The sequence below is a fragment of the Lysinibacillus fusiformis genome, assembly GCF_002845985.1.
Lineage (GTDB): Bacteria > Bacillota > Bacilli > Bacillales_A > Planococcaceae > Lysinibacillus > Lysinibacillus fusiformis_D.
Genome location: NZ_PDFK01000008.1, coordinates 1 through 57671 on the forward strand (window position 1 = coordinate 1; position 57671 = coordinate 57671).

Genomic DNA, 57671 nt, shown 5'->3' on the forward strand with positions numbered 1-57671 from the left:
GGACGCCCCCTGGAAAGGACGCTGGCGGAACGGAAATCAACCCCTCGCCTTACCACATTGCTTATTATGCCGTTGACATTACCTTTTTTCAACAACAAGTCAAGCAAATATAGATAACTATAATTGCTTGACTTTTATAGTTTATCGTATTTAATTCTTTAGAAAAGCCAGCTATTTCTCTAACAGTTTTGATAGTCCTCTTTACTATCGATTTCCCCCGCCGGATGATGATTTGATAACGTCTGCCTTTATTTAGCAAACACAAAAAAGGCTAAGGATTTCCCCGAGCCTTTCTAGTTTACTTATTTTTTCAGTATATTTGGAAATTCCTCTAACAGCATGTTACTTGTTGTCATATCATCATAATTCCATTTATCCTCAATAAAGTGAACTTTATTGTTCTTCACGGCAGGTAAGGAGTTCCACAATGGCTCTTGTGTTAATTCATCAAATGCCTTTTGTGCCTCTTTATCTCCAGAAATTAATACAAATAATTGATCACCCACAAGTGTCTCATGCAGTGTTTCTTTAGTAATTTCAATATATGGCCCACTATTTGGCTGTAATGCCTGTACCTTTTCGTCCATAGTATATCCTTTGTCTTGATACAGCAAGCCTGCTACCCCGCCTGTTTTCATCACGAACATTTTTTTATTCCAAAAAAATTGGAATACGACAGCCGTTTCTCCTTCAGCCACCTTACCATTTGCGCGAAGCTGTTCCCACATTGCATCGGCATCTTCATTATATTTCCTCAGTAGCTGCTCTCCCTCTTCCTTTTTACCAACAATATCAGCAACGACTGGGAATCGATCCTTTAATGGCTGCATACCATCGAAAACAACGGTTGGTGCAATTTTAGAAGCTTCTTCAACCTCATTATCCATAATATATGACAGCATAATCAAATCGGGCTTTAACGTCAGTACCTTCTCTAAATTTGTTGGAAAGCCGATATCTGTTGAACTAATTTTCCCGTTATCTTCTAAAACACCGCTCTCGATGAAACGACGATCTACCCCAACAGGCTCTATACCTAATGCTATTAAATCACCAATTGCATTACCCTGAAGGACAATTCGTTCTGGATTTGTAGGAATGTCTACTTCTGTCCCTTGAAGGTCTTTGTAAACCCTTGTCTCAGTAGAGCTAGCTGACTGACTTTCTACTACAGTCTGATTTTGTCCAGTAGTTTCATTGTTTAGATTAACAGTACCTCCCGTACATGCTGATAATAGTAACGTAATACAAAGTAGTGCCATTGCTGTGAATGAAGCTCTTGAACCTCTATGCATATGTATAACTTCCTCTCGCTTATATTGATAATGATTATCACTATCAATATATCGCCATATTGGTCTCCAAACAATGGACGATTCAATGCTATTTTGAGGACGATGTATAGCATTTTTTCTTTCTTGTTTTCTAAAGCGTAATGGCGTAACACCCCTATGCTTTTTAAAAAGACGGCTCAAATAATAAGGGTCCTTATAGCCCACATTTTCGGCAATTTCCTTCAATGTGGCATCCGTTTCTACTAATAAATTTGCCGCTATATCAAGGCGAATCTGAATCAAATAGTCAATTACACTATAACCCGTTTTCTTTTTAAAAATGGACGCTAAATAAGGAACGCTATAATTCAAATTGGCTGCAATAGATTCTAGTGTCAAAGCCTGTGCATAATGCTCTTGTAAATATTTCATTACCTGTCCTACAAGGTCGGGCTTCATCATATCTATACCTTGGCTATGTAGTTGCTGTAGCAGATTATGAACAAATTGATAGAATAATGATTTCACATGAAAGCGATCTATTCCACCAGACTTCCTCCACTCCTGCTCCATCAATTTAACTTTGTGAAAAATAGCAATCGGGTAACTGGGTATATAGCTATATTGCAGTTGAAATGGATTACTTTTATCCATTAGGCGTAATACTTCCGGGCGCATAGGATTAGGCATGGTCGCTTTATAAAAAATCAAATAATACGCCAACTCATCCTCCGTTAGAAAAATATCTAAAATAGTCCCTTTGCTACCATGTATGACTTGAAACTGCTGAATAATATACTCGATTTGATTGAGCTGAACTTGCGCCCTTCCTCGAGAAACAAAAATAAAGCCATTAGCTGGCATTTTATAAGACTGTAATGTTTCTCCCATCCTCATAATCTGATGCCGAACATCTAGCACTTTGATAGCAGCATGATCCCACAGGTATATATGGTCATCAACATTCATAATGCACATAATTCCTCCTACCTATCTTTTTTACTACTATCATTATAATTGAAAATGATTCTCAAATGAAAGCCAAACTACATTGATGGTAGTTTGGCTTCCGAAAATATTCATGTTATTTATTTTTATCCATTTTGTTAAAGGCTTCTACTACAATATCAAGCTGCTTCTCTAATGAAACGGGATCATTAAAGTAGGAAGCATCACTATCTAATATAGTGACCTTGTTATTTTTCACCGCAGGTAGCTCATTCCATAAAATACTTTCCTTTAGAAATGCAAGTGCTGTATCTTCTACAAAAATAAAATCTCCTGCATAATCCAGCAAACGTTCAATGGAAAATGCAACTCCCCATTCTTTCGACTCAAGTGCTTCTTTTTGAACCAAGGCTGGCGCATTTAGCTGGAACTCCCCATAAATAATTTCTCCACCTCTAGAATAATGATCACCATATATGTAAACCTCTTTGTCAGTACCACCCATTAGAGAAACGGTCTGATCTCCAACAACCTCTTGGATAGTTGACTTGTTGTCGGCAATTTTTTCATCCCAATTATTTATCCATTGAGCGGCTTCTTTTTCTCTATTAAGCATCTTACCAAACTCTACTAATTGTTCACGGTAACTCATGGCGCCATACTTAATGCCAACAGTTGGCGCAATCTTTTCAAAGTTTTCAAAGCCTTCCATGCCATCAAAAGCAATAATTAAATCTGGTTTCAATTCCAAGATTTTTTCAATCGATTTGTTGTCACCAATACTTTCAATGCCATCTATTTTACCTTCAAAATAAGGATTACTTAACGCAAAATCAGACATACCAATAGGTTTAATGCCCAATGCCAATAAATAACCCGCATAACTGTCTGCTACAACTACAATACGTTTCGGATTTTTGGGAATCTCCACTTCTCTATTCGCCGCCTTATAAACGATGGTTGCTTGTGTTACTTCGGTAGTCTGTCCTTGTGTCTTGGACTGTGGGTTTGTGCCATTCGAACAAGCACCCAATAGTAGTGTTAGACAAAGCAATACTATCGCTGCAAAGTTTGTTTTATGTTTCTGAGACATTGGAATATTTTCTCCTTTTTTATATTGATAATGATTATCATTAACAATATATCGTTGAAACATTTCCCCTTCAATAGAGGATTCCATGATGATTTGTGGAGTATCTTCTAGTATGCCTTGTTCCATTACTCGTTTTCTATATTTCCCTGGTGATATTCCTAGATGTCTTTTAAAAATACGATTAAAATAATGAACATCTGTATAGCCAACACTTGTCGCAATATCCTTTAAAGACACGTTTGTTGATTTTAATAGAGCTACAGCCTTTTTCATTCTTGTATGCATGACATATTCGATAAAGCTATAGTTGGTCTCTCTTTTAAATACTGCCGATATATGTGATACACTGTAATTTAAATGCTCTGCAAGAGACTCTAGCTTTATCGAATCTGCATAATGCTCATCCACATACCTCTTTATTTGACTTACTAAATCTGTTTCTTTTACATAGCTCTCTTGGCTACATAACTCTTGATATATACTTAATATAATTTGATAGAATAATGTTTTAACTTGCAAACGTTCCAGCCACCGTGATTGTTGCCAGCTTTCGTACATAAGCTGCACTTTTTCATAAATAGTTACCGGATATTTCGGTACCAAGCTAAACTGGATTTGAAATGCATTTCTTTTCTCAAACAGCTGAAGAATCCTTTGACCAACAGGATAAGGAACAGAACCTTTATAAAAAATAAGGTAGCACTCTAGTTCATTAGTTATTTGATTAATTTCTAAAGCTGCCCCTTTACCGCTATGTATCATTTGAAACTGAATCACGTGATAATTAGTTTGATCCAAATGCACTTGCGCTGTTCCACGCGTGATTACTATAAGTACACTTGTTGGCAATTTATAAGGCTGTAATGTATCCCCTATCCTCATTACTCTATGACGAACGTCTAATACCTTGATAGAAGCGTAATTCCAGAGTAGTAGATGTTCTTCTATATTCATGTCGACTTTCACCCTCCTCCACTATGTATTATAAATGATATTGATTATCATCCACTTTTAAAATAACGTGTTTAAGTAAATAAAAAACACTAGCTATTAGAATTGATAGCTAGTGTTTTTATATTCTATTGAGTTCTAGGTTGGATTAAGACATAGTTTGGAGCTGTTGGAGATGTAGATTCCTTCGCATAAACTATATTTCCGTATTTATCCTTCGTAAATAAATATATTTTTTGATCCTTTTGGAATATGTTTGTAGAATTTGGATCAGTGCTTGTTTGAATAGCCGTAAATGTTTTTTCAGAACTTGCATCTGAAGGTTTTGTTATTTGTCCCTTACCATAAGATATTATTCCTCCGCCAGGAATGTCTGTGTAATTATTGCTATCAGCTCTTTCGATAATATCTTTAATATTAGCTATTGTTAAGTCACCCTGGTTTTTTGAAAGAACTGCATAATAGTAATGCTGATTCCATGTTATATCTGCATCTAAGTTAGCAATAACTCGAACCTGCTTAGAAATATTTAAGTCACCTGGGTACTGTATATCAGGTACTAACGTTGCTGAAGTAATTGTATTCACTTTTGTTGGATATTTGTATTCTGCTTTTAATTTACTGAATGCCCATCCGCCTTTATCCTTCGCGGTAGCATTGATTGTCATATCAAAGCTTTGTGTAACTTCATTTGCAAATGTTAGTATCATTTTACGTGGCTTCCATTCATCAATTTCATCTACCTTATCCTGCCACTTCCATGAAGCATAAGTAGGAGTAATTGCAGTGCCTGTTTCAGGATTCACTAATTGGAAATCTGAATCTTTTAATTCAATAGCCTCAGAAAAAGTCACTTCTAATGTTTTTCCATCAAGCTGTTTAACGATCGGATCCTCTACCTTTGGTGGTGTACCATCTGAGAAGAATTTATATGCCATTACACCTTTGTCAGTTTCGCCTGGTGTCAAAGTAATTGTTTTATTTTGCTGTTCATCAAAAGTATATACTTTTGACTCTGTACCTACTTGAAGCATTGTTGCATTTTTATATCTATCTTTTACCGCAACATAAAGCTCATAATTTTGATGGGGTTCTAAAGAGGTAAAATTAATTTCATTAGTACCCTTTCGCATATTGCTAGCTCTTCCTCTTTCAATAACCTCCTCAGCACTTGAAGGTACTGGAACTGTTGCATCGCCAGCTTTTCTAAGAATATAGTGATACGTACCATCTTCATCTGACATAAATTTGAAGGTAGCATTCTTATCTCCTTGAGCTATCTTTATCGATGTATTTTCAATTTTCGGTGGTGTTTGGTCATCGATTACATGTCTAGTCTCAATATCTGAAACATTTCCTGAACGATCGCGCAATACCATATAGATAGAGTAGCTCTTAAACGGATTTAAATTTGCTGTTGGTAATGGGATTACTACCTTTTGTTTTCCTAGTTGAGCAGGTTTATTACCTCCGCTCCCAACAATATCGATTTCTTCTGTTCCAACCTTAAATTTTGTTTCATTTAATTGGACAGCTTCAATTAAACGTAAGCGGTCATCACGTGTAAGAGTTATATCTGACTCCATAATTAGATAATGATACGTTCCTGCTTTTGAAGCATTAAACTCAAGAAGTGTTTGGTCCTTTGTATTATTAATTACTGGTTCTCCTATAATTGTGAGGACTGGTAATTCAATATCGTTATGAATGTATTCGGCTGTGTTTCGCGGAACAGTATTATTTGGAATGTTATTGATATTTTCAAATTCGATATCAGCCAAATCTTTAACATTCGGTGATATTGTAACAACTAGATTATCCCCGTTTACAAAGCCTGTTAGTGATGGAATGGTGAAAATTAATCTTTTCTGAGCTTTATTATAGACAACCTTTGTAGGATGTATCGGTTGCTGTGCACCTTGATTGACTATCCCTGTACCTGAAAGATCATAGTTCTCTATTTTTTCAGCAGAAATAGGATCTAAATCCTCACTCACGGTTAGATAAAATTCATTTTTAATCTCATCTAGTAATACAAGTTGTCCACCTACAACATATGGTGGGATATTATCAAGCTCACCAGTTTTAAACTCTTTAACCGCCTCTTTAGGTATAGGATCTACCGAGAAGTTGCCTGAATCATCCTTCATGACAACATAAAGTTGATATTCGGTTTCAGCATCTAATTCTGTTAAAATTCCTGTTATTCCAAGTTCTCCAGCTTTTGCCTTCCCTTTACCTGTTGGGTTTGCGACGATATCTGCCGTTGTTGGGTCAGCTGCTGTTGTTTTCTTACGTACATAATAGTAATAATCTCCAGGTTCACTTGCTGCAAACTTGAATTCAGCACGTGTTCCTCCATGTAAAGGCGTAACTTGTAGAGATTTAACTACTGGTGGAGTTGCATCTTTCATTTGGAATGCTTGAGAGACAATATCAGATGCATTTTTCGAGCCGTCTACAACCATGATGTAGATGACATATTCTTTTTTCTCACCTAGATTTGAAACTTTTATTGAGTTTGTGCCTTTGATTGCCGCACTACTTCCGTATGCAACGTTTTCAATTGAAAGATGGTTTACCATTTCACGTTTATTAGGTGCCTCTGCTCCCTTTTCACGCACAATATAGTAGTACGTACCTACCTCATCAGATGTGAAATCTGCTTGAATCTCACTGCCATTGAGCACTTTGACATTTGTAATACTTACAATAGGCTTTGTTTTATCATCTGGATTCTGATTCTCGTTTTCGTCTTTATCGATTGGTTTGCCATCTGGATCTGTGATATTTCCGATATTGTCTTTATCATCTAGGAAATCATCAAAGATATTATTTGGAGATTCATCTTTAGGTAAAATGACTTTGTCGATATACGTATAGTCCCCAATGTCAACCTTGCCGTATGAATTATCAACATATAGAGTACCGATACGGCCATCTATATACAGCTCTAAATCTGTATAACTGTTGTAGTTTATCCAATCAATATTGCCATCTCCATAGATCGTTAACTTTGTTTCGGTATCCAGATTTAATGTTCCAATATAGCCTTGAATTTCAAATTCGCGAACACTTCCGATGATGTCTACACGTGGTAGTTTCATATTGGATTCGATTTTTGTCCCTGTTTGTGATACTACTAGTCTCGAAACAGTGCTGTTATAAAATTCAAGATGCTTTTCAACATTTTTCATTTCTTGTTTTTCTTTTGACCAGTTGACAAATGGCTTATCTTTATCAGGATTTTGGTTCGTCCAATTTTGAAGATCGTTTGTTGAATTGTTATTAGATGGACCATCGCCTTTAGTATTATCTGGATTCGACCAGTTGATAAAAGAAATATTATTGCTCGCCACACGCCCAATGGATAATGGTTGATTGTTAGTAGCACCTAAATGCAATGGTGGTCGAACTGTTTCATTGACGAACATAGTACCTGTCATCTTCAGATTCGAAAATTCAATATAGTTGCCATTAACTACAATGGTTGCACCTAATGAACCATAATCACCATCAAAATCAAGGAATTTTGAGCTTGTTCCGCTTGCATTTAATGTTAGTTTAGAGATGGATCGAACCTTCTTACCAGAAAGATCACCCTCAATATAAGCACCCTTTAAGACAGGTGCATTATCGTCATTAAAAATATGTGAAAGGCTTTCTGGAACTGCATAGGCTTCACCATTTATATAAACGGCATCATCATCTACATCTATAATTTTGAAAGATGTTTCATTGTTCTTTTTCTCTTGTGAACGAACCACAAAAGAAGCAAACTGTCCACGATTTACAGCATCAAACGGAGAGAATGTCACAGGTGTTGTGCCTTCAGTAATATTTAAATCGATAAGTGTTTGAATATAGATAGCATTGCTTGATTGGCTATCTACATCTTTAAAAATATTGTTGTAACTAGGAGATACCTCCAAATGGAATGCTAATACTAATATTTTTGCTAATTCGCCACGAGTCATCACTTCGTTTGGCATAAATGTGCCATTAGAATACCCAGACATAATGCCCGCGTTTTGCAATGCTGCGACAAATTTATAAAATTCGCTACCCTTCGGTACATCCTTATAATAAGGATTTTGGACATTTCTCGTATCCAATTTTAATGCCGTTGCAATCATTTTTGCTGCTTGTCCACGTGTTACATTGACATCCGGACGGAAGGTTTTATCGGCAAACCCGTTAATCACACCCTGAGAATATAATTTTAATATATCGTTATAATGAACTGAGTATTGGTCGATGTCTGTAAAGGGAGAAGTAGCCGCTGCCGCTTTTTGTGGTGGAGGTACTACAACAGCAATCCCACTTGTAGCAAATACTGTTGCTATCAAGGCTTTATTTACTTTTTGGATTTTAGATTTATCCATCCCACTCTTCCTTTCGCTTATGTATTTTGATACGTACAAATATCATTTCCTCATACTCTTTATATCGGCTCGTAGCTAACGAACCTTCATAGATAAATCTAAATTAGTCAGGTAAATTTCTTGATTAATCAAATGACCTTTCTATTTCTGAAATGGTGATTAATTTTTCAGTTTGCTAACTGAGTGATTCGCCATTTTGACTCACCTTTCTATTTCTTTTGGAATGATAGCCCTTCTTAATGAGCATCTTTTCCCACTTTTAGAACGGGCTCTACACTTTGACGAGCTCTTCCATGTGATATCACCACTTCTCTCCTCTTCAAACCATTGTGGCCACGTTTTACCCTCACTAATAACAAAATAAATTCCCTTCATCCACACAACAAAAAAGCCAAGGAGCATCGGTGCTCGCTTGGCTTTTCACGATATATAGGCATACATCTAGTCGTCCTTGGGGTGTCATAAGGGAAAGGGGGATAACCTTACGTCTTGTCAAGTCGATCAAGAGATGTGACCCGAGTTACATATCATTTGAACATGGTTTAGGAAGTCATATGGCGGATGACTTACAAGTAGCTTGCCCAAATGATGTTTGCATTAATCAATTACCCCGAAATTCAAAATTGTAAGCCCCTTTGTTTCATTTTTTACTGCATTTATATTTCCGCAACCTTTACTTGATTGCGTCCCTCTTGTTTCGCAAGGTATAGTGCATCGTCAGCTGCTTTAATTAGTTCCTCTGTTGAATCTGCCATTGCTGGATAGGCAGCTATTCCTGCAGATAATGTTATGGGTCTGCCACATGGACTTTCTGTTGTTGCCAAAATTTCTCGTAGTTGTTCAGCCACTTGTGCTGCCTCTTCTGCTGCCGTATTTGGTAGCAGTATGACAAATTCCTCGCCACCATATCGACAGCATACATCTCCTTCACGAGCCACAGCTTCCATATGACTGGCTAAAAATTGCAAAACTTTATCGCCTACTGCATGACCATATGTGTCGTTCACACTTTTAAAGTGATCTAAATCTAGTAAAATAATTGCATGTGGTACATTGTTCGTTAACCATTCGGCAAGCATCGAATCCATTGTACGTCGATTCGTAACTCCCGTCAGTGGATCAACAGTAGATTGATCCTTGAAAAACGAGACCTGTCCATGTAAAAATGATAAACTCCGAACCAAGGCATTCTTCAAAGAATAAGCTTCAAAGTACCATCCACTTACAGATTTTAAACCTTCTACATTTTTCTTATCTAAACTTTCCTCCGTTAAATTTGCTAGTTGCTGCAAAGGGTTGGCAATGCGTGCTGCCGCCCAAAGTACAATGATAATAGATAGAATCATAAGGGGTACAGATTTAATAATGACTTCCTGCACACGATCAAAGGAAGGGGCTAGTGCTACGTCTAAAGGTTTCTGGGCGACAACGCCCCATCCTGTTGATGGGACTGTACTATAGCCAGCAAGCATTTTCACTCTTTCTGTGTTCTCAACAAGTTGAGCACCACTCTTTCCTGATATCACCGATTGAACGACTTTATTTTTCGTTACCACATCATTAATCCGACTTGGGTCTTGATGATAGATAACACGCCCATCTGAATCAACTACATATACGTAAGAGCCGTCCTTACTATAATGCTCTCCCAGTAAAGTTTTAAAGGCATTTGGTTCCTTTAAATAAATAGTCCCTGCTATCATTCCTAAATACTCATTGGAGTCGGAAAAAATAGGATGAGAAATAAAAATGATGAGACGTCCTGTCATCGCCTCATATGGTTTAGAGATAAGTGGTGTCCTTTTGGATAACGCCTCTTTAGCACCGATTGATGTTAAAATTTCTCCCTTTATTTCAATAGATGGTGGAGAGACGGATAAAACCAATCCTTCTGCATTTGTTATTACTACAGAATTAAACATTTGATTTTGCAATCTCAAACGTTCTGTTTCCTGATTCAATGCTTGCGCATCGTCCATCTTTGCTTGTATCTGAGTTGCACTATAACCTAATATTTGGAAAGATTCATGTAGATAAGAATCCGCAGTAGATGCCAATTTTTGAGCATAAACCCTATTCGTTTCTAGTGTATTTTCCTTTATCGAGTCAATATTCATTCTGTATCCGCCCCAAACACTACCAAGGCTCGTGAAAAAGAATGCTGCCATCGCAACTCCCATAATTAAATGCTTTAGTTTTAATTGATGTGATTTCATTTCTTCTCTCCTATTTACGTTAATTTTATATGTATTTTTTGAGAGATACTTTATTAATAAATGGGGTAATAGTATCATTTCCAAATTGCGTAAGAAGAATCCAATACACCACTAGGATTGTATCAATAAAAAGGGTCGTATCATATAGCTAGCTAGTAAACAAAATTCTACAATTTATTTTTTTAAATTAAATATTCTAACAACTGACAACTATTGTCTGAAATTTGATAAAAAATCTAAATTCTAAATTTTTTTACTTTTATTGTTATTCTGACATATGAAAGTTGAAATGTTTATTTTATAATGAAAAATAGCATAGGCAAGTTAAGGTCTATTCTGTTATAATACTCTTTAAAATAAAATAAACTGTATTAATACAGAATCGAACGTTACGCTTTTCACACAATGGGGATTATGAGAAAAGCGCTACGCTTCCATCAATGGGATGGTCGTGTAGCCTACACAAAAAGGGGTTGGAAGATTTGGGCATTTTACAAGGGTTAAAAATTCTCGATTTTTCTGCATTACTACCAGGGCCAATGGCGACAATGATTTTTGCTGATTTAGGAGCAGATGTCATCCATGTTGAATCTTCAAAGCGCGTTGATTTAACACGAATTATGCCTCCCTATGATGAAGATCATGAGGCTTACATTCATCAACATTTAAATCGATCTAAAAAATCAATTACATTAAATCTTAAATCACCAGAGGCTATAGACATTGTAAAATCACTGGTGCAAGAGTATGACGTTATTATCGAAGGTTTTCGGCCTGGTGTCATGCAACGCCTTGGCATTGGCTATGAAGCTCTAAAGGAAATAAATCCAAAGGTTATCTATTGTGCGATTACTGGTTACGGACAAACTGGACCTTATAGCAATCGACCTGGACACGATAATAACTATTTATCTTTAGCAGGCTTACTCGATTATTCACGCCATAAGGATAAAAAGCCTGTCTCCATGGGGGTTCAACTAGCTGATATAGCTGGAGGGACAATGCATGCCGCAATTGGGGTACTGGCTGCTGCCCTTCATCGTGAAAAAACAGGCGAAGGACAATTCATAGATATTAGTATGACAGATGCTGTCTTTTCGCTGAATGCTATGTATGGTGCTGCGTTTATTGGGGGTGGTCGTGTACCACAGCCAGAGCAAGAAATTTTAAACGGAGGCAGTTACTATGATTTTTACAAAACAAAAGATGGACGCTTCTTCTCTGTCGGTAGCTTAGAACCTCAATTTCGTAAACTGCTCTGTGAAGCACTCGACATTCCTGAGTTGATTGATAATACCTTTAATGATTCTTACTATACGCAAATACGCTTTAAAGAGGCTGTTCATGATGCCTTTCTATCAAAGACATATGAGGAATGGCTTGAGGTATTTAACGAGGATTTTGAAGGTTGTGTAGAGCCTGTACTCACTTTTCCAGAAGCATGTGAGCATCCACAGTTGAAGGCTCGCGGCATGATCGTCGATATTCCAAAAAGCGATGGCACCATGCAACAGCAAATTGCTTCTGCCTTTAAATTTGATGGCACTGAGCCTGAGTACAAGTATGTCGGTGCCAAGCTTGGAGAGCATAATGAAGAAGTATTAACTGCACTTGGCTATAATGATGAACAAATTGCTAGTTTACGAGAAAAGGGCGTTTTAGAATAACGGAAAGGTTCAATTTGGAAGTAGGCAATTTTCAAATTGAACCTTTTTATGGCTGCCTGCTCATTGACATCCTCAGTAACATAAGCATAAATTATTTCACTAGAAAAAACGCGGCTACCAATGTACTCCTGCTGTTATAACAGTAAATGGATTTATTTTTCTAATAAAACTTTTTAAAAGAAATGTTGACATATAATTCATCAAGCATTATAGTATTGTTTAAATCTTAACAGACAATTAAATACGATAATTTCTTCTTATCCAGAGAGACTGAGGGACAGGCCCAATGAAGTCTCGGCAGCGGGTTATTAACATAATACCGTGCCAATTCCTGCAAATGTACTTACATTTGAAAGATGAGAAGGAAGTAGTTTCTTCAATAGTGGGGACCTTCCTTTTTTCTTAATCGATAAGAACAAAAGGAAGGTCCTTTTTGTTCTTTATTTTTAAATAGGGAGTTGAGCAAGTAAATGATTGAATTTCAGAATGTAGCGAAAACCTTTAAATTTGGTGATCGTGAAGTGAATGCAGTGAAAGATGTATCTCTTTCAATTCAGCAGGGAGAGATTTTTGGAATTATTGGATTTAGTGGTGCAGGAAAGAGCACATTATTGCGACTTGTGAATCTATTAGAAAGTCCAACCCATGGCACTGTTCAAGTACAAGGTGTTGATATTAATTCGCTCACACCAAAAGAGGTAAGAAAGCTGAGAAGAAGAATCGGCATGATTTTTCAAAATTTCAACTTATTCTCCTCAAGAACGGTAGCTGGAAATGTAGCCTATCCACTTAAGCTGGCGGGAGTGCCTAAAAAAGAAATTAATGAAAGAGTTGCAGAACTTCTTAGTTTTGTTGGTCTTACAGAAAAAGCGAACGATTACCCTGAGCAATTATCTGGAGGCCAAAAACAGCGGGTTGGCATTGCGAGGGCGCTTGCTACCTCCCCTGATATATTAATTTGTGATGAAGCAACCTCAGCGCTTGATCCAGATACAACTGGGGAAATTCTCCGCCTTCTCAAAAAAGTAAACAAGGATTTAGGAATCACTATTTTGCTAATCACACATGAGATGAATGTCATCCAACAAATATGTGACAGAGTAGCAGTCATGGAAAATGGAGCAGTAATTGAATCTAATTCAGTTTTTGATATTTTTACAAATCCACAGCATTTAACGACTCAACGGTTTATTCAATCGGTTCAGCAAGATCGACCATCTGCATCTCTATTAGAGGAATGGAGAAAAAAAGGCGGCAAAAATTTATACCGTGTTATTTTTAAAGGTGATATTGCTAGCGATCCTATCCTTTCTCGCGTAACAAGAAAATTTGATGTGGACGTTAATATCGTCTATGGCTCTGTCCGAGAAATTCAGGAGAAGTTCTATGGGAACTTGCTCGTCTCATTTGAGGGACATAGCGATAAAATACCTAGTGTTCTTACTGAATTACAAGACATTGTAACTGTTGAGGAGGTAAAATTCAATGAAGGTTGATTGGACGACTTTTTGGCCCCGTATTTTTGAATCTACGGGTGAAACGATTTTAATGGTTATTATAACCCTTATCTTCGGTTCTATTCTTGGTATAACAATAGGTTTACTACTATATGTGACACGAAAAGGAAATATTTTAGAGAACAAATTCGTGTTTCAATTGTTAAATTTTTTAATTAATATTATTCGCCCAGTTCCATTTATTATTTTTCTAGTGGCCATTAGCCCATTAACAAGAATGGTTGTTGGAACAACGATTGGTACGTGGGCAGCAATCTTTCCAATGACGATTGCCTCATCATTTGGTATTGCGAGAGTAGTAGAGAATAACTTAGTTAGCATTGACCCTGGGGTAATTGAAGCCGCAAAGGCAATGGGAGCAAGTCCTCTACAAATTATTTTTACTGTATTAATTCCAGAGGCACTTGGACCGTTAATTTTAGGCTTAACGTTTGTGACAGTCGGTTTAATAGATTTCTCTGCAATGGCTGGTACAGTTGGCGGAGGCGGTTTAGGTCATATTGCAATGACATATGGTTATCAACGCTTTGATGGAAGTGTCATGCTTGTGACCGTTATTATTCTTATTATTCTTGTACAAATTGCGCAGTGGATTGGGAATAAGCTATCAAGAAAAATTATGCGACGGTAAGAAGGACATTTTTCATTTGAATAAAACAACGAAAGAGGAGATTAATAATGAAAAAGTGGTTTAGTATTTTATTAGTTTTAACAGCCGTATTAGCATTGGCTGCCTGTGGGTCTGATTCAGCTACAGATAATGCTAAAAAAGAAGAAAAAGTAAAGATTGGTGTAACTGGAACAGATGGTGAAGTATGGCCGATTTTAAAAGAGAAAGCTAAAAAGGAAGGGATTGAAATTGAGCTTGTTGAGTTCTCTGACTATACATTGCCGAATCAGGCATTAGCAAATAAAGAAATTGATATTAATTCCTTTCAGCATATCGCGTTTCTAACACAATTTACTAAAGAAAATAATGTCGATTTAGTTCCAATTGGTGCTACTGTTATTGCTCCAATGGGAATATATTCAGAGAAAGTGAAGGATGTTAACGAAATTAAAAAAGGTGACAAAATTGCTATCCCTGATGACCCTTCCAACCAGGCTCGTGCATTAAGATTATTAGAATCAGCTGGCTTAATTAAATTGGCAGATGATTTTGGTCTCTTCGGTGACCCAAGTAAAATCGTCGACAACCCGAAAGATTTAGACATTTTACCGATTGTAGCTCAACAAACACCACGTGTATTACCAGATGTAGTTGCATCCGTTATTAATAATGGAGTTGCTGGACAAGCTGGGTTTGATCCCGTAAAGGACCCCATTTATCTTGAAGATGCCAACGATCCAAACGCCTTACCTTATGTGAACATTTTTGCTGCACGAGCAGATGATCAAGATAATAAAACATATCAGAGAATTGTCGAGCTGTATCATGAGGAAGACGTAATGAAGGCAGTCGAGGCAGAAACAAATGGAGGATCTATTGTTGTTGATTTATCAAAAGATGAGTTAATAAAACAAAGCAAAGGACTATAGGGGGAGATAAATATGAGCAAAACTTTATCGGGAATTGAACTAATCCAGGAATCCATTGAAACAAATCAAGCATTGTATATTGAAACTAGCCAGGCAATCCATGCCAATCCAGAAATAGGGAATCAGGAGTTTTTCGCAAGTCAAAAGCATGTAGAAATCTTGACGAATGCAGGATTTAAAGTAGACACAGCCGTTGCTGGACATGAAACCTCCTTTTATGCAGTGAAAGACAGTGGAAAACCTGGTTCAACAATTGCCTTTCTTGCTGAATATGACGCTCTTCCAGGTTTAGGGCATGCCTGTGGTCATAATATTATCGGAACAACGAGTGTCGCAGCCGGAATTGCTCTTTCTAAAACATTAGATGAAACCGGTGGAAGTGTCGTCGTCTTAGGAACACCTGCTGAAGAGGGTGGTCCAAACGGCAGTGCAAAGGGAAGCTTTGTAGCACATGGCTATTTAAAGGAAGTAGATGTCGCTTTAATGATTCATCCAGCAGGAAAAACATCTCTAACAAGCGAAACACTTGCCGTTGATCCACTTGATTTTCATTTTTACGGGAAAGCCGCACATGCATCAGGGGCTCCTGAGGAAGGAATTAATGCATTAGATGCAGTGATCCAGCTTTTTGTTGGGATTAATGCTCTACGCCAGCAGCTTCCTACAGATGTTCGAATTCATGGAATTATTACACATGGTGGGGATGCACCAAACATTATTCCTGAATATGCAGCAGCAAGATTCTTCATTCGTGCGGATTCATGGAAAAAAACAGAGGAGGTATCAGTAAAGGTACGTGCAATTGCTGAAGGTGCTGCACTAGCAACCGGGGCAACGGTAAAAATTGAACGATTCCAAAATGAAGTAAAGGATTTTGTGCTAAATCCTGTACTAGATAATATTTTACAAGAGGAGTTAGAGGCTTTAGGAGAAAAGGTTTGGACAATTCGAGGACAAGGCAAAGGTTCAACAGATGCTGGGAATATTAGCTACGAGGTTCCAACAGCACATCCATATATAAAAATTGGCCCAGACGATCTAATTGGGCATACAAATGAATTTAGAGAAGCTGCTAAATCCCCTGAAGGTGATGCAGCTTTAATAAAAGGAGCAAAAGCACTTGCTTCAGCTGGCTATCGCTTATTAAAAGATAGTGATCTTTTAAGTGAAATAAAAGCTTCTTTTGAGACAGCGAAGGCACAGAAAGAAAACTTCTAAAACTCATTCTAACATTATTTGCATATGGAACAGGGCTGTACCAGAAAGTTGCCGAAGATCAACTTTTTGGACAGCCCTACTTTTATACATATGCACTTATAAATACTCGTAGCTTTTCAAAATGATCGTCAATCAATAAATACTTTTTGTAGATTTCCATTAATTTCTCAAAAAGCTCATAGTGCTCTGTTACAAATAAAATCTTTAAAATATTTAATAGATGGAGAGAGGCACTTTGAGCTACAAAATAATAAGGAGCCTCTGATTGGCGATAATGTTGACGCCATTCTTCCACAGATAACCCAATATGCTGTAATGAATTATTAACGTGTAATGCAATATCCTGCTGAACATATGCCTCAATTGCAATCAATTGTTCATTGCTACAACTCCCCTCCACTAATGCTGCATGTATTTTTTTATTGGATGCTAGTACATGCTCTTTTAAAAGGACTAACCCCTCTTGATAACGTCCCATTCTTACGTAATGATCCAGCAATATAGCATACAAATTCTCTAAAAAATTTAGTTCATAGTTTTTAATAATTGCAGGAGGAGTCGGCTTACGATTTGGTAGTAACTCTTTATATTCAAGCATTATCTCGATTGCATAATTATTAAGTCGCTCATCCTCTAATAAATATTCCCCATATTGAATAACTAATTCATTATCCTTCTCCTGATGTGCTATATGAAATAGTAGATAGGCTATTAACACTTTTTCCTTCTCCGTTAATGCATACATTGAATAGCGCCAATCCGCCTCAAAGGACGTAATAAGTGCCTTCACACAGTTATTATCTCCCTCAGCCAATCGGTAGTGTACAACAATTTGATAAAGACGTAACTGTTTTTTTGCCAAACAGCTAGCATTGTGCTTATCCACATGAGTTATACACTTATCCAGTATCGTTTTATAGTTATTCACAAAGTTATCCACATGTTCACAATTTTCTTTCATAGATTGCTCAAAATGTCCCATTATTTCATAAAGAAATGTGAATTGCTCTAAGGGTCTGTGGATAAGCAGTGAATAAACCTTTTTTGTAAAAAGCCAATGCCAAAAAGATGCATGCTCTTTATACATCATATGCACTAAATATTCATCTTGAAATTTATATAAAATAATTGTTTGTAGTTCATTAACTGGCATTGCTATTTGCATTCGTTTCCCAAAAACTAGCCAAATTAGTCGTTCTAAGTCTATTGTGTGTTGCGCAAAGAGTTGCTCAAAAAAAGTTTCTTTTCCTTTTTGTGTATAAAAAAAAGCATTGAGCCGTTCATTCACAAATTTTGCATCTAAGCCATATTTGTCAAAATACATTTGCATTTCTGTTGATACACGACCCCAATATTTACGAGCTGTGGAAAAGGCAATATTCTTAGCCGTTTCTTCATTTACTAAAAATAGCTTTGGTGAAAGCGAAGTACCAAGTATTTTTGGATCTTCCTGCAGATTTGACTCTGCCTCCAGCCATGTTGCTAGTAAATTTTCAGCACCCTTTTCACTTTTTTGTTTATAAGCCATGAATAATTGCTCATCACAGTCCAACAGCATAAAATTGGAGCCTCCCATCAAATTCGGCCAACAAAGATCTTCCCCTATCATTCAAATACATGTTTTTAACACTCTTTCTTCAATATAACAAATCTTAAGTAAAATATGCTAAAAAATTAGTGATATGCCTAGCTAAAATGTTCTCAAACAAAAAAGAACCACCTATCAAGTGAATACACTTCATAGATGGAAATCTCCATCACCAAAATAGTGGATATTTTCTTTTTTCACGTAAATTATTTATCAACAATCCGAAAAATACAATAATGACAGCTCCAATTAACACAGGTGTTACTAAATAACTCCAACCATAGCCTCCTAAAATAATAATTATAGGATTGGCACCTGCCGGCGGATGGATAATGCCCAGGAAGGCCATAAAAAATATTGTTAGCCCTACGCCTAAACTAATAGACAGCATACTCGAGCCTAATAGTGCATACATAGCCAAACCAATAAAGGCGGAAATGAAATGGCCGCCAATAATATTTCGAGGCTGAGATAACGGTGCATTCCAGACGACAAATACAAGTACACAGCTACCACCAAGTGAAGCCATTAGCCAAGGTGCCTCTGTAAAATTTGTTAGCCATAGCAAAACAAAAATACATATTAAGCCGCCTATTGCTCCCGTGATGGCATCAGCAAAATTTGTTCGAGAGGGGGCATGTCCCCCTCCTCTCATTTTTAATATAAAAGGTTTTATACTATTCTTTTTCTCTATTTTATTTTCCACACCAAAAAACTCTGTCATTCGACACCAACTTTTCTATGCTACGTTCTATTTAAATTCGGTTAGGCTAATCATTTTTAAACTTTACCTATTATATCAACACAACATTAGAATTCAATCTAAACTTCATATTTCAGACAAATTCTTACTTTGCCACCCCATAACCCATACAAAAAAGCAAACCTTTAACAGTTTGCTTTAGAATGAATTCATCTATTAATCATATTGCTTTTTCACTGTCTTATAAATTCGTACCTTTTTCAATATCGTTTTAGGTACTTGGAAGGTTGCTGTGACAACTCCTGGATGACGTCCAATTTCAATGGAACCTGTTATCGTCGCTCTATTTAATACTTCTGGCTCACTCATCTCAAATAACTTTGCAGCTCTCTGGACTGCATTATCCGTAGCCTCATTTAGCGTTTTTCCAGAACCAATCATAGATACAGGGAATGCTTCCTCTACCTGTTTCACACCGAACTCCTCTGCTAGCTCTCGTGCACGGCGCTTTTCTTCCTTCGTAAAGGGCTTTGCTGTATAAGGTAAATCTTCTTCGTTTGGTAATAACACTGGGCCTTCCAATGCTACTTTTTTCAAGACACTAACTTGTAGCTGTACAATACCAGCTACATCTGTTGTATGCCCTGCAACCTCCCCATCTCCCTGCATAGCATGCATATCCCCAATATAGACACCGCCACCTGGAACCTTTACAGGACAAATAATCGTTGCCCCTTCGCGTACTCTACTTATATCCATATGACCATCGGTACGATGTAAATCCAATTCATCTTGTGTAAAGGCATATTCATGCGGTGCTCCAATTAAGAACGAACCAAAATCACCAGCATTATGAGAATCCGGCATTGCTTTTGAAGGGGTTGTACCAAGCTGTCCTAAAAAAGGTCGCATTCTCGCCATTATACCTACTAGGTCGCTTGGTGCTAATGCAACAACTGGATTTTGTACAGAATTTTCAGGTGTTCTCATGTAATTTTTAGCATCAAGGGCGATACGGCGAGCCCCCTCTCTTCCAACAGTGACACCTATTTGGCCTTTTTGATCAAGGGCCATTGTATAGCCGTTTATCATTTTAAATGGTGCCGTTTCTGTATCACAGGTTGAACAGCGAATCGCTTGTGGACCTATCCCTTTGACAATTGTGCTTGGATGTAACTTGCCACAACCTGGGCATTTGACAGAAACGAACGGGTCGCCAATGAATCGATCTATAATCGCCTCATCGTAACCTGACGAGGTTGCCAGAGATGTGACCTGAATAGATTTAATTTTTATGACGATGGCGTCACCCACCTCAGCGCCTTCTACAAAAACAGGCTTTGTTACTTCGTGTCCCCCACGAATAGTAGGTGTAAGCATTGGTCCCCAGCATCCAGGTGCTGTATTGGCAATGATCGTTCCACCGTCTTTAATGGGCCCTAACATCTTCTGTGAAGGATCTAAAATACCATCAATGAACTCATTTACGAACAATGTCTCAGCGGCTTGCGGTTGCTGTATAAAGTCATCATTTTCTAATCCTTCCTTTTCAAGCACATGCAATTCGTTTGTCATTTTTCGTCACACTCCTGGTTCTAATTTTTATGTAAGTGTTATATGTTAAAAACGCTCTCCACATTTGCAGAGAGCTATTTTTATCAATTGTTTATGTATAAATCAAAAATATGTGAGAAGTCTTCTTTTTTGTACTTATCTTTATGATCGATCATCCAAGTACTCGCAAAGCGTGTGATTTCCTCGAATGACGTAGATGGGGAAATGTTATCATTGCCCATCCGTCCAAGTGATGAAGAAGCAATGTTTAAGCTTTTTTCTGCTACCTCTAGCTTATAGGCATTGTGTTTTTGCTCATAGCTAATAGCATGTAGTGCTTTATAGAGGTCTTTAATGTCATCAATAAAGCGTTTATGGATGTCGATGGATAGTGGAGAATTACCAATTGTAAACTTAATTTCGACATCAAGGTCAATTGTTCCTGCTGTTTCTAGAAAAACATCTGTAATGGCATACATAGAATAGTCATAGCGTCGCAATAATCTTTTTTTACTCATGGCACTCTCGCCATCTACATGAATAATGGCACGATTCGTAAAGCAGTACTCATCTGCCTTCGTTTTAATTAAAAAATATATTTTTTCGTCAATTTCATGTAAGATAAAATCATCTGCATCTGTTTTATCATAATCCACTTGTGGCACAACTACTCCAATATCTGAAAGTCCAAGTGCATCTGCTGCTATTTTTTTGAACACCGTCATTCCTCCTAAATCGTCATACTCCTTTTACGCTTTAGAAACTGTAAAAGTTTCATAACACATTCCCCTACTGTATACAAATTTTCATATAATCAATACTTCATTTCCTCTTTCATGTATATTTCATTTATAATGATTGTCAGAAAAGGATTCTTCCAAATCGAAAGGTCGTGTGAATAAGTGCAAGAACCAACTATATTAGTAGTGGATGATGAGGCTGATTTAGCTAATCTGTTAAAAGTAAGCTTACAAAAAGAGGGCTACAAACAAATTTATACGGCTGGCTCCATTCATGATGCTTGGACAAGCTTTCAACTAACAAAACCAGATATTGTACTGCTAGATGTCATGCTTCCAGATGGTGAGGGCTACGATTTATGTAGACGTATCCGTGAAGTCTCACATGTGCCTGTACTTTTCATGTCTGCTAAAAACGAGGAAATTGATAAAATTTTAGGGCTAGCCATTGGTGGAGACGATTACATTACTAAGCCTTTTAGCCCTAAAGAGGTTGCCTATCGTGTAAAGGCCCAATTACGAAGAGCTGGCTACCAAACTCAAGATACTGCTCCGAGCCTTACCAAGAAAGCACTACAGCATGGACCATTCCAGCTGAATACCGATGAAACTGAAGTTCATAAAGATGGCGTTTTATTGGAGTTAACGGCAAAGGAAATTGGTTTAATGGCGTGCTTTATGCACAATCCTAATCGAATTTTAAGTAAAGAAACGCTGTTCGAACGTGTCTGGGGAGAGGACTTTTTCGGTTCAGATAATACAGTCATGGTGCATATCCGTCGTTTGCGTGAAAAAATCGAGCAGGATGCCTCAAAACCTCTGTATATCACCACTGTTAAAGGACTTGGTTATAAATTCGTCGTACCAAAAGAGGCACAAGAATGAAGTGGAGATTAACAGCGCGTTTCCTCCTTTCTGTACTTTCTATTGTCATCATCGTTATTTTTGTCAATACTGCCATTCTAGTAGGTCTGCTCACTTATCGGTTAGCTACTGATTCTGATGGTGCTTCTGCAACTAAAGAAGAAAACTTTGTACGCGAATTCCAAAAATATATCGAAATTAAAAATGGGGTTCCCTCAATAAGTGCAGATGGGCTTGAACATTTGCATCTGCGAAATGCTTGGATTCAATTACTTGATGTAAATGGTCAAGTTATTGACGCCCATTTTGTACCAGAAAAAGCACTCTCGCACTATACACCCATCGACTTAATTCAGGTATATAAATATAAAGAATTTGATTCTAATACTACGGTTTATATTGGCAATAAGGATGATTTTAGTTATTTAATTGGCATTCAAGGTAGTGGTGTTACAAGATATGTTATGCATTTTTCTGGCACATCAATCTTACAGTTTATCGGGAAATTCGGCTTGTTCATCGTTATTGCGGACTTGTTAGTAGCAACATTGGTAGGCTGGCTTTTTGGGCGCACATTAACGAAGCCTCTTTATGCGATGATTGAACGAATTCACCATTTAAAAGATCATAAACATTCGTCCGACAAAGCGCCTGGAGGAGTTTACAAGCCTGTTTTTGAAAATCTAAATGAAGTATCACTAGAACTAGCTGCCCATGAACAAGAGAGAAAGAGACTAGAAGTTATGCGTGAGGAATGGATTAGTAATGTTTCACACGATATGAAAACACCACTTGCCTCTATTCGTGGCTACGCAGAGCTATTGAATGATGAAAAATTGCCACCTAGTGAGCAAACAGAGTACGCAAAAATTATAGAAAAACAATCATTGCATATGCAAGATCTATTAGATGATTTAAATTTAACAATGCGTTTAAGACATCAACGGCTTCCTCTCACATTAAAAAAAGTGAATATGGTGCCATTTATTCGTGAAATTGTAATCGATACATTGAATACACCACAATATGAGCTTGCTAATCTTGAGTTTGAGACAGCCACCGAGGACAGTCTGCATCAAATTGACGAGCACTTTATGCGCAGAGCTATTATGAACTTTTTACACAATGCCATCCTTCATAATGCTCCTGATGTTTCCGTACTTGTGTCAGTTGATGAAGATTCTATTACGATTTCCGATAATGGTAGAGGGATCGCAGCAGAGGATCTGGAACATATTTTTGAACGCTATTACCGAGGTACAAATACGGAAAAAACAACTGGCACTGGTTTAGGTACAGCTATTGCTAGAGATATTATCGAGGCCCATGGAGGAACCGTAAGTATCAGCTCTGAAGAAGGGAAAGGTACAAGCGTTAACATTTATTTAAAAAGGAATACCTAATAAACGAAAACCCAAAATTTAACTAGCAGCATTCTTTGAAAAACGATAAATTTCAAACATACTTTTGGCACTGGCGCTTCGTAACACTTCGCTTTCGTGCAGAAAAGGGGTGTCTCAAATAACTTTTGAGACACCCCTCAGAGTGTTGAAAAACAAAACTATCCATAGCATTTTTGTGAAAGGTGAAAATGGATTTCCGCTGCAGGCTACTTGCTTTCCTGTGGGCGAGCGCCGAGCCGCTTCCTCCGCTACCGCTCCGTTTAGAGGCTCGCCTGTCTCGCTATCCCACGGGAGTCAAGTAGCCCTCCACTCTAATCCACAAAAGTGTTACCTTTTTAGCAAAGGTTTTTAAATAAAGTGAAGGTGTTCACTTCTCTTTATGGAGAGGTGTTGTCACGTATCACTTCTCCACATTGAAAATAAGAGCTTATCCCCTCTAAGAATACAGATAATGGGCTATTTGATCGCTATACTCCTATGAAAAAAGTAAAGACACTTTGCAGAATGGTTGATTGGAGTGGAGCCAGCGTCACTCCTAGGGGATTTAGCGTCACAGATGAGACCCTGGAACGAGCGTAATTGAGTGAAGCGGCTCATCGGACGCCCCCTGGAAAGGGCGCTGGCGGAACGGAAATCAACCTCTCACCTTGCTAAAGATTCTTTTTCTGCTATTGACATCACCTTTTTGCTATTTCATTTGATCTTGCACCTTTGCAGGTAACTCGTGGAATTTTACTTCATCAAATGAAGAGACTTCCGTTTCCTTTTTCACGTAAAGCTTTAAATAAGCATCCTGGCGTAAATTTTTGTGGGCTGAAAACTTTAATGTTTTTTCTTCGCCATTTTTATTGTAAGCAGGTAGCTCGTACCAGTACATTTTAAAGATTTCACCGCTATCAACCTTATACTCCTCTACTTCTCCCTCAGCTGTAATATGGACATAGTATGTGTCTTTATTTAACCGATTAAAGTCTACAGTCATCAATACAACCAATCCTGCCACGAATAAGATGAACAATGCACCTATTCCGAAAAATACTTTTTTCATATTTAATTCCCCTGTCTCACTATTTTATAGAACGAACGCACGGTAAAGATATAATAAATAAAGTAAATAGCTGAATATGCAACAATCCACAACATAACTGGCTTTGTAATATTCATACCAAATAGCTGTGAAAATGCTAGTAACGCAAAAGCACTATGCACAATGCCGACGATAAGTGGAGCACTAAAGATCACAGCCACCTGTCCTGCAACTGTCTTTAAAATTTGCTTACTATTCACACCAATTTTATTTAATATAGCGTATTTCGCCTGATCTTCCTCAGCTTCCGTTAAAATTTTGAAATAGATAATACTGCCTGTTGCCGCTAGGAAAACGAGACCTAAGAAGCTTCCCACAAACAATAGTGCACCAACTGTTGCTAAACCATCCTCATAGCTTTGTGGAACACTAGAGAAAGTTTCTTGTTGTTCAGTAGGTAATTGTTTATAAATATCTTGTGAAACGTTCTGTTGTTTCAAATCATTGTCCAATCCAACAACCTGCATGATGAGCTCTTCGGCATTTGTAGTCGCAAATTCCTGATCATTCACAACGAGTACTGTTCCCGCTGCTATAAAGTTTAGCACGCTTTCCTTGTACATTTTCTCTACATGGAAGGAATCTCCGTTTTGTAGCTTAAAGTCCTCACCCGTAAAATCATGTGAAAATCGTTCATCATAGGCTGCATCAAGTAAAACTGTAGAGCCATCTGCAATGTGCAGTTCTTCATCCTTACCTTGTAATTTCGCTAAACGATTATAATCAGATTCCTTCAATAATGTATATTCGAAAAACGAGAATTCATTATCAACACGTAAATTTTTCACAGCCACTGCTTCATTATATAAGACATCTTCTTGAGAAAATTCTACTGTCTCGCCTTTCCACATAAATGTATTTGGCAGCATCTGACGCACACTTGCTTCTGCATTGTAATACATGCCGAAGACACCGCCACCTGCTGTAATCGTTGTTGCACTTAAAATTGCAATGATCGACAGCGATTTAGCATTAGCTCGAATACGATATAATAACTGAGAAACACCGATTAAATTTAAGCCTTTCCATGACCATGATGTGGCTTTTTTTAATGCTGTTAACACAAAAACACTCACACTATGGAATAAAAGATATGTTCCTGCAATCGTTACACCTATGACCATTAATGGCGTACCTAACATAGTGAAGAATTTCCATATTTCACTCGTAAACATATCAGAGGCAGCTGTATAATATCCAAATGCAATTAGCGCAGTACCGAGTAAAGCAGCTACTAAAGAGGCACGTGGAATTTGCTCACCCTGTTTGTCAGCGTGAAATAAATCAATTAGCTTAAATTGATAAATAACACGATAGCCTTGCAATGATGTGAATAAAAACAGTAGTGTAAATATGCCAGTCGTATTAATTAATGCCTCCATCGAAAATGTCAGACTACCAACCACTTCATAGCCCATTAAGCGTACTAAGATCATTAACAGCCCTTGTGACATAAAGAACCCTAGAATGATACCAAGTATTAGAGAAACAAGTCCTATAACTAAATTCTCAAAAAAGAGCATTAAGCCAATTTTTTGCTTACGCACACCTAGCAATGAATAGAGGGCTACTTCCTTTTTCCGCTTCTTCATAAAAAATGAATTGGAATAGGCCATAAAGATGACAATAAAGAATAATAGCACTACTGACGATGCACTCATCAATCCCTTTATTTGTTGTGATGATTGTTTTAAGGCCGAAAGATCATCATTATATTTGAGCGTCACAAATGTAAAGTAAATAACGATACTAAATACCATCGAGGCAATATATAAAAAGTAATTCGACAAATTGCGTTGAATATTTTTGCGCGCTAAACTAAATAACGTCATTTACTCCACCCCCGATGCTAGACAGCACCTGCAAGATCTCTTGGAAAAATTGCTTCCTTGTTAGAGTCCCACGTTGAATTTCCTTAGAAAGCTGTCCATCTTGAATAAATAGTATCCGCTGGCAGAAGCTAGCTGCAAAAGCATCATGGGTAACCATCATAATCGTTGCGGCTTGAGATTGGTTTAGATCGCTTAAGCTTTCTAGTAAATCTGTTGCAGATTTTGAATCAAGTGCACCTGTAGGCTCATCCGCAAAGATTAGCTTTGGCTCTGTCACTAATGCTCGTGACGACGCAGTACGCTGCTTTTGTCCTCCTGAAATTTGATAAGGATATTTATCAAGCAAGTCACTTATACCAAATAATGCAGCAATCCGCTCAACCCTTGCGTTGATAGCCTTTGTTGGCATCTTCGCAATAGCTAGTGGTAAAACAATATTTTCTCGCACTGTCAAAGAATCGAGTAAATTATAATCTTGAAAAATAAATCCTAAATTATCGCGACGAAAATCCGCTAATTCGGCATCCTTCATACGTGCTAAATTAGTATTCCCAATAATTATTTCACCAGTCGTTGGCGTATCAATCGTTGCTAATACATTTAAAAGGGTAGATTTCCCGGCTCCAGAAGGACCCATTACACCAACAAACTCTCCTTTTTCTACTTCAAATGATATATTCGATAGCGCTGTAAAAGTATTTGCGCCTTTGCCGTAAGTTTTTCCAACGTTTTGTACCTTTAATAATGGCGTCATATACGCTCACCTCTTCTTTCTGACTTTAGTATACGACCTCAAACTTACAACAAATTTGTCGCAAGCTTACAGCAACCTTAAATCAATCGCTAGTTTTCGATTAATTCATACGTTTTATCGAAGCCATTCCCTTTTGTATTCCCCAACTTTTAAAATTGATTGACATAAAAAAAGATTCATACACAAATAACTGTGCATGAACCATTTTAATCTATTGTTCTAAAACCTTTTGAATATCGTCCTCAAAGCTACTTGGCTTATCTGCTGAGGCGTAGCGCCCTACAACCTCACCATTGCGATTTACAAGGAATTTTGTAAAATTCCACTTCACGCTACTGCCTAAAAATCCTTTGGAGTGAGAAGTTAGATAATCGAAAATAGGATGTGCTTCTTTTCCATTTACCTTAACTATCTCATGCATCGGGAAAGTCACTCCATATGTCAGACGACACTGTGATGCAGCTTCTTCAGCAGTCGCTAGCTCTTGTTTAAATTGATTTGAAGGGAAACCAAGTACCACAAGACCTTCCTCCTGATATTTTTCATAAAGACCTTCTAATTCTTCAAATTGCGGTGTAAAGCCACATTTGGAGGCTGTATTGACAATTAGCAAAGGCTTTCCCTTATAACGTTCGAGGCTATAGACAGTACCATCTTCTAAAGTTACGTTAATATCATAAATGCTCATCTTTCTACCTCCTATTATAAACGTCCATTCATTCGTGCCACCTGCTGTAATGGGTCCCAAACACCATTGAACGGTGGTGCATAGGCTAAATCTAAATCTAGTAAATCAGGTAATGTCATTTTACTATACAATGCCGTAGCAAATACATCGATACGCTTATCAACTCCTGCTGGACCTACGATTTGTGCGCCTAATAGCAGCTGGTCCCGCTTGCGAACAACCACCTTAATATACATACGTTGTGCACCTGGATAATAGCCAGCAATATGACGTGCAGATAGTTTAAATGCCTCATAGTCAAAGCCAAGCTCTTTCGCCTTACGCTCATTGATGCCTGTCGTAGCAATGGTTAAATTGAAAAACTTTAAGATAGAAGTTCCCACGATTCCTCTAAACGGCGCAAACTTGCCTGACATATTAAGGCCTGCTAAACGACCTTGCTTATTAGCAGTCGTTCCTAAAGGTACGTAATCTAAACGCTCCTTCACAATATTAAAATGGGTTGCACAATCTCCTGCTGCATAAATATTTTCAATAGAAGTCTCTAAATGGCGATTCACAATAATTGCTCCATTTTTCGCAAGTGCTATTCCAGTATTCTTTAAAAACTGCGTATTTGGTTGAATGCCTGAAGCGACAATCACTAAATCTGTTTCTAAAATACTGTTATCTGTGACGACACGCTCGACCCGTTTACTCCCTTCAAATGCTTCCACACTTGTATTTAATAAGAGTTCCACATCGTTCTTTTTTGCTTCCTCATGAACATGTTGGGCAAGCTCTTCATCTAAAATTCGTGCTACATGGCTTCCTCGTTGAACTAGCCTTACTTTTTTCCCGCAGGCGTGTAGCGTTTCAGCCATTTCTAATCCAATATAGCCACCACCTATGATGGTTACCTGTTCAATATCTGGCGTTAAATCAGCCAGTAAATCCTCCAACTGAGGAATCGTTTTTACCGTGTGGATACCTTCTAATTCAATCCCCTCTTGCACAGGTACTACTGGACTAGCTCCCGTAGCAATAAGAAGCTTATCATAGGGAATCTCAAATGCTTCACCACTCGCCTGTGTCCCCGTAATAAATTTCTTCTCTATATCTACATTTTCTACCTCATAGCCAACTCTTGCATCAATGCCATACTTATCTCTAAAAGTCTCGACATCTCGTGCAATTAAACGTTTGGTTGATGAAATACGTCCATCTACAACATAAGGCAATCCACATTGCCCATATGAATAAATAAAACCACGTTCTAAAGTAGTTATTTCTGCCCCTGGCACATTACGATAGATTTCCATTGCTGCAGACATACCTGCAGCATCTCCCCCAATGATGACGTATTTCATTCTACAAGCCCCCTTATTTTTTCCTTGTTGCCATTAAATCTGCATATTGATCGATATACAAACGTCGTTTTCCTCCACTTACGATGACACGTATTATATGGATGGCTATAATCATTGTAAGTGCAAAACCTGCTGTTGCGGCTAGTAGAGAAATGACAATTTGCAGAACATAAAATGATGAATCCATATTTAATTGAATACTACCAAACGTTGAAATGGCTTCGAATAGACTAGCCGTAGCGACAATAGCGATACAGCGACGCCACGATTGCTTTACAATACTTTTGCCATTCTTGTTGGCCATTGTAAAACGCATAATCTTCATACCTAGCGTTGCACCATTCATCATACTTGGGATCACGCCAAAGAGGATCATGTACAAGACCATGTTCACCAAGAACTCGAATGTACCACTATACCCTGTCAGACCGCCAACCATAATCCATATCATTTGTGCGATACATAAATCAATGACGAGTGCCAGCAAAATAGAGATGGGCTTAACAATATCCATTTTTTCCATTTCAGCAGCTTTTGCCTCAACCTCTTCATGCGAAGGGAATAGTGCCCATATGATTGGTGCTAAAAAGAATCCTAGTAACGCGCCTACACTGTTCAGTAATAAATCGTCCACATCAAAGATGCGGTAGGCACAATTAAAGATGCCGTAAATACCTGTTCTTTGTGTGACCTCATAAAACAATGTTAGCAAAAAGCTAATTAAAAATGCACGTTTCCAGTACCTTCTTTCTTTAAGAAAATATCGCAAGTAAACGCCAAACGGCATCAGTAGCAAGAAATTAAAGAACGCTTGAAAAAATGCCTGCTGTTTCGTTATAGCAAGCCATGTAGAGGGATTTGTTACTACAACCCCGCTGTCCTTTAAAATATCCTCAACAAATTGAAAAAGTCGCAAATTAGTATGAACAGTGTCTGCGGATTGGAGTGAGCATGTATCTCTTGTAGATGGAAATGGCAGTAATACTAAACATAGTGCGGATAAAAAATAAAAAATAAATGAGAACATAATAATGGTTTTGGACATAGATAAATATCCATATTTACGATACGTATAAATAAGCCATGGAATAAAAAGTACAAATGATAAAATAATCGTTATAAAAAACGCTATTAAAATGGAATCTGTGTAAGTTGACATATAAGCACCTCTCTCTTTAAAATGCCCGTTTTTATGAACACTAAAACTAAGTTTAGTTCTCCAATACAACATATTTATTTCAGTAAGCTTACATAATCCTTAATTCAATCAAATATGGCTGATACGTACGAGGAGTAGTTAATCTAAAGAAATCATGTCCTGTGGCAGCTACTACAACAAAATAAAAAACAGGTAAAGAATATACTCTCTACCTGCTCCCATTTATTATAATTTAGCAATTTCTTCTTTACAGAATGTCAGAATTTCCTCTAGTTCATCATCCTCTAAAGCAAAATCTAAGTATTCACCTTCAGCCTTTTCCAGAATGAAGTAATTTAAAATAAATGGCGATTCGCCCTTTTCACCGATGAGGACACGAATTTCAATGCCAGCTTCGTGATATAATTCGTCCTCTTCATCAATTTCTACATCCAAAATAAATTCATAGCGCTTACCCTCAATAATATTTGTAGGGTCTAAAATTTCTTCCATTGTGAATTGTGTAATTTCCATTGTTCTAGCTCCTTTTTCTTTAGCTGTTCCTTTTTATATTAAATCAATTTCAGCATGGGTCAACTAGAAAAGCCGTATACACGTGTAAGTAATTATGCCAGAATAAAATGGAATTGTTTTAGAATTAAGAATCCCTACATAAAAAGGAGGCTTTTTCATGAAAGAGCTATTATATTATCAAGACGTTATGTTACACGAGTTTAATGCTAATTTTGTAAGCAAAGGAATGGATGAAGCTGGTCGTCATTATGTTGTCCTATCCAATACCGCATTCTATCCAACTGGTGGCGGACAGCCTCACGATACAGGCACTTTGAATAATGTAGATGTCATAGATGTTGAAAAAGTGGATGATGAAATTCGTCACTATATTCAAGGAGATCCATCAACTTTAGACGGTGTAGTACGTGGCAAAATCAATTGGTCAAGACGATTCGATCATATGCAGCAGCATGCTGGACAACATATTTTAACAGCGGCATTTATAGAGCTTTTTAATGCACAGACTGTAAGCTTTCACCTAGGTAGTGAGCAGGTCACAATTGATATTGCTATAGATACGCTGACTGAACAGCAGCTTGCAGCGGCGGAAGCAAGAGCCAATGACATCATTTTAGAAAATCGTCCAATTCAAACAACATGGATTACAGAAAATGAGCTTGTTAACTATAATCTTCGGAAAGAAGTTGCTGTGACGGGGGACATTCGACTGGTCATTATCCCTGATTTTGATTATAACGGCTGTGGTGGCACTCATCCAACATCCACAGGGCAGGTCAGTGCTATTAAAATACTAAGCACTGAAAAAATGAAAGGCAATGTGCGCGTTTCTTTTGTCTGTGGACAACGTGTTTTAGCCGAGCTTGCCATGCGGAAAAAAGTATTAGCAGATGTTGCTCGACAATTAAGTGTTCCAGAGATTGAGGCTGCTACAGCACTTACAAAAGTTCTATCTGTCCAAAAAACTACGGAGAAAGCACTTGCTACTGCGAAAGAGGAGTTACTAACTTACGAAGCAAAGGCACTGGTGGCTAATAGTGAAGGTGTAGTAACGACTGCTTTTCATCAACGAACAATGCAGGAGCTACAAAAAATCGCTCGTCTGATTGTCTCTGACCAGTCAGATGCTATGACCTTACTAGTTTCTGAAAATGAAGGCAAACTACAATTTGTTGCAGCAAAAGGTAAAAATGTTACCAAAAGCATGAAAGATATTGCCGCGAAGGCATTACCTCTTATTAATGGTAAGGGCGGCGGAAGTGACCAAATGGTCCAAGGCGGTGGCGATTGTATGATTTCCAAAGAAGAACTACTGCTAGCTATGGAAAAAGCTTAATTCTACTATGAAAAAGGAGCCGTCATTATGAGACAGCTCCTCCTTTTTAATACTTAAATTTTTGAATGGCTCCATATAACCGTTTCGCCATTTCTGATAGTTTTTCAGTTTGACCGTTCATCGTTTCTACTGTATTCAACTGTTCTGTTGTTGCATCTGTTACCTCATGCACATAATCACTTGCTGCATGTGCGGTTGCTGCCATTTCTTCCATAGATGCTGAAACTTCCTCTGTATTTGCAGACATTTGTTCAGCTGAAGCGTTCATTTCTTCAATTTGACCTGCTATCTCACCTACCGCTCGAACCATTTCCTCAAAACGTTCACCAACTGCCTCAATAGAAGCTAATCCGCGTTCAACATGAACTTCGCCCGATTCTGCCGCCTTTACTACCTCTAATGTGTAGGATTGAACGCTTTCAATTAATACATTAATTTTGGTAGCTGACTCTGCCGTCTGCTCCGAAAGCTTGCGAACTTCATCCGCTACAACAGCAAATCCTTTACCTGCCTCTCCTGCACGAGCTGCTTCGATGGAGGCATTCAATGCTAATAAATTTGTTTGATCAGAAATATCTGTAATCATTTTAGAAATTAAACTAATTTCCTCTGACTCTCTTTCTAGCTTGTGAATAATTGTTAGCTCAGCTGTTGTCCCCTCCTGAATCTCATTCATACGGCGCATAGATTGCTGGACAGCTTCATTGCTCTCACTAATTTTCTGGGAAATAAAATCTGTATTGCAGGCAATAGCTGAGGCTACTTCGGCAACATTTTGTATACCCATAGCCATTTGTTCCATTGCAGAGGCACTTTCTTCTGCCATCACGGTTTGACTCTGTGCCCCCCTGTCTACTTCACTGATTGCACTAGCTATTTGCTTAGAATGCTTTGTCACAGCAGTGACATCTCCCATTAAATCACACGAGGCTTCATTCACTGCAGTTGCTTCCTGACTCACTTTCGCTACCATTTCTCGCATATTATCAATCATGCGATCTAATGCACGCGCCATTGTCCCCATCTCATCAATACGCTTTAAATACTTCTCAGGGATCTCCTGTGTAAAGTCACCTTCTGATAAGCCTTCACTAATACGAAGCACATGACGAAGTGGTCTACTGACCGAACGTGAAATAGCAAATGAGATGAATAGTCCTAGTATCGAAACAATGATGGTCGTGACAATAAAGTTCGTCTTAAGCTTAGAAAGTCCTGAGAACATCTCATTTTCTAATGCAATAACCCCCATTTTCCAACCATTATCAAGGGTATGGTAGCCCATTAAGTTCGTACCAGCATCCTCTGTTTCGAACGAAAAATAGCCACTTTCATTGGTAATCATTTCTTTTGCAGCTAATGCCCTGCCCGTCATAACACCTGTTTCTTCCGCTTCTTCGATTGGATTATTTTGCTCCTTCACATAGGAATGATTATTATGTCCAATAATCGTTCCTTGAGCATCCAGCATAAATGCATAGCCACTGTCTCCAACCTTAATGTCCTCGACAATATTAGATAAATAATAACCATCAATACGAGCCAATAATAGTGCTTTTTCACCTGTAGCTGTAGTAATTGGTGAAACAATTAAAATAACTGGCTCGCCGGTTACACGGCTAATCGTTATTTCAGACATGACAGACTTGCCAGTAAAACCTTCTTTTACATAATCACGATCGCCTAATTCAGCAGTTGTATCATCTAGATAATGGGCTACCCCATCAGCTTTTATAATGCCAAAACCTAAGTAGTTCTTATTATTAGCAAGGCGTTTTGACAAATATTGTTTTTGTTTTTCAAAGTCCATACTACGAACTGCCTCTTGCTCTGCGATTGCTTCTACCTCTACCAGTGTTAGTTGGAAGTGTTCTTCTATGTATTGTGAAACATCCTCTGCTCTAGATACTAAATTGGATTCCACTTGCTCATTCATTGCATTCGTACTATTGATCCAAGTAGATAGTCCAAGTGTGCCGCAAGTTACAAAAACAAGAGCAATAATTGCAATAATTAATTTACCACCAATACCTTTTATCCACATATCCCTTTTTCTCACTTCTTCCGTTTTTAGCTATATTATTCGAATATTTATGCATAACTTCAGAGTAAAGTCACAAAAAGTAGAAGTCAACAAAAGTTTTCCAATATGATTAATAAATGTATAATAATACCATTTTCACTATTTATATAGTGCTAACAATTTTCTACAAATTTTTTAATTCATAGATATAGTTTGCTATAGAAAGACAGAATACTCGCTACATTGGATGAAATTAAAACATTTTCCAATAAAAATTGATTATAATTCACAATTTTTGCTGATTATTAACAATAGGATCGGTTTAAAACATTTTGAGGGGAGGATTTCTATGAGTTCAGACAAAAACAATGTTTCTCGTCGAGACTTTTTGAAAACAACAGGTATTGCTGCTGGTACATTAGTCGGTGGTGGATTAATAGGAGGGCTAGTAGGCTACAACATCCAAGGTAAAGGGACTTCCACTCTGGAGCATGGTGGGCATGAAACGAATGAGGCTACTGGTTCGCCTAAGGCTAAGATGTTTTTTAGAAATGAAAAAGATTTTAGTATCTTATCAAAGGCTACAGAGCGTATCTTCCCAGAAGATGATTTAGGGCCCGGCGCTATAGGCTTAGATGTTCCCTATTTTATCGATCATCAACTGGCAGGAAATTATGGGAGTAACTCTAAAGAATATATGCAAGCTCCATTTGACGTAGGTGCCCCTACACAAGGCTATCAAAGTCGTTTAACACGAGCAGAAATTTTCAGGCAGGGCATTCAAAAATTAGAGGACGAAGCTCAAAAGCGTTATCAAAAGAGCTTTAATGATTTAGAAGGTAAACAGATGGATGAAATTTTAACAGCCTTTCAAAAGGGTGACATAGAAATGGTTGGGGTGACATCCGCATTCTTCTTTACACTGCTGCGTGCGGCTACATTAGAGGGTGCCTATTCTGACCCTATGTATGGCGGAAATCGTAATATGGATGGCTGGCGCATGAAAGGCTTCCCTGGCCACCAAATGGCTTATATTACACAAATAGAAGATGCGAAATTCCAAAAAATTGAGCCTAATCCATTAGGCAATCATTAAGGGGGGTTAGAAAATGGCTAAAACATTACCTAGTGTAGACGTTGTAACAGTTGGCGTAGGTTGGACAGGCGGTATCGTTGCTGCTGAATGTGCAAAAGCCGGCTTAAAGGTGGTCGGTTTAGAGCGTGGTCAAAAGCGCGGTACCGAAGATTATTTAAATGTTCACGATGAATACCGTTATGCCATTCGATATGATTTGATGCAAAATCTATCTAAAGAAACGGTAAGCTTTCGAAATGATCGCAATATGAAGGCATTGCCAATGCGACAGCTTGGCTCCTTCCTACTTGGAGAGGGTCTTGGAGGATCAGGAACGCACTGGAATGGTATGACCTATCGATTTTTACCCTATGATTTTCAAATAAAAACATTAACAGATAAACGTTATGGACCAAACAAGCTTGGACCAGATTATCTAATACAGGATTGGGGTTTAACATACGATCAACTAGAGCCCTATTTCGATAAATTTGAAAAAACAGCAGGTATTTCAGGTGATGATAAAAATCCATTTAGCGGCAAGCGTTCAAATCCCTATCCTACACCACCTATGAAAAAAACACCTATGCTTACGCAGTTTGAGAAAGCGGCACAAAGCTTAAAGCTTACACCTTATATGGTGCCATCTGCCAACGTATCCGAGGTTTATAAAAATCCTGATGGTGAAACGATCAATGCTTGTCAATATTGTGGTTTCTGTGAACGATTTGGCTGTGAATATGGCGCAAAATCTTCTGCAGAAATTACAGTCGTCCCTACCGCTTTAAAGACAGGAAACTTTGATTTACGCTTTAATTCCAATGTTGTCGAAATTTTAAAGCAGGGCAATAAGGCTACTGGTGTAAGATATATCGATACTGTGTCGGGAGAAGAATTTATTCAGCCTGCTAATGCGGTTGTATTGACTAGCTATGTCTTTAATAATGCCAAGCTGTTAATGGTCTCAGACATCGGTGAACGATATGATCCTACTACTGGTAAAGGCACACTTGGCAGAAACTATTGCTATCAAATCTTACCCGGTGCTGCGGGGTTCTTCGATGAACAATACAATACATTTATGGGCGCAGGTTCATTAGGCATGTGTATAGACGACTTCAATGGGGATAATTTTGACCATAGTGATTTAGATTTTATTCACGGAGGAAATATTGCTCTTACACAGACAGGTACTCGACCAATCGGTTCCAATCCAACACCACCAGATACGCCTACTTGGGGACCTGAATTTAAAAAGCAGTCTATTTATTACTATACACGCTCATTCGGTATTGGTGCGCAAGGAGCATCTATGCCACATAAGCAAAACTATTTATCACTGGACCCTACCTATAAAGATGCTTATGGCTTGCCATTAATACAATTAACGTACAATTTTACTGAGCAGGATCGTGCACTTCATAAATATATTTCCGCAAGAGCAGCTGACATTATGAAAGAGATGGGTGCAAAAACAATTGTTCCTAACGCTGAAATTACCGACTACAATATCGTACCTTACCAAACAACGCATAACACAGGTGGGACAGTCATGAGTTCAACGCCAGAGCAAGGTGTCGTGAATAATTACCTACAGCATTGGGATGTTGATAATCTGTTCGCGGTAAGTGCAGGCAATTTTGCACACAATAGCGGCTACAATCCAACAGGTACATTAGGAGCACTTGCTTATCGCTGTGCAGAGGGAGTTATTAAATATAGTCAATCAGGCGGTTCTTTAGTGTAAAAAACTTAAATTTAAAGGAGGCAAGGCTTATGGGAGGTCTTGGAGCAATTGGAGTACCTGGCTTAATCATTATTTTGGTCATTGTATTAATTGTATTTGGTCCGAAGAAATTGCCAGAAATCGGCGGAGCAGTTGGCAAAACGTTTGCAGAATTTAAAAAGTCCACTAAAGGGCTTATAGATGATGAGGACGATTCCGAGAAAAAGGTCGAAAAAAAATCTGATGCTTCGTAGGAGGGGTTCCTATGGATCCATATGAAGACGGAAAAAGAAAATATTTAAGCCCCCTTGATAAACCACAAGTTGAGCTTCCATCACCCGTGGAGGCTTTAGCTGAAATACCTGTAGTAGCAATTGAAGAAGATCATGTAGCAGATGAACCTCTGATACCTGTTACCTCATTATTGGAACATCTTTCTGAGTTGCGTAAGCAAATTATAAAAGGGCTAACAATTTTCATTTTATTTTTTATTGTAGTCTTTTCGACTATAAATATTTGGTTTCCATTCATAACTCGAGGTCATTCTCTCGTTATTTTAGGGCCGCTTGAGGTTGTTAAATTTTATATGACTATTTCTACTACTTTAGCATTTGGTCTTGCAATGCCTTTTCTCGTTCATTTTCTGTGGAGCTTTGTAAAGCCTGGCTTAAAGGAAGAGGAAAGTCGATTTTTAGGTCTCTATGCACCGATTATGCTAGTTCTTTTTTTAATAGGAATAGCTTTTGGCTACTTTGTTGTCAATCCACTTAGCTATACCTTCTTAGTAAGTCTCGGAGCTACCAATTTCGATGTTATGGTATCAGCTAGTGAATATCTGCATTTTTTAATCATGACCACCGTACCGCTCGGTTTATTATTCGAGTTACCCATTGTTGCTCTCTTTTTATCAGCCATTGGTGTACTAACTGCTGAATCCATGAAAAAAATACGAGGCTGGTCTTATATCGCAATGGGCGTAGGCTCTGCTGTTATCACGCCACCCGATTTTATCAGTCAGCTACTCGTATTAATACCTATGATTATTTTGTATGAAATTAGTATCTATCTTGTGAGACGTACAGAACGTAAACAAATTGAAAGCACTGCGTAAACTTTAACGCAGTGCTTATTTTTTCTTTAATTCCATCACAATAATTTCCGGAAGATTAAAAATGCGATATGGTACTGAGCTATTTCCTAGCCCACGACTAACCACCATTTCAGTCGATCCTGCTTCGTAGACACCAGCTGTATATTTTGGAAACAGCCCCTGTCCTGGCGCAACAAGTCCACCAAGTCCAGGAATACGAACTTGCCCACCATGCGCATGTCCCGAAAATACTAAATCCATGTGATACTTTACATACGTATTAAACACCTCAGGTCGATGTGCCAGTAACAGCTTAAACATATCGTTTGGTAAATAAGCTGTTGCTATGTCTAGCATGTCTGCCGTGGATCTACCCATTAACGGATCCTCAATTCCAACAATCGCCAAGCGCTCCCCGTCGCGCTCTAGTACGGTCGATTCATTGGCCAGTATATGTACCCCTAACGATGACAGCGCCTCATAAATTTCATCAACCTTATTCGTCGCTACTTCATGGTTGCCCAGTACATAATAAACATCCGCTATTTCAACTAGTCCTTTTACTGCCTGTAGACTTTGCTTTAAATCGTAGCGATTGCTATCTATCACATCACCTGTGATAAAGATATAGTCAGGATTTGTATCCTTAACCTTTGCAATCAGTCTTTGCTGATTGTCACCAAAGAGGGCATCATGTAAATCCGATACCTGTACAATGCGTAGCCCTTCAAAGCTGGCAGGCACTTTTTCTGATTCGAACACATGCTTACTTACGACTAGCCAGTGATTGTTTACGTACAAAAAAATGACTATAAACACAACAAAGCATACACTATATAATAATTTTTTCAATCGCAATCGCTCACTTTGCGGCTACTTTGTTCAGAGAAAACTCTGACTTCCTTATTATAAGCAAAAAACAGAGTGATTGTAAGCATATGCACTATAAATAAATAAAATGCACAAAATCCATCTAAAATGGACTCGTCACAATAGGCATTCACTCACATTTTAACTATTCTTAGTTTACTTTCACATGCTATACTGTAGGTATAATTACATATTATTTCCTTTAAATATAACAAGATTGAGAGAACCATAATGAGAAAGCTAATACTTATTTCTATGGTCATTATTAGTGTAGTGATTATTGGTGTGGCGTCACAGTTACTCAAACATGAAAGAACCGACGCTCCTAAAGCTGTTGCTGGCGTAATAGACCTAAAACAATACGATTTGCACCACAATACAGTAAGTTTAGATGGAGAATGGGATTTCGTCCCCGATAAATTGTTGAATTATTCCGATTTCGATAACCATCATTCCTATTTAGTAGAAGTCCCGTCACAATGGTCAAAGTATACGCTCGATAAAGAAAATTTCACCACTTTCGGCAGTGGTACTTATCGATTAAAAATTTTAATCAATAATCCCGATGATATTTTAGGTATCAAAACAGGGAATATTCGTATGTCCAATGCCATTTATATTGATGAAAAGCGTATTGGACAAAGCGGTGTACCTGCTGAAGAGTCAATATATTTACAAAAGAATGTACCCTATGTTGCTTACTTTCAACCTAATAAAAACGAGTTAGAGCTGCTTATACATGTGGCTAATTTTGATTATGCATCAGGTGGAGGAATTATTGGTTCCATTTTCATTGGAGATCAAGAAAGTATTGGAAAATTAAGAGAAAGCTCTCTTTTTTACGATTTGATAACGATTGCTGCTTTTTTTACAATGTTTATTTATTTTGCTGGTTCTTATCTCTATGCGAGACTCGATATCGAACAGCTTTATTTTTCCTTATTTTGTTTCATGGTCGGTTTATATAGCGTCTCCCATGGTGAAAAAATTTTAATGTCGTTACTCCCTGTTACCTATGAGTTCCTGATAAGAATTCAAATTATTTCGAGTATCGGTACAGGTATCTTCATGCTGTTGTATTTTTACTATGCCCTTCAGCAATTTGCTTATGAAAAAATTGTAAAAATACTTTGTATAATTGGCGTTTTATTATTAGCTACGGTTATGCTCCCCATATCCATTAGCTCATACTTACAATTTGTGTACTCTATTTATATTTTTATGAATATCTTTTATATCCTTTATATTCAAATCATTGCTATCTTTAAACGATCAGTAGGAGCTATTTATTTATCGCTTAGTTCGATGGCTATTCTCATCTATATGGTCGTAGCTACTTTAAATCTGAATACTAATCTAGAAATCTATTCATTACCACCTTTACTTCCTTTTATTTGTTTAACGATGCTTTCTCTTTATATTTCCCATCGTTTTACTGACTCTTATTTAGAGAAAGGACGAATAACAAGTGCTTTAATGCGAGTAGATAAATTAAAAGATGAGTTTCTCGCAAAAACTTCTCATGAATTTCGTACGCCCTTACATGGTGTAATTGCTATTTCTCAGTCCATGCTAGAGCCTCAGGAAAGCACCACATTAACGATGGAACAAAAAGAAAAAATATCGCTCATCTTTAATATCACAGAAAAGTTATCACATCTTGTTAATGATATATTAGATTTTTCAAAGATAAAAGAAGGTGAACTAAAACTACGTCTTACTAATGTTGATCTATATTCTGTAACCCATGTCATCGTTGAAATATTGTCGTACATCGGCAATAAAGACGTAAAAATTTATAATTATATTGAACGAGGTAAGTTTCTATTAGCTGACGAAGATAGGCTACGTCAAATTCTTTATAATCTAATTGAAAATGCTGTTAAATACACCAAGCAAGGAAAAGTTGAAATTTCATGCTACGAAGAACATAGATTCCTTGTTATTGAAGTAAGTGACACCGGGCGGGGTATTGCGCCAGAACATTTAGAGTCAATCTTTGAACCATTTCGGCAGTTAGAGGATGCAAGTAGAGGTGCAGGTCTAGGCCTAAATGTGACAAAAGAACTTGTGCAGTTGCATGGTGGAGAAATTACTGTTCATTCAGTTGTAGGTCAAGGAACAACTTTCTACGTTAAGCTACCTATTGAAGCAATAAAGAAAGAGCAGCAAGACAAGGAACATAGGAATAAAATTATACTAACTAAAGAATATTCTCCAGTAACCTTTCCTCATTTTGCGGGAAATAAAGTAGGGAAAAAAATTCTAATTGCTGATGATGACCATATTAACCTAAAAGTATTAATCGATATTCTAGAAAAGGAAAATTACTCTATCATTGCTGTAGACGATAGCCAGCAAGTCTTTGAACAATTAACACTGCATCCAGCTATCGATTTATTAATTTTAGATATTATGATGCCTAAGTTGTCTGGCTATGAGGTTTGCCAGCAAATTAGAAAAAGCTATTCTTCTGCGGAGCTACCAATACTAATGCTTACAGCCGCCATTCGTCCCGAGGATTTGATTGCTGCTTTCCAATCCGGAGCGAATGATTTTCTACATAAACCACTAGATACGGCTGAACTAAAGACAAGAGTTCGAAATCTTATTTTGTTAAAAGAATCTGCTGAAACAGCTATTAAAATGGAGACAGCTTTTTTACAAGCACAGATTAAACCTCACTTTATTTACAATGTGTTAAATTCGATTTTATCGCTCAGTTATTTAGATTTAGATAAAGCACGGACAATGATTACCGATTTTGCAGCATTTTTAAGAAGCAGCTTCTCATTCGAAAATACTAATAGCTTAATTGCCTTAGATCAGGAACTCCAGCTTATACAGGCCTATGTCAATATTCATCGAATGAGATATCCAGAGCAGCTCGATTGGGAAATTCAGATGGAGGAACCATTCAATATATTGATTCCTCCTCTACTACTACAGCCTTTAGTTGAAAATGCTCTTTTTCACGGTTTAAAAAACAAACGAAACAATGGTCGAGTGACAATGAAAATAGCAAAAGAACAGCAAATGATAAATATCCAGATTAGAGATAATGGTATTGGCATGACACAAGAAATGTTAGACAAAATTTTATCAGAAGAACCTTCAGTTCATCAGAGCGTTGGGATTCGAAATATTGCCAAACGTATAAAAAAATATGAGAATGCCACCTTCCGTATCGATAGTGTTGTCGATGAAGGAACAACTGTACAAATAAATTTCCCACTAATCCCGGATGAAAAGAGATGAAAGAATGTTAAAATCGATTATTGTGGACGATGAAATCTTAGCAATCCACTTATTAGAGGCTATGTTAAAGGACAATGAGACAGTTGAGATTATTGGCAAGTTTACAAGTCCTCTAGAGGCTATAGACCATATTCCTAGGTTGAAGCCAGATATTCTTTTTTTAGATATTGAAATGGCTGATATGAATGGCATTGAGGTTGCCAGTAAAGTAGAAGAATTAGCGCAATCAATGGATATTATCTTTATAACTGCCTACGAGCATTATGCTATTGAGGCGTTTGCAGTTCAAGCAGTAGACTATATTTTAAAACCGATTGAAAAAATGCGTTTACTGAAAACCATTGAAAGAATCGCTTTACGAAGGAAGCAAATACAATTACTAGATAGGAAAGATGAGGATATTAGCATCATCGATAATTTTCACTTTCATGTTCATTCAAGAAGAGTCTATATTGAAGATATAGCATTAACATTATCAACAAAGGAATTTCAAATTTTATTTTTTCTAGCACAACGCCCCGCGCAAATTTTCCATCCAACTGAATTGTACAAGCTGATTTGGGCTGAGGAAAGTATTGGACAAACACAGGCATTGAAAGTGCATATTAGTAATTTACGAAAAAAGCTGGAGTTCGCCTCGGGTCATCGAGCAAAAATTGTTACTGTGAGAGGATCTGGTTATCAGTTCCTTTTTGAATAAAGTCAAAAAACACGACGATTGGAATAAACTCGTCGTGTTTTTCATTCATTTTTTTGCCGCTTCTTGAATCTCATTAAATGCCCAATGATTACTCAGAACATCTTTAAATATTGGCGTTTGAAGCTCTGTTGTTACTTGACGCTCAAACAAGTCATTTAATACTTTGACCGCTTCAGCACGTGATAAATAACCATCTGGATTAAATATATCCACCGTCATACCGTTCATAATGCCCAATCCATTGACAGCATTAATTGCTTTAACAGCCCAATGATTGACGCTCACATCTTTGAAAATCATACCTTGTGAGGTAGATTTACAAAATTCTACATTTGGACTGTCTGCGCAATGCCTTTCCATCCACCGAACTGCTACTGTCGCCATTTGTGCTCGTGTAATAAAGCCGTCTGGATGGAAGTTTGTCTCAGTAATGCCTTTAAATAAACCTGCATCCTTCGCAAATTCTATTGCATCTTTTGCATCATGTTGTATTGTATCTGTATATGTCGCCCTCGCTTGGGGAATTGCATTACCTGTTAATTGACGAGCAAACATACTTGCCATTTGTGCTCTTGTAACAGGGGCATTCGGACGGAAGGTACCATCCGGATAGCCTTGAATATAAGGTGTATGTGTAACAGCGTCAGTAGTTGGTTCCTTTACATCTTCCTTTTCTGGTACATAGAGAATAGAGAAAGTAGAGAACTTATTTACCTCAAACTGTAAGCCTGCTATTCCTTTTTGATATTCTACAACCTTCCCACGTACAACCTCTTTTGAGCCATCACTATGCTCGATAAAGATTGCCAAATGAGCTAGTTGTTCATCTGTTAAATCTGTAGGCAACGGCAATGTTAAAATAACAGGACGGTTTTGCATATTTGTTTCAATTGTCATCGGGCGACCAAGCAACTCAACAACTGCACTTTCGACCAATTGCTGAACAACGATTTCCCTTTTGGCTCGTTCTTTGATTTCTAGTTGTTTATCTAGCTCTTTTATAGGAACAAGTCGGAAATAGAGGTCATCATTAAATATTTCCAATGAAGTTTTAGGCACTTCAATTCTAACGTTATCTGTGACAATTTCAAGATGAACTGCACCAGTTTTTAGAAGTGTCACTACATTATTTGGTATGGAAACATGAACTTGATTTACTTGATCCTTCTGGTCTGGAATGATGACCCTTGCTGTATCATTTCCTTGTTCCTTTAATTTTTTAATCGTCTCTGTTGCGCTCTCTGCTGTTAATGTCACTTCATCCTTCATAGTGTTGTCTACATTTTTTGTTCGTTTTATTGTTGTTTTAGAAACTAGGTTTCCATCACCAGACTCAACATCTATTACAATTTCCTCTACTTTGGTTGAAGGTATTGCTGAACCTGGCTCAAGATTTGGTGATGGATCAGTATTGCCACCACCTGTATTATTACTAATCCATTTAGCATAGATCACTGTGTTCGCTGTAATTACATTATCAAAAGTATATGGTGTTGTGTAGGCACTACTCGTATACCAGCCACCAAATGTATAGCCAGCTTTCGTTGGCACTTGCGTCGGCTGACTTGCTTTTCCTCTATGTGCCACCACCTGATTTGAAACGACACTTCCTCCCGCTACATCAAAGCTCACAGTATAATGATTAATTGTCCATTGTGCAAAAAGTGTGACATTCTCTTTAGCCATTTTAAACGTCTCATTCGGCAAATAAGAAGTCCCTGTCCCATCCGCCTTTGTATTCCAGCCTATAAAAGAGTGCCCTATTTTAACGAGGTACCCACCATTTGCAGCTACAATAATATTGTCATTTTGACTATATGTTGCATTATCTTGGGGTGCAGTTCCACCCGTACTACCATTACCATTGTATAAAACCGTATAAGTTAAAGGTGTTATAATTTTTGCTGATGATGATACCCCTTGATCCCCATCTAAAATTAGTAATTCATCACCTTTTGGCTGAACAGTAAAAGTATAGCTTCCTATGCTATTTGTTTGGAACGCGGTAGTAAAATCAACACCTTCATTGATATTTCCAGCTAATACATTCGCTGCTGTTCCAACTGCCGTTCCTTCCTTATACAGAAGCACATCATAGCTCAACGCATTAGGAATAGTCTGCCATTTTGCAATATTTCCATCCCAGCTCAAGCCATTTGTAATGCTTGCTAGCTTAATAACCGTTTGTGTATTGGAATGGCTTGACGGAACTCCATCTAAATATACTAGCCCGTCTCCCTTGGCAGTTACGGTTACTGTATATGTCCCCACTCCAGCTGCACGCATTGCTGGTAAGAAATTATGCGTTGTTGTATCTGCTGATATGTCAACGATACTACCAATCGGAGAGCCATCTTTTAAGAGCTGCACAGCATAGCAAGATTCGCCTGTTAAATCTGTCCATGTTGCAATACCACTAGGGCTTAAAGCAACATTGTCTACTTGTTCGAGAGTAGGTAATGCTCTTATCACCGTAAGGGTATATGTTTTGGTTGCTACTCCGTTTTCAGCAGTCACAACAATGGTAATTGTGTTACTGCCTACATTTAGAGGTATTGTGTTCAATAGCCCACTTGCAATGGCGGAACCATTTACTGTAAGAGTTGCGCTACTATTTGCAGTTGTCGGCATTATACCAATATTTTCAACATTATGAGCCACGTTGATCTGATAATCCAATATACTATCTGTAAAATTTGGACTTAAACTGCCTGGTGAAATAACTAAATTACTTAAATAGGCATTATTACTAGGAGGTAAAGTGGTAAAACTCCATATATTTTTTGCTGTTATGCCAGCTACACCTTGATTGGATGTATCAACGAAAGTTCCATCATCCATCAATACATAATAAGTTGTTGCTTTTATTAAATTATTTGTTAATTGAATTGACACGTTACTGCCATTCACTGTCACATTTGTTGCAGTGGCTTCTATTGTTTCTATTAAATTATTATCTTGATCATAGATACGAAGATGTTTTCCTGCAATACCACTCACACTCTTGCTAAAATTTAGCGTTAGCATAGGATTAATAGAAGCATTTGTCATCTTGTTAACTGGTACGGTTGATACCAGTGTGGGAATCGGAACTTCATTGACATCTGTCACCGAAATAGTAAACACTTTTTCAAAAGATAAGTCGCCTTGATCTGTCACCCTAATCCGTACACTGTAGCTATTTTTTGTTTCATAATCAAATGGACTATTCGTTTGTAGTTTATCCCCAGCTATACTAAAGCCACTATTATCTGTTGACCCAGCACCACCTACTAAACTATACGTAAAAGAGGAACCTGCATCAGGATCAGTGGCACTTAATGTACCCACTTTGGTTCCTGATGGTTGATTTTCTTCTACTGATGTTGGGCTTAATGAAATATCTGTTGGAGCTTCATTGACATCTGAAATATTTATAGTGAATGCTTTTTCATATAAATTATTGGCACTATCGGATACTTGAATCCGCACACTGTAATTATTCTTTGCTTCATAATCAAATATTCCTGCTGTTTTTAGCTGATTCCCATCGACGGTAAAGCTACTGTTATCTGTAGCTCCTGTGCCAGCCACTAAACTGTAAGTAAACGTTTCTCCAACATTTGGATCAGTTGCGCTAAATGTACCAACAACCGTTCCTACTGGCTGATTTTCTGCTACTGTCAGCGAGCTCAGTACAATATCAGTTGGACGCTCATTTAATTTTGTCACCGAAATGGTGAATATTTTTTCAAAGGTTAATCCTCCATTATCCGTTACCTGAATTCGAACACTATAGCTGTTCTTTGCTTGATAATCAAATGAACTATTCGTTCGTAGTTCATTTCCTACTATGCTAAAACTACTATTATCTGTTGACCCGGATCCTCCTACTAGACTATACGTAAAAGAGGAAACTGTATCAGGGTCAGCGGCACTTAATGTCCCTACTTTGGTTCCTGATGGTTGACTTTCTATTACTGAAGTCGAACTTAATGTTATGTCGGTAGGTGCACTATTTTGCACATCACCATACGTAATCTCTAAGTATGGGCCCAATTCGGGTGCAATTGGATTTTCTGATTTTACAATTACCATATTTTTAGCGTCGCTGCTCAGTAAAAATGTAATCTGTTGTGTATCAATTGCAGAGGGATTTTTCAATAACTCTTTTACATCAATTGATACATTAATTGGCTCGCCTGACGTATCCTTCAAAACCGATACTTTTTCAGAAGGTATATCTAAATTATTTGGAAAACTACCATCGTTCCAGTTACTTGATCCAACTCTTATTACTAAATCGGAAACTGGCATATCATTAATATTATCATTATCATTTGTAACATTTAAAATAAGGTTAGCCGAAATAATGCTTTTAGTTGTATTAATATTATTAAATTTCACAGCAGCTACACGTGTTTTATTATCAGTAGTCTTTGAAACATCTAAATAAATCTCTTCGTTAATATATTTTTCGAAGTTGCCATTACTATCGTTTAGTGCATTCAACTGTGCTACTGGAAGTAACGGCGGTACTGTAGAACTAGCACTTGCAGGTTGTATTCCTAAGGTTGAGAAAACCATTGCCAAAATGGTTAAAATTATTAATATTTTATATACTGCTGTTTTTATAAAAGATACTAAATCCATTCTCACTCCTCCTTGTTAGGGCTTCTGAGGATATATTCCTTCTAAACAAATAATAAAATTCATTGCTACAAAAGGCTGCATATTATTATGTGGCTGATTTCCTCCTTGTGGCTTTACTATGTCCACTTTCATTGCAACTGGATTTTTCACATTAACATATGGCTTTGCCGAAAGTGCTGACTCACTTCCCCAAATGGCATTAGTGGGGTTGTCAATTCCACCTGCTACTACAGAGGAACCCTGTGCGCTATGTGTATGAATAGGCATTTGCATTTCATTAAGTGTTACTGTGCTCGATCCTATTGATTGTGCAAATGTCCTTGGCGTTAAATTAGGACCATCGCCATAATGCATAGGGGCATGTCCCCTTAAATCAGGTAATTTAAATGTTGTCTTGCCATCTCCACCATAAGTTATGCCGATAATGGAATATAGAGCATTATATTGAGCAATAGATAATAGACTGCCATCACATAATGCCCAGTCCCTCGGAGCATAGTTTCCTGCGAAAATTCTAATTTCACCTAAATACGGATCCATTCTCTAATTCCTCCTTATACTCTACTTGGAAAGATGCCCATTGTTGCGATACAAAAAGATACGCTTAAATAGGGTTGCATATTATTATGTCCTTTATTCTGCCCTGTCATTGACAAAGCAGCTTCATTCATGGCTGTATTATCTTTTTTAGCATAAATATTCTTTCCATTAACTGCACCCCATGTATTATCTTTGGGGGAGGGCTTATCTGTTGTTGATGAATCTGCTGTTATTTGATGTGTATGAGCAGGTATCTCGTTAACTGTCAATGTATGTGTTGCTTCTCCTCCTATTGATCCATAGGCAATCTGATTACCTGAATGTAATGGTACCTTCCCCTGTAAATTGGGAATCGCAAAAATTGTCTTACCATCCCCTCCATATGTAAATCCTAACAATGAAAAAAGTGCAGTATTTGTAGCTACCGGTAAAAGTTGACCATTACAAGGAAGCCACCCATTCGGTATTTTATTGAAACTAAAAAGACGTATTTCTCCTAAAAATGGCTCTGCCATTATACTCACTCCTTTTTATTGAAAATCGGGATAAAGACCATTCGTTGCAATAATAAAATTAATAACAAATGATGGCATAATGTTACTATGGGATTGAGTTCCACCTACATTAGAAACTAACTTGTTATTCATTTGTACAATATTACTGGAAACACTTGTTTGGTAGTTGCTGAGGCTTGATACACCCCATGTATTATTAGCTGGTGAATTTTCTGTTGCTTCATTTGTTATATTATTGGCATAAACGCCATGAGTATGTGCAGGTAGATGTTCCTCGGTTAACATAACTGTCTCCACTCCACCTTTACTTGCCCATGGATACTGAGAACAATTATGAATCGGTAATCTTCCACGTAAATCAGGTAAAGCAAAATTCGTTGCACCGTCTCCCCCGTATTTGACACCTATTAATGAAAAAAGTGCCTCATTACCTGTAATAGTTAATAATTGACCATTGCATAGTTCCCACCCTACTGGGGCATATTTACCGCTAAACATGCGAATTTCTCCTATATATTGATCTGACATTATGCAACCCCTCCCTTATTGTAATTTCAATGAGTGCTATAAAAACGCATTAAGCAATACTCGCTAACACATCTTTATGTGCTTCTTGAATAGACTCTACTTTCATATCTACTTCGATGCGAAATATTTAGAAAATGATAGGTACATAATCTTGAGCTTTTTGAAATTGAAAGATTTCTTTCTTACTGCCATGTCATTTTCAAATATATTTCATCTGCTGACGATATTTGAAATCCTAATCTCTCATAAAGATTTTTCGCAGGATTTGTATGAAAAACTTGCAATATAACTGGCTTATTCCCTTCTCTTGCCTTCTGTTGAAGTTGAGTAATTAAAAATGTACCTATCCCTTTACCTTGGTAACTTGGTAAAATTGAAATATCAATAAGATGATGATAATCTGATAATTCTTCCGTTAGTAATCTCCCTACGTATTGTTCACCTACAGCAATGATAGAATGACTTGCCCCTGGAAATTGCTGATGATAGGAAGCTTGCTGTGCGCGCCATTGCATTTCTAAAAAAAGCTTCTTTTGTTCAGCTGACCATCCCCATGAATCTATTTCTTGATTTCTTGTAGATGCATAGATTTCGAAAAGAAATGCTTCATCTTCCTTTGTAATAGATTTAAGCTCGATTTTCATCACATTTGTTCCACTTTCTTTTAAACATACTTATTAGTCACAATGATAGATCTTACAAAGTTATGTCCTTTTTCAGGTAAGTCTTCCCAGCTATCTACATGCAATTGATGTTCAGTTAAGCATTCAGCTCGATTTTTACTTTTTTGAGGTACGTCTAGGACTAGCGAGATTGTGCCATAGGATTTTTCGCCTGATGGGACTTTATCTCGCCATGAACAAGAGCATTCATAACCATTCGGACCCGTTGAAGCTTTTACTCCTAATGCCTGCAATATTGTATTTGGTGGAATACTAACTGGCTGCTTGTCCTCCTCATCATTGGTATTCCAGATTCCCCATTCCAACTGTGATTGAAAAACTTCAAGCTCACGGTCTGTTGCATTTGTAATCATTAATGAAAATGTCCAAGTCGCCATTTTAGTACTCTCCCCCTGTCGTCACTTTTTTCTTCGCGTTATCCATCACATCATATACATGTGTACGATGTAATACTGCATAATCCCATTCAGATGCGCCAATGAGTGTTGTGACATTATTATTGTCCGTTCGATAAAGAAGAATCATTTTACTAAAAATCCATGGCACAACGTCCATATCCTTATCGCTTGGGGCTTCAAAAACTCTTTCCTTTGATTTTTTTTCAGTTTGCTGTTGCTCTTTTGTAACAGCGTTTAATATATTAAATTTTGCCTTTAATTCCGCCTGTAGTTCCTGCGCTACGCTCGCCTTCACTACTTTTTCTTCAGATACGGAGATCTTTTCAGTAAATTTAAAGGCTGTTTCAATAGTGCTAACCTTCTCCTCTACCACCTTACTAGCAGTAGATAATCCATACTCATCTTTAACTGTAATTTTCCCCTTTTTAGTAACAGTTTCAATCTTAGTAGCATCCGCTCTTAAACAAGTCACCTCTACAGAAAAATACTGTTGCACTTCACGCTGCTTTAAATAAAGACTATCAAATTCTAAATCATTTACCCCGTCCCATAATATTTTAGAAATATTGAAGAGAGACGTTCGGAATAATGACATTTTTTCAAAATGAACACCACTCGGAATATATTGATTCAGATTTATATCTCTAACATCCTCAATTTCTTTCAATGTTTTGATTTTGGACCAGTCCGTAAACAAATTGTTACTTATTTCTTTTTGTCTCCATTTATCCAATTTGTTAGAAATTCGTATATTTCGAACAAAGTTATGACCATCATGTGTAATATCTTTCCACTCCGCTACTTCAAAATATCCATTTGCTCGACATCTAGCTTCATTAGGATCATTATAGGGAACATTTACATAAAGGCTTATTACCCCATACGGTGCTTGATATTCATTATTTTTATCTTTCCAGGAACAAGAAAATTCATAACCATTTGGTCCAAAAGCTGATTTGGCGCCAACAGCTTGAATCGTTTCCCCCGCTTTAATAGATTGAGGTTCTTTATCCTCTTCACCACCTGTATTCCAATAACCCCAATGCAACTGTGATTCTACCAGCTCTAAATCTCGATCTGTGTCATTCGTGACATTTAGATAGAAAGTCCATGTCATTGTTTGATCCTCCCGTTAATTGAATTTTCAGAATAATTTACATGTAATTTTTTACTATCTGTATCCCATGATGTCGATTATTGTATTTTTATGAGACTTTCTTACAGCTTTAATTATAGTATAGGTTCCATCTATTCTCTATAAAATAATTCCATTTTTTAGGTTAATTTTTCTTAACCTTCACTTCATTATTTAGTTCAATTCAATCAGATTGAAACTTTTCACCTTATTAAAACAACAAAAATCTGCAAAAGGTGCAGATTTTTATTGTTTCCTATTCATTTATTTGAAAGCGAGAGAATATCTTCCAGACTAATTCATTACGGTCTCCCACACCTACTTTTTGAAAGATTAGCTTTAAATGATCTTGTACAGTGTAGCTAGAAATGCCAAGATTATATGCAATCACCTTTGTTGGTATGCCCCTCATCATTTCCACTACTACCTCTTTTTCTCTAGGTGTGAGTTGATAAGCAGTTAGTAAAAAAGCCAACATCTCTTTAGGAGACGCCTCATTTAATAAAATGGCTATTTGCTGCTGTAAATCGGTTGTCATAAGAAAAGACGCTTGGATTGTAATATATCCTTTGTCATGGATAGGCACTAGTAAGGAAATAGATGTATTGTCTTCAGCCTGTAACTTAGCGCAGGATGCCTGTATGGGCTTGGGTAATTGCCCATCCGACAAGCCCTCATTACTTCTTAAAAGTGCTAGTATTTGAGAAGCCTTCGTACTCATAGATAAAATATGATAATCCTTATCTAAAATAACGATGCCACTCTCTCCTGCTTCTGTTGACAGCTGCTCTTCAATAATCGAATGGTAGAACGCCTTTAATGCCTCTCCCATCACTGGCATGAGTATTTTTATTTGTTCTAGCTCATCATCTTGAAAGATGGACTGTGCATTTTTCATCTTTTTAAAAAGGGTTAAAAAGCCATAACATTGCCCCTGAAACATTAATGCAGCTCGAATTTCGTCGCTAAAGCCATTGGGCACTAATATCTCCCTATAACGCAAGCTCTGACTACTTGCATCACTTAATCGTCCTATACATTGGCCACTTTCCACTAGCTTTCTATAGTTATTCACATCTTCAAATGCATATTCAAAAGTCATTATTTTTTGATGAACATCCTCAATCGATTGCTCTGTTACAGCACCGATCGAAAAAAGGGTTTGCGTATCTGTCACTGAACAGCAATAGGCATCAAAATCAATGAATTTCCGTAATTCTTCTACCATCATTTGTCGATATTGAAATGAATTTTGACTATTTTTTATACATCTCTCTGATATCCTTTGCCAATCATGACAATTTCTCATAAAACTCCTCCCCCCAGAATTATGGGATAGCACATTCTCCATAAGTATTTATAATTGAGAATAATTATTAATTATATTGTACAACACGGAGGTATAAAAATGAAAAATCCACTACATGATTGGCACAGTCCCATTGTATCTACTTATCAAAATACCATTCGACAAAAAATTATAGGCTATGACCTCATCTATAACATGATGACAGATATACTTCGTGGTCACCCTGTCATTGATAACACTTTAGTAGTAGGTGCTGGCGGAGGTCAGGAACTTCTTACTCTAGGAGAAGCCTTCCCTTCCTCACATTTTACAGCCGTTGATACTTCAACAATCATGCGACAGGCTGCTGATCAGCGCATACAGCAGCTTGATCAAGACCTTCATATTGATTGGTATGAGGATGATGTACTTTCCCTCAGATTCCACCATCCATATGATGTTACTACCTGCCATTTGGTTTTACATTTTATAAAGGATCTCGAACAAAAAAGGGCACTACTGCAAAAATTGGCAACAAGCCTACAGAATGGGGGCGTCTTATTCATTTCTTCTATTAATGCTGATATGACAGACACAATATGCCAACAGCAGCTCAAGTATTGGCGAAATTCCATGTACCAAAATGATATTTCCGAAGAAGATTGGTTACGTTTTGAGCAGTCCTTTGGCTCAACTATTTATCCAATTAAACTTGAATTATTGATTGACTTACTACATGAGGTTGGCTTCACAAAGATTGTTCCCTATTTTAAATCATATTTAGTCGATGCATTAGTAGCCACGAAGGAAGAGGTAAATAAATGAGCAGAGAAAATATTTTAATTGTCGGAGGCTATGGTGAAGTCGGTAGTAAAATGGCAACTATGCTACTCACAAACTATCCAAACAAAATATGGATTGCAGGTCGAAACTTTGAAAAGGCAAAACAATTTTGCGCACAGCACCATCATCTTGCTAAGCCTATCCAAATGGATGTGTCCAAGACCGTAAACGCTCAGCAATTAGCCAATGTAGCACTTGTCATTATGTGTCTAGAGCAAAAAGATACTGCATTTGCACATCTCTGCTTGAAGGAAGGGATTATGTATATCGATATTACGGCAAGCTATGCCTTCCTAAAAAAATTAGAGGAACTCCATCCAATAGCTAAACAGAATAATGCAACAGCCGTTTTTAGTGTTGGTATGGCACCTGGATTGACTAATTTAATGGCTATGCATGCTGCACAGCAATTAGCCTCCATCGAGAAACTCCATATTTCTATTCTACTAGGAGCAGGCGATACACATGGAAACGCGGCTATTCTCTGGATATTACACCAACTAAACATTCCGTTTTATAGTTATAAAAATAAAAAAACCACTAATTTTACTAATAGGAGAAAAGTTCCGTTTAAAGAGCTTGGCAAACGTAGTGTGTACCAATTTAACTTCTCAGACCAACATACATTAGCAAAGCATTTCCCTACTATTCCAATCATGACAAGATTGGGCTTTGATGTAGAGTCACTCAATTGGTTCGTATCCTTTTTGCAAAAAAGCCGAATTGTGAAATTGTTAAAATTCAGCAAAATACAAGCAACGCTCGCTTCTCTCATTCAAAAAATAAAAATTGGCTCAGAGGTATGTGGCATTCATGTAGAAGCCATTGGGAAAAAACATCACAAAGAAGCAGTCTTTACATTAGACTTTCTTGACCGTGATGAATCTCTCGTGACAGCAAAAGTTGCAACGGCGATTGCTAAAGAACTCCTGAACAACAAGCATCCCTTTGGAACTTATCATATTGAGGAACTGTTTACACTAGAAACATTACAAGCTCAATTCACATTTTCTTCCCAATAAAAAAGCATTTAGCACTCGCCTATACGGGAGAGCTAAATGCCTCTTATTATTTATAAAACTTTTTCCAAAAAATCCTTTGCACGCTGTGTTGACGGTGCTGTAAAAAACAATTCTGGTGGAGCATCCTCAATGAGCTTACCACCATCAAGGAAAAGAATACGATCAGCAACCTCACGAGCAAAGCCCATCTCATGTGTCACAATCAACATGGTCATACCTGAATCTGCGAGGCTTTTCATAACTGCTAATACCTCTTTTACCATTTCAGGATCAAGTGCTGATGTAGGCTCATCGAATAATATAACTTTAGGGTCCATCGCAAGTGCTCGCGCAATGGCAACACGTTGCTTTTGTCCCCCAGATAATCGGTTTGGATATTCCTGGCGCTTCTCAAACAGTCCTACTTTCTTCAGTAGTTCTTCTGCTTTGTTGATAGCAGCTGTTTTATCTAACCCCTTCACATTGATTGGGGCATATGTTAAATTTTCTAGTACTGTTTTATGAGGGAAGAGATGGAAATGCTGAAATACCATTCCTACTTCTGCACGTATTTTCATAATATTTGTCCCTTTATCCGTAAGGACATCCCCTGCAATTGTTACCTTTCCACTCGTGGGGATTTCTAATAAGTTTAAGCAACGAAGGAATGTCGATTTACCAGATCCTGATGGTCCAATAATGGCGATTACTTCTTGTTCTTTGATTTCTGTAGAAATACCCTTTAGTACTTCATTTTGCCCATATGATTTGTGTAAATCTTCAATTTTAATCACTTTTTCTCATTCCTTTCTCGATTCGTTTACCAAGGAACGTTAAAACAAGCGTCATAAGGTAATAAATTACTCCCGCAAAAAGTAATGGCTCAAGATAACGGTATGTTGAACCTCCTACAATATAGGCACGACGCATAATATCTAATGCACTGATTACCGTCACAACGGCTGTTTCTTTATTTAATGTAATAAATTCATTAACTAAAGATGGTAAAATATTTTTTACTGCTTGTGGAATAATAATATCCTTCATCATTTTTGCATATGGAATACCAAGTGCTTGTGCCGCTTCCATTTGCCCTTTATCCACTGCATTAATACCAGCACGGATAATTTCTGAAATATAAGCACCAGAGTTTAAACCAAATGCAATAATCGCTGTAGGAATTGGTTCAATTTGAATATCCAGTAATTGTGGTACTGCATAATAAATAATCAATAATTGTAATACAAGTGGTGTACCACGGAAAATCGACGTATAGAAATCAGCAAACCAACGTAAAACATTGACCTTACCAATTTTACATAATGCCAGTAGTATACCTACGATAAAACCGATGATGGATGCACCGATTGCAATTTGAAGTGTAACACCTATCCCTTTTAAAATATAAGGAATAGAGGGAACAATCGCCGTAAAATCTAAATTCACAGCGCTCCCTCCTTTCTTTTTCATCTTGATACAGCTATTGTTTTTTGTACAGAAGGTGAAACGTCGAGCATAGAAAACTCTCCCCTCTATAGGGGAGAAGAAAAGCACAAGCGATAGCCCAAATAAGAGCTATCGCACGCTTTAATTATTCAACTTTTTCTAACCATTTTTCTTCTAACTCTTGAATTTTTCCTTCTTCTGCTAATTCTTTTAGTGCTTTGTTAATTTTATCTTTCAAATCGCTGCCCTTTGGAACTGCGATCGCTTTGAAATCTTCCGGTTGTTCTTCTACAGGAAAGGCTTCTAATTGGTCATTTGTTTTTAAATAACCTTTCGCAACGCCACCCTCTAAAATACCTGCGTCTAAGCGTTTAGACATCATATCTTGAATAATCTCAGGGATACGTGTACGTCCTTCTACTGCTACATCTACTTTTTTTGCAATATCATTACCTAAATTTTCTTGAATAGATGCTGTTTGTACACCAATCTTTTTTCCAGCCAAGTCAGCTTCTTTTTTAATGCCGCTATCCTTTTTAACAATGATTACTTGCTCTGTTTCATTGTATTGATCAGAGAAATCAACCACTTTTTCACGATCTGGGTTTGGTGTCATACCCGAAATAACTACATCAATTTTCCCTGCTTGTAATGCTGGTACTAAACTGTTGAAGTCCATATCTTGCACTTGCATGTCAACGCCTATTTTTTCTCCAACTAATTTGATTAAATCAATATCAAATCCAATAATTTCTTCACCTTTAGCTGCATCAACATATTCAAATGGAGCATAGTCAGCTGAAGTACCAACCTTTAATACTTGCTTGTTCCCTGTATCAGTATTAGATCCTGTATCGCTTGCATTATTATCTTTAGTGCCGCATGCTGCAAGTACACCTATAACAAGTACAAGCATTACCATGAATAACTTGTTCTTCATAATCATTGATCTCCTTTTATTTATAATTTATTGTGTATGAGAATTCATTTCTCGAAAATAGTTGATTGGATATTTATTCATACTTAAGAATAAAAAATCTATCTGCTAATTAAGATATACTCTTTTGAAATAATAATCAAGATAAACTAAAAATATTTTAGCGAATTATTATATACATAATTTTCAGATAAGTCAATTTATTTATATTTCAATTGCTCTTTACTATACTATTTTCCGAAAGCACAACAATTATCCCATAAATAATGAATTAAAAATAAATAAAAAAAGACCCCCAATGTAATGGAGGTCCTCCAATTTATTTTTCCTCAGGAAACAACTTTGTCTTTAGCTCGTCCTCTCCAGAGCCTTCTGCTAATGGAACATGCGAACGATAAGCTGCGCGGCAGATTAAATGTCCAGCAACTGGTGCTGTTACAAAGACGAAAAGAATACCTAAAATGAGGCGTACACTGACAAAACCATCATGCACCCAAAAATAGATAAACGTACCTAGTAAACAAGTTAACACTGATAATGTAGAGCTTTTCGTAGCAGCATGTGATCGTGTATACACATCTGGTAAGCGAATCATGCCAAATGCG

45 protein-coding genes and 1 riboswitch (1 of these 46 running past the window's edge) are annotated in these 57671 nt (G+C 37.4%); of the genes, 16 read left to right on the plus strand and 29 right to left on the minus strand.

Features of this window, described 5'->3' with window-relative positions:
* Positions 1 to 302: 302 nt before the first annotated feature.
* The 4 genes from CRI88_RS18975 to CRI88_RS18990 all read right to left on the minus strand — a co-directional run bounded on the left by CRI88_RS18975 (position 303) and on the right by CRI88_RS18990 (position 10867).
* Positions 303 to 2243 carry an AraC family transcriptional regulator gene (locus CRI88_RS18975; protein WP_180957824.1) on the minus strand — a complete coding sequence of 647 codons (1941 nt, stop codon included), beginning with the start codon at positions 2241 to 2243 and terminating at the stop codon, positions 303 to 305.
* Positions 2244 to 2358: 115 nt separating this feature from the next.
* The gene (locus CRI88_RS18980) at positions 2359 to 4269 is read right to left on the minus strand and encodes an AraC family transcriptional regulator (RefSeq protein ID WP_101966942.1); all 1911 of its coding nucleotides are present in this window, start codon (positions 4267 to 4269) and stop codon (positions 2359 to 2361) included.
* 125 nt (positions 4270 to 4394) lie between these two features.
* Positions 4395 to 8651 (minus strand): S-layer homology domain-containing protein, encoded by a 4257-nt coding sequence (locus CRI88_RS18985; RefSeq protein WP_101966943.1) that lies wholly within the window; start codon positions 8649 to 8651, stop codon positions 4395 to 4397.
* Between the two features lie 656 nt (positions 8652 to 9307).
* Positions 9308 to 10867 (minus strand): sensor domain-containing diguanylate cyclase, encoded by a 1560-nt coding sequence (locus tag CRI88_RS18990; protein WP_036128290.1) that lies wholly within the window; start codon positions 10865 to 10867, stop codon positions 9308 to 9310.
* A gap of 482 nt (positions 10868 to 11349) precedes the next feature.
* On the opposite strand from CRI88_RS18990, the gene CRI88_RS18995 reads away from it, so the two are divergent.
* The 5 genes from CRI88_RS18995 to CRI88_RS19015 all read left to right on the plus strand — a co-directional run bounded on the left by CRI88_RS18995 (position 11350) and on the right by CRI88_RS19015 (position 16808).
* On the plus strand, positions 11350 to 12534 hold the full coding sequence (locus CRI88_RS18995; RefSeq protein ID WP_101966944.1) for a CaiB/BaiF CoA transferase family protein: 1185 nt from the start codon (positions 11350 to 11352) through the stop codon (positions 12532 to 12534).
* A 254-nt stretch (positions 12535 to 12788) separates the two neighbouring features.
* A riboswitch (SAM riboswitch) is annotated at positions 12789 to 12897 on the plus strand.
* 107 nt (positions 12898 to 13004) lie between these two features.
* Positions 13005 to 14030 carry a methionine ABC transporter ATP-binding protein gene (locus tag CRI88_RS19000; protein WP_058845260.1) on the plus strand — a complete coding sequence of 342 codons (1026 nt, stop codon included), beginning with the start codon at positions 13005 to 13007 and terminating at the stop codon, positions 14028 to 14030.
* Positions 14020 to 14682 (plus strand): methionine ABC transporter permease, encoded by a 663-nt coding sequence (locus CRI88_RS19005; RefSeq protein ID WP_036124987.1) that lies wholly within the window; start codon positions 14020 to 14022, stop codon positions 14680 to 14682. Before CRI88_RS19000 ends, CRI88_RS19005 begins: the two co-directional genes overlap by 11 nt.
* A 47-nt stretch (positions 14683 to 14729) precedes the next feature.
* Entirely contained in the window at positions 14730 to 15590 is an 861-nt protein-coding gene (locus CRI88_RS19010) for a MetQ/NlpA family ABC transporter substrate-binding protein (protein WP_058845259.1), read from the plus strand.
* Positions 15591 to 15602: 12 nt separating this feature from the next.
* The gene (locus CRI88_RS19015) at positions 15603 to 16808 is read left to right on the plus strand and encodes a M20 family metallopeptidase (RefSeq protein ID WP_036124984.1); all 1206 of its coding nucleotides are present in this window, start codon (positions 15603 to 15605) and stop codon (positions 16806 to 16808) included.
* 82 nt (positions 16809 to 16890) lie between these two features.
* Here CRI88_RS19015 and CRI88_RS19020 read toward each other — a convergent pair whose 3' ends face one another.
* From CRI88_RS19020 to CRI88_RS19035, 4 genes are all read right to left on the minus strand, one after another.
* A complete protein-coding gene (locus CRI88_RS19020) occupies positions 16891 to 18384 on the minus strand; it encodes a hypothetical protein (protein ID WP_254777879.1) in 1494 nt (497 codons plus the stop codon).
* Positions 18385 to 18565: 181 nt separating this feature from the next.
* The gene (locus tag CRI88_RS19025; protein WP_036124979.1) at positions 18566 to 19120 is read right to left on the minus strand and encodes an HPP family protein; all 555 of its coding nucleotides are present in this window, start codon (positions 19118 to 19120) and stop codon (positions 18566 to 18568) included.
* Positions 19121 to 19315: 195 nt separating this feature from the next.
* Positions 19316 to 20674, minus strand: a complete 1359-nt coding sequence (locus CRI88_RS19030; RefSeq protein ID WP_058845258.1) for an acetamidase/formamidase family protein — start codon at positions 20672 to 20674, stop codon at positions 19316 to 19318.
* Between the two features lie 83 nt (positions 20675 to 20757).
* On the minus strand, positions 20758 to 21372 hold the full coding sequence (locus tag CRI88_RS19035; protein ID WP_058845257.1) for a PH domain-containing protein: 615 nt from the start codon (positions 21370 to 21372) through the stop codon (positions 20758 to 20760).
* Positions 21373 to 21555: 183 nt separating this feature from the next.
* Here CRI88_RS19035 and CRI88_RS19040 point away from each other — a divergent pair, with 183 nt between their 5' ends.
* Complete coding sequence (locus tag CRI88_RS19040) at positions 21556 to 22278, plus strand: response regulator transcription factor (RefSeq protein ID WP_058845256.1); 723 nt, start codon at positions 21556 to 21558, stop codon at positions 22276 to 22278.
* On the plus strand, positions 22275 to 23660 hold the full coding sequence (locus CRI88_RS19045; RefSeq protein WP_058845255.1) for a sensor histidine kinase: 1386 nt from the start codon (positions 22275 to 22277) through the stop codon (positions 23658 to 23660). Before CRI88_RS19040 ends, CRI88_RS19045 begins: the two co-directional genes overlap by 4 nt.
* A 688-nt stretch (positions 23661 to 24348) precedes the next feature.
* Here the strand turns inward: CRI88_RS19045 and CRI88_RS19060 are convergent.
* From CRI88_RS19060 to CRI88_RS19090, 7 genes are all read right to left on the minus strand, one after another.
* Positions 24349 to 24708, minus strand: coding sequence for a YxeA family protein (locus tag CRI88_RS19060; RefSeq protein ID WP_036125796.1), 360 nt, complete (start codon positions 24706 to 24708; stop codon positions 24349 to 24351).
* A 2-nt stretch (positions 24709 to 24710) separates the two neighbouring features.
* Complete coding sequence (locus CRI88_RS19065) at positions 24711 to 26579, minus strand: ABC transporter permease (RefSeq protein WP_101966945.1); 1869 nt, start codon at positions 26577 to 26579, stop codon at positions 24711 to 24713.
* A complete protein-coding gene (locus CRI88_RS19070; protein ID WP_036125791.1) occupies positions 26566 to 27333 on the minus strand; it encodes an ABC transporter ATP-binding protein in 768 nt (255 codons plus the stop codon). The genes CRI88_RS19065 and CRI88_RS19070 overlap by 14 nt, the downstream gene beginning before the upstream one ends.
* Positions 27334 to 27544: 211 nt before the next feature.
* A complete protein-coding gene (locus CRI88_RS19075; RefSeq protein WP_101966946.1) occupies positions 27545 to 28021 on the minus strand; it encodes a glutathione peroxidase in 477 nt (158 codons plus the stop codon).
* 14 nt (positions 28022 to 28035) lie between these two features.
* Positions 28036 to 29370, minus strand: a complete 1335-nt coding sequence (locus CRI88_RS19080; protein ID WP_058843747.1) for an FAD-dependent oxidoreductase — start codon at positions 29368 to 29370, stop codon at positions 28036 to 28038.
* Positions 29371 to 29383: 13 nt separating this feature from the next.
* Positions 29384 to 30529, minus strand: a complete 1146-nt coding sequence (locus CRI88_RS19085; protein WP_101966947.1) for a VanZ family protein — start codon at positions 30527 to 30529, stop codon at positions 29384 to 29386.
* Between the two features lie 225 nt (positions 30530 to 30754).
* Positions 30755 to 31042, minus strand: coding sequence for a DUF6509 family protein (locus tag CRI88_RS19090; RefSeq protein ID WP_058843749.1), 288 nt, complete (start codon positions 31040 to 31042; stop codon positions 30755 to 30757).
* A 157-nt stretch (positions 31043 to 31199) separates the two neighbouring features.
* On the opposite strand from CRI88_RS19090, the gene CRI88_RS19095 reads away from it, so the two are divergent.
* Positions 31200 to 32378: an alanyl-tRNA editing protein gene (locus CRI88_RS19095; protein WP_101966948.1), complete on the plus strand. Its 1179-nt coding sequence runs from the start codon at positions 31200 to 31202 to the stop codon at positions 32376 to 32378.
* A 46-nt stretch (positions 32379 to 32424) separates the two neighbouring features.
* On the opposite strand, the gene CRI88_RS19100 is transcribed toward CRI88_RS19095, so the two are convergent.
* Positions 32425 to 34422: a methyl-accepting chemotaxis protein gene (locus tag CRI88_RS19100; RefSeq protein ID WP_036125779.1), complete on the minus strand. Its 1998-nt coding sequence runs from the start codon at positions 34420 to 34422 to the stop codon at positions 32425 to 32427.
* A 328-nt stretch (positions 34423 to 34750) separates the two neighbouring features.
* Between CRI88_RS19100 and CRI88_RS19105 the strand changes: the two genes are divergently transcribed.
* From CRI88_RS19105 to tatC, 4 genes are read left to right on the plus strand one after another with little or no spacing between them, the layout of a single operon-like run.
* Positions 34751 to 35497: a gluconate 2-dehydrogenase subunit 3 family protein gene (locus tag CRI88_RS19105; RefSeq protein WP_058843752.1), complete on the plus strand. Its 747-nt coding sequence runs from the start codon at positions 34751 to 34753 to the stop codon at positions 35495 to 35497.
* 13 nt (positions 35498 to 35510) lie between these two features.
* The gene (locus CRI88_RS19110) at positions 35511 to 37223 is read left to right on the plus strand and encodes a GMC family oxidoreductase (RefSeq protein WP_036125775.1); all 1713 of its coding nucleotides are present in this window, start codon (positions 35511 to 35513) and stop codon (positions 37221 to 37223) included.
* A gap of 29 nt (positions 37224 to 37252) precedes the next feature.
* Entirely contained in the window at positions 37253 to 37456 is a 204-nt protein-coding gene (gene tatA, locus CRI88_RS19115) for a twin-arginine translocase TatA/TatE family subunit (RefSeq protein ID WP_058843754.1), read from the plus strand.
* Between the two features lie 11 nt (positions 37457 to 37467).
* Positions 37468 to 38313 carry a twin-arginine translocase subunit TatC gene (gene tatC / locus CRI88_RS19120; protein ID WP_058843755.1) on the plus strand — a complete coding sequence of 282 codons (846 nt, stop codon included), beginning with the start codon at positions 37468 to 37470 and terminating at the stop codon, positions 38311 to 38313.
* A 15-nt stretch (positions 38314 to 38328) separates the two neighbouring features.
* On the opposite strand, the gene CRI88_RS19125 is transcribed toward tatC, so the two are convergent.
* Complete coding sequence (locus CRI88_RS19125; protein ID WP_058843756.1) at positions 38329 to 39144, minus strand: metallophosphoesterase; 816 nt, start codon at positions 39142 to 39144, stop codon at positions 38329 to 38331.
* A gap of 249 nt (positions 39145 to 39393) precedes the next feature.
* Here CRI88_RS19125 and CRI88_RS19130 point away from each other — a divergent pair, with 249 nt between their 5' ends.
* Together CRI88_RS19130 and CRI88_RS19135 are read left to right on the plus strand one after the other, a co-directional pair.
* The gene (locus CRI88_RS19130) at positions 39394 to 42420 is read left to right on the plus strand and encodes an ATP-binding protein (protein WP_058843757.1); all 3027 of its coding nucleotides are present in this window, start codon (positions 39394 to 39396) and stop codon (positions 42418 to 42420) included.
* A gap of 4 nt (positions 42421 to 42424) precedes the next feature.
* Positions 42425 to 43120 carry a response regulator transcription factor gene (locus CRI88_RS19135; RefSeq protein ID WP_058843758.1) on the plus strand — a complete coding sequence of 232 codons (696 nt, stop codon included), beginning with the start codon at positions 42425 to 42427 and terminating at the stop codon, positions 43118 to 43120.
* 45 nt (positions 43121 to 43165) lie between these two features.
* Here CRI88_RS19135 and CRI88_RS19140 read toward each other — a convergent pair whose 3' ends face one another.
* The 8 genes from CRI88_RS19140 to CRI88_RS19175 form a co-directional block, all read right to left on the minus strand.
* The gene (locus CRI88_RS19140; protein ID WP_082673702.1) at positions 43166 to 47752 is read right to left on the minus strand and encodes a cadherin domain-containing protein; all 4587 of its coding nucleotides are present in this window, start codon (positions 47750 to 47752) and stop codon (positions 43166 to 43168) included.
* Positions 47753 to 47767: 15 nt separating this feature from the next.
* Positions 47768 to 48292 (minus strand): phage tail protein, encoded by a 525-nt coding sequence (locus CRI88_RS19145; RefSeq protein ID WP_058843759.1) that lies wholly within the window; start codon positions 48290 to 48292, stop codon positions 47768 to 47770.
* A 14-nt stretch (positions 48293 to 48306) separates the two neighbouring features.
* Positions 48307 to 48807, minus strand: coding sequence for a phage tail protein (locus CRI88_RS19150; protein ID WP_089933958.1), 501 nt, complete (start codon positions 48805 to 48807; stop codon positions 48307 to 48309).
* A gap of 15 nt (positions 48808 to 48822) precedes the next feature.
* Complete coding sequence (locus CRI88_RS19155) at positions 48823 to 49335, minus strand: phage tail protein (RefSeq protein WP_101966949.1); 513 nt, start codon at positions 49333 to 49335, stop codon at positions 48823 to 48825.
* A 182-nt stretch (positions 49336 to 49517) separates the two neighbouring features.
* Positions 49518 to 49979 carry a GNAT family N-acetyltransferase gene (locus CRI88_RS19160; protein ID WP_101966950.1) on the minus strand — a complete coding sequence of 154 codons (462 nt, stop codon included), beginning with the start codon at positions 49977 to 49979 and terminating at the stop codon, positions 49518 to 49520.
* Between the two features lie 20 nt (positions 49980 to 49999).
* Positions 50000 to 50395, minus strand: a complete 396-nt coding sequence (locus tag CRI88_RS19165) for a hypothetical protein (protein WP_101966951.1) — start codon at positions 50393 to 50395, stop codon at positions 50000 to 50002.
* Between the two features lies 1 nt (position 50396).
* A complete protein-coding gene (locus CRI88_RS19170; RefSeq protein WP_101966952.1) occupies positions 50397 to 51533 on the minus strand; it encodes a hypothetical protein in 1137 nt (378 codons plus the stop codon).
* A gap of 274 nt (positions 51534 to 51807) precedes the next feature.
* Positions 51808 to 52860 (minus strand): response regulator transcription factor, encoded by a 1053-nt coding sequence (locus CRI88_RS19175; protein WP_101966953.1) that lies wholly within the window; start codon positions 52858 to 52860, stop codon positions 51808 to 51810.
* A 99-nt stretch (positions 52861 to 52959) separates the two neighbouring features.
* Between CRI88_RS19175 and CRI88_RS19180 the strand changes: the two genes are divergently transcribed.
* On the plus strand, positions 52960 to 53664 hold the full coding sequence (locus CRI88_RS19180) for a class I SAM-dependent methyltransferase (protein WP_101966954.1): 705 nt from the start codon (positions 52960 to 52962) through the stop codon (positions 53662 to 53664).
* Positions 53661 to 54704, plus strand: a complete 1044-nt coding sequence (locus CRI88_RS19185; protein ID WP_101966955.1) for a saccharopine dehydrogenase family protein — start codon at positions 53661 to 53663, stop codon at positions 54702 to 54704. Before CRI88_RS19180 ends, CRI88_RS19185 begins: the two co-directional genes overlap by 4 nt.
* A gap of 50 nt (positions 54705 to 54754) precedes the next feature.
* Here the strand turns inward: CRI88_RS19185 and CRI88_RS19190 are convergent, their stop codons facing one another.
* The 4 genes from CRI88_RS19190 to CRI88_RS19205 form a co-directional block, all read right to left on the minus strand.
* A complete protein-coding gene (locus tag CRI88_RS19190) occupies positions 54755 to 55477 on the minus strand; it encodes an amino acid ABC transporter ATP-binding protein (RefSeq protein ID WP_036125761.1) in 723 nt (240 codons plus the stop codon).
* On the minus strand, positions 55470 to 56129 hold the full coding sequence (locus CRI88_RS19195) for an amino acid ABC transporter permease (RefSeq protein ID WP_036125759.1): 660 nt from the start codon (positions 56127 to 56129) through the stop codon (positions 55470 to 55472). Before CRI88_RS19195 ends, CRI88_RS19190 begins: the two co-directional genes overlap by 8 nt.
* A gap of 145 nt (positions 56130 to 56274) precedes the next feature.
* The gene (locus CRI88_RS19200) at positions 56275 to 57069 is read right to left on the minus strand and encodes a transporter substrate-binding domain-containing protein (RefSeq protein WP_036125757.1); all 795 of its coding nucleotides are present in this window, start codon (positions 57067 to 57069) and stop codon (positions 56275 to 56277) included.
* Between the two features lie 316 nt (positions 57070 to 57385).
* Positions 57386 to 57671, minus strand: partial view of a Na+/H+ antiporter subunit G gene (locus CRI88_RS19205; RefSeq protein WP_036125106.1) — the 3' portion only. 74 nt of this gene lie beyond the right edge of the window; the window shows 286 of its 360 coding nt (coding positions 75-360); the start codon falls outside the window, past its right edge — the gene reads right to left on this strand; its stop codon occupies positions 57386 to 57388.

What these genes read in the sequence shown, in the direction of transcription:
- CRI88_RS19085 (WP_101966947.1), bottom strand. Translation starts at nt 30,529, where the DNA reads ATGTCAACTTACACAGATTCCATTTTAATAGCGTTTTTTATAACGATT.
- CRI88_RS19070 (WP_036125791.1), bottom strand. Translation starts at nt 27,333, where the DNA reads ATGACGCCATTATTAAAGGTACAAAACGTTGGAAAAACTTACGGCAAA.
- CRI88_RS19200 (WP_036125757.1), bottom strand. Translation starts at nt 57,069, where the DNA reads ATGAAGAACAAGTTATTCATGGTAATGCTTGTACTTGTTATAGGTGTA.
- CRI88_RS19000 (WP_058845260.1), top strand. Translation starts at nt 13,005, where the DNA reads ATGATTGAATTTCAGAATGTAGCGAAAACCTTTAAATTTGGTGATCGT.
- CRI88_RS19135 (WP_058843758.1), top strand. Translation starts at nt 42,425, where the DNA reads ATGTTAAAATCGATTATTGTGGACGATGAAATCTTAGCAATCCACTTA.
- CRI88_RS19160 (WP_101966950.1), bottom strand. Translation starts at nt 49,979, where the DNA reads ATGAAAATCGAGCTTAAATCTATTACAAAGGAAGATGAAGCATTTCTT.
- CRI88_RS19175 (WP_101966953.1), bottom strand. Translation starts at nt 52,860, where the DNA reads ATGAGAAATTGTCATGATTGGCAAAGGATATCAGAGAGATGTATAAAA.
- CRI88_RS19005 (WP_036124987.1), top strand. Translation starts at nt 14,020, where the DNA reads ATGAAGGTTGATTGGACGACTTTTTGGCCCCGTATTTTTGAATCTACG.
- CRI88_RS19185 (WP_101966955.1), top strand. Translation starts at nt 53,661, where the DNA reads ATGAGCAGAGAAAATATTTTAATTGTCGGAGGCTATGGTGAAGTCGGT.
- CRI88_RS19170 (WP_101966952.1), bottom strand. Translation starts at nt 51,533, where the DNA reads ATGACATGGACTTTCTATCTAAATGTCACGAATGACACAGATCGAGAT.
- CRI88_RS19145 (WP_058843759.1), bottom strand. Translation starts at nt 48,292, where the DNA reads ATGGATCCGTATTTAGGTGAAATTAGAATTTTCGCAGGAAACTATGCT.
- CRI88_RS19020 (WP_254777879.1), bottom strand. Translation starts at nt 18,384, where the DNA reads ATGGGAGGCTCCAATTTTATGCTGTTGGACTGTGATGAGCAATTATTC.
- CRI88_RS19080 (WP_058843747.1), bottom strand. Translation starts at nt 29,370, where the DNA reads ATGAAATACGTCATCATTGGGGGAGATGCTGCAGGTATGTCTGCAGCA.
- CRI88_RS19140 (WP_082673702.1), bottom strand. Translation starts at nt 47,752, where the DNA reads ATGGATTTAGTATCTTTTATAAAAACAGCAGTATATAAAATATTAATA.
- CRI88_RS18980 (WP_101966942.1), bottom strand. Translation starts at nt 4,269, where the DNA reads ATGAATATAGAAGAACATCTACTACTCTGGAATTACGCTTCTATCAAG.
- CRI88_RS19095 (WP_101966948.1), top strand. Translation starts at nt 31,200, where the DNA reads ATGAAAGAGCTATTATATTATCAAGACGTTATGTTACACGAGTTTAAT.
- CRI88_RS19110 (WP_036125775.1), top strand. Translation starts at nt 35,511, where the DNA reads ATGGCTAAAACATTACCTAGTGTAGACGTTGTAACAGTTGGCGTAGGT.
- CRI88_RS19075 (WP_101966946.1), bottom strand. Translation starts at nt 28,021, where the DNA reads ATGAGCATTTATGATATTAACGTAACTTTAGAAGATGGTACTGTCTAT.
- CRI88_RS19100 (WP_036125779.1), bottom strand. Translation starts at nt 34,422, where the DNA reads ATGTGGATAAAAGGTATTGGTGGTAAATTAATTATTGCAATTATTGCT.
- CRI88_RS19030 (WP_058845258.1), bottom strand. Translation starts at nt 20,674, where the DNA reads ATGACAAACGAATTGCATGTGCTTGAAAAGGAAGGATTAGAAAATGAT.
- tatA (WP_058843754.1), top strand. Translation starts at nt 37,253, where the DNA reads ATGGGAGGTCTTGGAGCAATTGGAGTACCTGGCTTAATCATTATTTTG.
- CRI88_RS18990 (WP_036128290.1), bottom strand. Translation starts at nt 10,867, where the DNA reads ATGAAATCACATCAATTAAAACTAAAGCATTTAATTATGGGAGTTGCG.
- CRI88_RS18975 (WP_180957824.1), bottom strand. Translation starts at nt 2,243, where the DNA reads ATGAATGTTGATGACCATATATACCTGTGGGATCATGCTGCTATCAAA.
- CRI88_RS19105 (WP_058843752.1), top strand. Translation starts at nt 34,751, where the DNA reads ATGAGTTCAGACAAAAACAATGTTTCTCGTCGAGACTTTTTGAAAACA.
- CRI88_RS19155 (WP_101966949.1), bottom strand. Translation starts at nt 49,335, where the DNA reads ATGTCAGATCAATATATAGGAGAAATTCGCATGTTTAGCGGTAAATAT.
- CRI88_RS19025 (WP_036124979.1), bottom strand. Translation starts at nt 19,120, where the DNA reads ATGACAGAGTTTTTTGGTGTGGAAAATAAAATAGAGAAAAAGAATAGT.
- CRI88_RS19150 (WP_089933958.1), bottom strand. Translation starts at nt 48,807, where the DNA reads ATGGCAGAGCCATTTTTAGGAGAAATACGTCTTTTTAGTTTCAATAAA.
- CRI88_RS19180 (WP_101966954.1), top strand. Translation starts at nt 52,960, where the DNA reads ATGAAAAATCCACTACATGATTGGCACAGTCCCATTGTATCTACTTAT.
- CRI88_RS19165 (WP_101966951.1), bottom strand. Translation starts at nt 50,395, where the DNA reads ATGGCGACTTGGACATTTTCATTAATGATTACAAATGCAACAGACCGT.
- CRI88_RS19060 (WP_036125796.1), bottom strand. Translation starts at nt 24,708, where the DNA reads ATGAAAAAAGTATTTTTCGGAATAGGTGCATTGTTCATCTTATTCGTG.
- CRI88_RS19010 (WP_058845259.1), top strand. Translation starts at nt 14,730, where the DNA reads ATGAAAAAGTGGTTTAGTATTTTATTAGTTTTAACAGCCGTATTAGCA.
- CRI88_RS19130 (WP_058843757.1), top strand. Translation starts at nt 39,394, where the DNA reads ATGAGAAAGCTAATACTTATTTCTATGGTCATTATTAGTGTAGTGATT.
- CRI88_RS18985 (WP_101966943.1), bottom strand. Translation starts at nt 8,651, where the DNA reads ATGGATAAATCTAAAATCCAAAAAGTAAATAAAGCCTTGATAGCAACA.
- tatC (WP_058843755.1), top strand. Translation starts at nt 37,468, where the DNA reads ATGGATCCATATGAAGACGGAAAAAGAAAATATTTAAGCCCCCTTGAT.
- CRI88_RS19045 (WP_058845255.1), top strand. Translation starts at nt 22,275, where the DNA reads ATGAAGTGGAGATTAACAGCGCGTTTCCTCCTTTCTGTACTTTCTATT.
- CRI88_RS19090 (WP_058843749.1), bottom strand. Translation starts at nt 31,042, where the DNA reads ATGGAAATTACACAATTCACAATGGAAGAAATTTTAGACCCTACAAAT.
- CRI88_RS19015 (WP_036124984.1), top strand. Translation starts at nt 15,603, where the DNA reads ATGAGCAAAACTTTATCGGGAATTGAACTAATCCAGGAATCCATTGAA.
- CRI88_RS19065 (WP_101966945.1), bottom strand. Translation starts at nt 26,579, where the DNA reads ATGACGTTATTTAGTTTAGCGCGCAAAAATATTCAACGCAATTTGTCG.